This is a genomic window from Paraburkholderia sp. BR10872 (assembly GCF_040965835.1).
Taxonomy (GTDB): Bacteria; Pseudomonadota; Gammaproteobacteria; order Burkholderiales; family Burkholderiaceae; genus Paraburkholderia; species Paraburkholderia nodosa_A.
Genome location: NZ_JBFRCN010000033.1, coordinates 1 through 56328 on the forward strand (window position 1 = coordinate 1; position 56328 = coordinate 56328).

53 protein-coding genes (1 of these 53 only partly in view) are annotated in these 56328 nt (G+C 66.1%); 27 read left to right on the top strand and 26 right to left on the bottom strand.

The genetic code is table 11. The annotated features are described in order from the left end of the window. A partial coding sequence (gene gluQRS / locus AB4Y43_RS23875) for a tRNA glutamyl-Q(34) synthetase GluQRS (RefSeq protein WP_368728939.1) occupies positions 1–752 on the bottom strand: 752 nt, incomplete at its 3' end. A gap of 9 nt (positions 753–761) precedes the next feature. Further along, positions 762–1643 (bottom strand): sulfurtransferase, encoded by an 882-nt coding sequence (locus tag AB4Y43_RS23880; RefSeq protein ID WP_069265343.1) that lies wholly within the window; start codon positions 1641–1643, stop codon positions 762–764. 287 nt (positions 1644–1930) lie between these two features. On the opposite strand from AB4Y43_RS23880, the gene dnaE reads away from it, so the two are divergent. Further along, positions 1931–5488, top strand: a complete 3558-nt coding sequence (gene dnaE / locus AB4Y43_RS23885) for a DNA polymerase III subunit alpha (RefSeq protein ID WP_069265342.1) — start codon at positions 1931–1933, stop codon at positions 5486–5488. A 69-nt stretch (positions 5489–5557) separates the two neighbouring features. Here the strand turns inward: dnaE and AB4Y43_RS23890 are convergent, their stop codons facing one another. Together AB4Y43_RS23890 and AB4Y43_RS23895 are read right to left on the bottom strand one after the other, a co-directional pair. Next, positions 5558–6391 (bottom strand): glycosyltransferase family 2 protein, encoded by an 834-nt coding sequence (locus AB4Y43_RS23890; RefSeq protein WP_368606728.1) that lies wholly within the window; start codon positions 6389–6391, stop codon positions 5558–5560. Next, the gene (locus AB4Y43_RS23895; RefSeq protein WP_368606729.1) at positions 6388–7203 is read right to left on the bottom strand and encodes a glycosyltransferase family 2 protein; all 816 of its coding nucleotides are present in this window, start codon (positions 7201–7203) and stop codon (positions 6388–6390) included. Before AB4Y43_RS23895 ends, AB4Y43_RS23890 begins: the two co-directional genes overlap by 4 nt. Before the next feature lie 280 nt (positions 7204–7483). Here AB4Y43_RS23895 and msbA point away from each other — a divergent pair, with 280 nt between their 5' ends. Continuing rightward, entirely contained in the window at positions 7484–9268 is a 1785-nt protein-coding gene (msbA, locus tag AB4Y43_RS23900; protein WP_368728940.1) for a lipid A export permease/ATP-binding protein MsbA, read from the top strand. A gap of 92 nt (positions 9269–9360) precedes the next feature. On the opposite strand, the gene AB4Y43_RS23905 is transcribed toward msbA, so the two are convergent. After that, on the bottom strand, positions 9361–10425 hold the full coding sequence (locus tag AB4Y43_RS23905) for a glycosyltransferase family 9 protein (protein WP_368728941.1): 1065 nt from the start codon (positions 10423–10425) through the stop codon (positions 9361–9363). 394 nt (positions 10426–10819) lie between these two features. Between AB4Y43_RS23905 and AB4Y43_RS23910 the strand changes: the two genes are divergently transcribed. Together AB4Y43_RS23910 and AB4Y43_RS23915 are read left to right on the top strand one after the other, a co-directional pair. After that, positions 10820–11746 carry a glycosyltransferase family 2 protein gene (locus AB4Y43_RS23910; protein WP_368617009.1) on the top strand — a complete coding sequence of 309 codons (927 nt, stop codon included), beginning with the start codon at positions 10820–10822 and terminating at the stop codon, positions 11744–11746. A 178-nt stretch (positions 11747–11924) separates the two neighbouring features. Continuing rightward, positions 11925–12242 (top strand): DUF4148 domain-containing protein, encoded by a 318-nt coding sequence (locus AB4Y43_RS23915; protein ID WP_069265337.1) that lies wholly within the window; start codon positions 11925–11927, stop codon positions 12240–12242. Between the two features lie 53 nt (positions 12243–12295). Here AB4Y43_RS23915 and mnmH read toward each other — a convergent pair whose 3' ends face one another. From mnmH to upp, 10 genes are all read right to left on the bottom strand, one after another. Next, entirely contained in the window at positions 12296–13396 is a 1101-nt protein-coding gene (mnmH, locus tag AB4Y43_RS23920; protein ID WP_368728942.1) for a tRNA 2-selenouridine(34) synthase MnmH, read from the bottom strand. Between the two features lie 36 nt (positions 13397–13432). Then, complete coding sequence (gene rng, locus AB4Y43_RS23925; RefSeq protein WP_069265316.1) at positions 13433–14902, bottom strand: ribonuclease G; 1470 nt, start codon at positions 14900–14902, stop codon at positions 13433–13435. A gap of 8 nt (positions 14903–14910) precedes the next feature. Continuing rightward, positions 14911–15534, bottom strand: a complete 624-nt coding sequence (locus tag AB4Y43_RS23930; RefSeq protein ID WP_368728943.1) for a nucleoside triphosphate pyrophosphatase — start codon at positions 15532–15534, stop codon at positions 14911–14913. 138 nt (positions 15535–15672) lie between these two features. Further along, entirely contained in the window at positions 15673–16143 is a 471-nt protein-coding gene (gene rlmH, locus AB4Y43_RS23935; protein WP_069265314.1) for a 23S rRNA (pseudouridine(1915)-N(3))-methyltransferase RlmH, read from the bottom strand. Between the two features lie 36 nt (positions 16144–16179). Beyond that, positions 16180–16647 carry a ribosome silencing factor gene (gene rsfS, locus AB4Y43_RS23940; RefSeq protein WP_069265313.1) on the bottom strand — a complete coding sequence of 156 codons (468 nt, stop codon included), beginning with the start codon at positions 16645–16647 and terminating at the stop codon, positions 16180–16182. Between the two features lie 2 nt (positions 16648–16649). Then, complete coding sequence (locus tag AB4Y43_RS23945) at positions 16650–17393, bottom strand: nicotinate-nucleotide adenylyltransferase (protein WP_368728944.1); 744 nt, start codon at positions 17391–17393, stop codon at positions 16650–16652. Between the two features lie 4 nt (positions 17394–17397). Beyond that, positions 17398–18333 carry an oxygen-dependent coproporphyrinogen oxidase gene (gene hemF, locus AB4Y43_RS23950; protein WP_368610235.1) on the bottom strand — a complete coding sequence of 312 codons (936 nt, stop codon included), beginning with the start codon at positions 18331–18333 and terminating at the stop codon, positions 17398–17400. 315 nt (positions 18334–18648) lie between these two features. Continuing rightward, positions 18649–19923 carry a phosphoribosylamine--glycine ligase gene (purD, locus tag AB4Y43_RS23955; RefSeq protein ID WP_368683897.1) on the bottom strand — a complete coding sequence of 425 codons (1275 nt, stop codon included), beginning with the start codon at positions 19921–19923 and terminating at the stop codon, positions 18649–18651. A 123-nt stretch (positions 19924–20046) separates the two neighbouring features. Then, complete coding sequence (locus AB4Y43_RS23960) at positions 20047–20775, bottom strand: YebC/PmpR family DNA-binding transcriptional regulator (protein ID WP_069265309.1); 729 nt, start codon at positions 20773–20775, stop codon at positions 20047–20049. 373 nt (positions 20776–21148) lie between these two features. Next, positions 21149–21799: a uracil phosphoribosyltransferase gene (upp, locus tag AB4Y43_RS23965; protein ID WP_368683896.1), complete on the bottom strand. Its 651-nt coding sequence runs from the start codon at positions 21797–21799 to the stop codon at positions 21149–21151. A 371-nt stretch (positions 21800–22170) separates the two neighbouring features. Here upp and AB4Y43_RS23970 point away from each other — a divergent pair, with 371 nt between their 5' ends. The 16 genes from AB4Y43_RS23970 (at position 22171) to AB4Y43_RS24045 (ending at position 39235) form a co-directional block, all read left to right on the top strand. Further along, positions 22171–22950 carry an SDR family oxidoreductase gene (locus AB4Y43_RS23970; protein WP_069265307.1) on the top strand — a complete coding sequence of 260 codons (780 nt, stop codon included), beginning with the start codon at positions 22171–22173 and terminating at the stop codon, positions 22948–22950. A 101-nt stretch (positions 22951–23051) separates the two neighbouring features. Then, on the top strand, positions 23052–23441 hold the full coding sequence (locus AB4Y43_RS23975; protein WP_069265494.1) for a methylglyoxal synthase: 390 nt from the start codon (positions 23052–23054) through the stop codon (positions 23439–23441). Between the two features lie 59 nt (positions 23442–23500). Next, positions 23501–24475, top strand: a complete 975-nt coding sequence (locus AB4Y43_RS23980; protein WP_368728945.1) for a quinone oxidoreductase — start codon at positions 23501–23503, stop codon at positions 24473–24475. 264 nt (positions 24476–24739) lie between these two features. Continuing rightward, positions 24740–24862, top strand: a complete 123-nt coding sequence (locus tag AB4Y43_RS23985; RefSeq protein ID WP_069265305.1) for a potassium ABC transporter ATPase — start codon at positions 24740–24742, stop codon at positions 24860–24862. Next, a complete protein-coding gene (kdpF, locus tag AB4Y43_RS23990; RefSeq protein ID WP_027819619.1) occupies positions 24859–24951 on the top strand; it encodes a K(+)-transporting ATPase subunit F in 93 nt (30 codons plus the stop codon). Before AB4Y43_RS23985 ends, kdpF begins: the two co-directional genes overlap by 4 nt. Then, a complete protein-coding gene (kdpA, locus tag AB4Y43_RS23995; protein ID WP_368683895.1) occupies positions 24948–26753 on the top strand; it encodes a potassium-transporting ATPase subunit KdpA in 1806 nt (601 codons plus the stop codon). The genes kdpF and kdpA overlap by 4 nt, the downstream gene beginning before the upstream one ends. 32 nt (positions 26754–26785) lie before the next feature. Then, positions 26786–28870, top strand: coding sequence for a potassium-transporting ATPase subunit KdpB (kdpB, locus tag AB4Y43_RS24000; protein WP_368683894.1), 2085 nt, complete (start codon positions 26786–26788; stop codon positions 28868–28870). A gap of 44 nt (positions 28871–28914) precedes the next feature. Then, on the top strand, positions 28915–29493 hold the full coding sequence (gene kdpC, locus AB4Y43_RS24005) for a potassium-transporting ATPase subunit KdpC (protein ID WP_368728946.1): 579 nt from the start codon (positions 28915–28917) through the stop codon (positions 29491–29493). A 132-nt stretch (positions 29494–29625) separates the two neighbouring features. Beyond that, positions 29626–32568, top strand: a complete 2943-nt coding sequence (locus AB4Y43_RS24010) for a DUF4118 domain-containing protein (protein WP_368728947.1) — start codon at positions 29626–29628, stop codon at positions 32566–32568. After that, positions 32561–33259, top strand: a complete 699-nt coding sequence (gene kdpE, locus AB4Y43_RS24015) for a two-component system response regulator KdpE (protein WP_069265302.1) — start codon at positions 32561–32563, stop codon at positions 33257–33259. The genes AB4Y43_RS24010 and kdpE overlap by 8 nt, the downstream gene beginning before the upstream one ends. A 114-nt stretch (positions 33260–33373) precedes the next feature. Beyond that, the gene (gene sugE, locus AB4Y43_RS24020; protein ID WP_069265301.1) at positions 33374–33694 is read left to right on the top strand and encodes a quaternary ammonium compound efflux SMR transporter SugE; all 321 of its coding nucleotides are present in this window, start codon (positions 33374–33376) and stop codon (positions 33692–33694) included. 209 nt (positions 33695–33903) lie between these two features. Next, positions 33904–34518 carry a DUF4126 domain-containing protein gene (locus AB4Y43_RS24025; protein ID WP_069265300.1) on the top strand — a complete coding sequence of 205 codons (615 nt, stop codon included), beginning with the start codon at positions 33904–33906 and terminating at the stop codon, positions 34516–34518. 179 nt (positions 34519–34697) lie between these two features. Next, positions 34698–37247 (top strand): ABC transporter permease, encoded by a 2550-nt coding sequence (locus tag AB4Y43_RS24030; RefSeq protein WP_368728955.1) that lies wholly within the window; start codon positions 34698–34700, stop codon positions 37245–37247. A gap of 96 nt (positions 37248–37343) precedes the next feature. Continuing rightward, complete coding sequence (locus tag AB4Y43_RS24035; RefSeq protein ID WP_069265299.1) at positions 37344–37754, top strand: group II truncated hemoglobin; 411 nt, start codon at positions 37344–37346, stop codon at positions 37752–37754. A gap of 159 nt (positions 37755–37913) precedes the next feature. Next, the gene (locus AB4Y43_RS24040; protein WP_342947948.1) at positions 37914–38651 is read left to right on the top strand and encodes an alanyl-tRNA editing protein; all 738 of its coding nucleotides are present in this window, start codon (positions 37914–37916) and stop codon (positions 38649–38651) included. Continuing rightward, positions 38648–39235, top strand: a complete 588-nt coding sequence (locus tag AB4Y43_RS24045) for a DUF924 family protein (protein ID WP_342947949.1) — start codon at positions 38648–38650, stop codon at positions 39233–39235. Before AB4Y43_RS24040 ends, AB4Y43_RS24045 begins: the two co-directional genes overlap by 4 nt. A gap of 19 nt (positions 39236–39254) precedes the next feature. Here AB4Y43_RS24045 and AB4Y43_RS24050 read toward each other — a convergent pair whose 3' ends face one another. The 10 genes from AB4Y43_RS24050 to AB4Y43_RS24095 all read right to left on the bottom strand — a co-directional run bounded on the left by AB4Y43_RS24050 (position 39255) and on the right by AB4Y43_RS24095 (position 47144). Beyond that, a complete protein-coding gene (locus AB4Y43_RS24050; RefSeq protein WP_342947950.1) occupies positions 39255–40001 on the bottom strand; it encodes an SDR family oxidoreductase in 747 nt (248 codons plus the stop codon). Between the two features lie 75 nt (positions 40002–40076). Then, the gene (locus AB4Y43_RS24055; protein ID WP_368728948.1) at positions 40077–40661 is read right to left on the bottom strand and encodes a TIGR00730 family Rossman fold protein; all 585 of its coding nucleotides are present in this window, start codon (positions 40659–40661) and stop codon (positions 40077–40079) included. A gap of 13 nt (positions 40662–40674) precedes the next feature. Further along, entirely contained in the window at positions 40675–41397 is a 723-nt protein-coding gene (locus AB4Y43_RS24060) for a TetR/AcrR family transcriptional regulator (protein ID WP_069265294.1), read from the bottom strand. 194 nt (positions 41398–41591) lie between these two features. Continuing rightward, positions 41592–42299 carry a diacylglycerol kinase gene (locus AB4Y43_RS24065; protein WP_368728949.1) on the bottom strand — a complete coding sequence of 236 codons (708 nt, stop codon included), beginning with the start codon at positions 42297–42299 and terminating at the stop codon, positions 41592–41594. A 116-nt stretch (positions 42300–42415) separates the two neighbouring features. Then, complete coding sequence (locus AB4Y43_RS24070) at positions 42416–43447, bottom strand: glycosyltransferase family 1 protein (protein WP_069265293.1); 1032 nt, start codon at positions 43445–43447, stop codon at positions 42416–42418. Between the two features lie 67 nt (positions 43448–43514). Continuing rightward, positions 43515–44474, bottom strand: a complete 960-nt coding sequence (locus AB4Y43_RS24075) for a UDP-2,3-diacylglucosamine diphosphatase (RefSeq protein WP_342947953.1) — start codon at positions 44472–44474, stop codon at positions 43515–43517. Positions 44475–44616: 142 nt separating this feature from the next. Then, positions 44617–45138: an RDD family protein gene (locus AB4Y43_RS24080; RefSeq protein ID WP_342947994.1), complete on the bottom strand. Its 522-nt coding sequence runs from the start codon at positions 45136–45138 to the stop codon at positions 44617–44619. A gap of 164 nt (positions 45139–45302) precedes the next feature. Continuing rightward, on the bottom strand, positions 45303–46130 hold the full coding sequence (locus tag AB4Y43_RS24085) for a DUF3106 domain-containing protein (RefSeq protein ID WP_368728950.1): 828 nt from the start codon (positions 46128–46130) through the stop codon (positions 45303–45305). Between the two features lie 25 nt (positions 46131–46155). Beyond that, the gene (locus tag AB4Y43_RS24090; RefSeq protein WP_069265289.1) at positions 46156–46584 is read right to left on the bottom strand and encodes a DUF3619 family protein; all 429 of its coding nucleotides are present in this window, start codon (positions 46582–46584) and stop codon (positions 46156–46158) included. Next, positions 46581–47144 (bottom strand): RNA polymerase sigma factor, encoded by a 564-nt coding sequence (locus tag AB4Y43_RS24095; protein ID WP_069265288.1) that lies wholly within the window; start codon positions 47142–47144, stop codon positions 46581–46583. Before AB4Y43_RS24095 ends, AB4Y43_RS24090 begins: the two co-directional genes overlap by 4 nt. A gap of 397 nt (positions 47145–47541) precedes the next feature. Between AB4Y43_RS24095 and AB4Y43_RS24100 the strand changes: the two genes are divergently transcribed. The 6 genes from AB4Y43_RS24100 (at position 47542) to AB4Y43_RS24125 (ending at position 54636) form a co-directional block, all read left to right on the top strand. Next, positions 47542–49317, top strand: coding sequence for an acetolactate synthase 3 catalytic subunit (locus tag AB4Y43_RS24100; RefSeq protein ID WP_069265490.1), 1776 nt, complete (start codon positions 47542–47544; stop codon positions 49315–49317). Between the two features lie 126 nt (positions 49318–49443). Beyond that, entirely contained in the window at positions 49444–49935 is a 492-nt protein-coding gene (ilvN, locus tag AB4Y43_RS24105; protein WP_027795483.1) for an acetolactate synthase small subunit, read from the top strand. 116 nt (positions 49936–50051) lie between these two features. Continuing rightward, complete coding sequence (gene ilvC, locus AB4Y43_RS24110; RefSeq protein ID WP_028205689.1) at positions 50052–51068, top strand: ketol-acid reductoisomerase; 1017 nt, start codon at positions 50052–50054, stop codon at positions 51066–51068. A 148-nt stretch (positions 51069–51216) separates the two neighbouring features. Continuing rightward, positions 51217–51870, top strand: coding sequence for a phosphatidylserine decarboxylase (locus tag AB4Y43_RS24115; protein ID WP_028205688.1), 654 nt, complete (start codon positions 51217–51219; stop codon positions 51868–51870). Positions 51871–51882: 12 nt separating this feature from the next. Then, a complete protein-coding gene (gene pssA, locus AB4Y43_RS24120) occupies positions 51883–52758 on the top strand; it encodes a CDP-diacylglycerol--serine O-phosphatidyltransferase (RefSeq protein ID WP_028205687.1) in 876 nt (291 codons plus the stop codon). Positions 52759–53082: 324 nt separating this feature from the next. Then, positions 53083–54636 (top strand): 2-isopropylmalate synthase, encoded by a 1554-nt coding sequence (locus AB4Y43_RS24125; protein ID WP_069265287.1) that lies wholly within the window; start codon positions 53083–53085, stop codon positions 54634–54636. Between the two features lie 111 nt (positions 54637–54747). Here the strand turns inward: AB4Y43_RS24125 and AB4Y43_RS24130 are convergent, their stop codons facing one another. After that, entirely contained in the window at positions 54748–55299 is a 552-nt protein-coding gene (locus AB4Y43_RS24130) for a hypothetical protein (RefSeq protein ID WP_368728951.1), read from the bottom strand. A 195-nt stretch (positions 55300–55494) separates the two neighbouring features. On the opposite strand from AB4Y43_RS24130, the gene AB4Y43_RS24135 reads away from it, so the two are divergent. Continuing rightward, positions 55495–56328 carry the 5' portion of a branched-chain amino acid ABC transporter substrate-binding protein gene (locus tag AB4Y43_RS24135; protein ID WP_368728952.1) on the top strand. The gene runs 459 nt beyond the window's last position, so only the first 834 of its 1293 coding nucleotides appear in the window; it begins with the start codon at positions 55495–55497; its stop codon lies beyond the right edge, outside the window.

The window sequence follows — 56328 nt, forward strand, 5'->3', positions numbered from 1 at the left end:
TCAGCGTTCGTGACGACCGGCATATGCAGATACGCGGGCGTCGGCACGCCAAGACACTGCTGGAGCCAGATTTGCCGCGCCGTCGAGTCGAGCAGGTCCGCGCCGCGCACCACGTGTGTGATGCGCTGGTCGGCGTCGTCCACGACGACGGCGAGCTGGTAGGCCCACTGGCCGTCCGCGCGCAGCAGCACGAAATCACCGACTTCGGTCGCGAGGTTCTGGTGCTGCGGGCCTTGCCAGCGATCGTCGAAGCGGATCAGTGCGGGATTGGCGGCTGCGCCCGCAGGTTCGTCAACAGCGTCTTCGTCAGGCACGCGCAGCCGCCACGCGCGGGCGGGCTTGCCGTGCAGGCCGTCGCGGCAGGTGCCCGGATAGATCAGCGTGGTGTTGCGCTGATGCGCGCGCAGTTGCGAATCGGCGATTTCCTTGCGCGTGCAGCCGCACGGATAGACGTCGCCGGAGGCGATCAGCCGGTCGAGCGCCGCGCGGTAAAGACCGGTGCGGCGGCTCTGCCATTCGGGCGGCTCGTCGGCGTGAAAGCCGAAGGCCACAAGCGTCGCGAGAATGTCCTCGGCTGCGCCCGGCACGGTGCGCGGGCCGTCGATGTCCTCCACGCGCACGAGCCAGGCGCCGCCGTGCGCCCGCGCGTCGAGCCAGCTCGCGAGCGCCGAAACGAGCGAGCCGAAATGCAGCGGGCCAGTGGGCGAGGGCGCGAAGCGCCCGCGATACCCTTCTTGGGGTGTTGCGCTCACGCGCGTGGCTTAAGCGGCAGCCTGAGCCGCTGCATCCGTCGCGCCCGCGCGCTCCGGATGGCACGCCGGGCAACTCTTGCCCACCACGTAGAGCGGCGAAGCCTGCTCTTGCGGCGTCACGACGGCACGGCACGCGAAGCACTGCACGGTGTCTGTCGGTTCGAGCTGCGGATTGAGCGCGGTGCGCTGGTCGAACACGAAGCAGTCGCCGTTGTAGTGCGCGCCGCCCACTTCCTCGAAGTACTTGAGAATGCCGCCTTCGAGCTGGTACACGTGCTCGATGCCCACTTCCTTCATGTGGATGGCCGCCTTTTCGCAGCGAATACCGCCCGTGCAGAAGGACACGACCGTCTTGCCTTCGAGGTCGGCGCGGTTCGCCTCGATCACGCCGGGGAATTCGCTGAACTTGTCGATGCGGTAGTCGAGCGCCTTGTCGAACGTGCCGACGTCGATTTCGAACGCGTTGCGCGTGTCGAGCATGACGACGGGGCGGCCTTCGTCGTCGAAGCCGCGGTCGAGCCACTCCTTGAGCACGAGGGGCGCCACCGAAGGCGCGCGGCCTTCCTCGGGACGGATCGCGGGCTTCTTCATCGTGATGATTTCGCGCTTCAGGCGCACGAGCATGCGGTTGAAGGGCCGCGTTTCCGAGAGGCTTTCCTTGAACCGCAGCGTCGCGAACTTGCCCTCGAAGAGCGGATCGTGATTGATGTAGTCCATGAAGGCGCGCACGTTGCCTTCATCGCCGGCAACGAACAGGTTGATGCCTTCCGGCGCGAGCAGGATCGTGCCCCGCAAATCGAGCGATTGGCAGCGCTCGAGCACGAGCGGACGCCACTCGGCGGTCTTGTCGAGCGTGGCGAACTGGTAAGCGGAGAGATTGAGGATACGCATGGTGCAACTGGAAAAGCGCCATTAAAAAAGCGCGTGAAACCGGAGCCGGGCGCGCGTGCTTGCCTGTCAACGTCGGGTCCTGACTGCGTCCCCCGAAAACGGGAATTGGGGCAGAGCGCGCGGCGGGCGCAATCCGCTATTATCCCTCAATCGCGCCTCGCGCCGCCTGCGGCGTAGTCGACACGCCGCGCGGCGCCCCCGCGCCCGCGGCAAGGTCCAGGCCAGACTGGCCGATGTCACTTGCCCATGCGAGCGTGCGCCGAAAATCGCGTGCCCCTGAAGGTACAATGACGGCCATGTCAGATCCCCGCTTCGTCCATCTCCGCGTCCACTCCGAATTCTCGATTGCCGACGGCATCGTGCGCCTCGACGACCTCGTCAAGGCGGCGGCCAGGGACGGCCAGGGCGCGCTCGCGCTCACCGACCTCGGCAACGCATTCGGCCTCGTCCGTTTTTACACCGAAGCCCGTGGCAAAGGGGTCAAACCCATCGCCGGCTGCGACGTCTGGATCACTAATCACGACGACCGCGACAAGCCGTCGCGCCTCCTGCTGCTGGTGAAGAACAAGCGCGGCTACCTGAATCTGTGCGAGCTGCTTTCCAAGGCGTGGCTCACGAACCAGTATCGCGGCCGCGCGGAAGTCGACGTCGCCTGGCTCGAAGAGGGACTCGGCGAGGGCCTGCTCGCGATCTCGGGTGCGCAACAGGGCGACGTGGGTCTCGCGCTCGCGGCGGGCAATGCGGAAAGTGCGAAGCGCCATGCGCAGCGCTGGGCGAAGCTGTTTCCGAACGCGTATTACATCGAGTTGCAGCGCTGCGGCCAGCCCGGCGGCGAGCAGTATGTCGAGCAGGCGGTGGCGCTCGCGTCGCAACTGAAGCTGCCGGTAGTCGCCACGCACCCCATGCAGTTCATGACCGACGAGGAATACACCGCGCACGAAGCGCGCGTGTGCATCTCGGAGGGCGACATCCTCGCGAATCCGCGCCGCCAGAAGCGCTTCACGACCGATCAGCGGTTTCGCACGCAGGAAGAAATGGTCGCGCTGTTCGCGGACATTCCTTCGGCAATCGCGAACACCATCGAAATCGCCAGACGCTGCAATCTGACGCTCGAACTCGGCAAGCCGAAGCTGCCGCTGTTCCCGACGCCCGACGGCCTCTCGCTCGACGACTATCTCGTGCAGCTTTCGCGGGAAGGTCTCGAAAAGCGCCTCGTGCAGCTGTATCCGAACGAGGCCGAACGCGAGCAGGAGCGCGCGCGCTACAACGAGCGGCTCGAATTCGAGTGCGGGACCATCATCAAGATGGGCTTCCCGGGCTACTTCCTGATCGTTGCGGACTTCATCAACTGGGCGAAGAACAACGGCGTGCCGGTGGGGCCGGGCCGGGGTTCGGGCGCGGGCTCGCTGGTCGCCTACGCGCTCGGCATTACCGATCTCGATCCGCTGCGCTACAACCTGCTGTTCGAGCGCTTCCTGAATCCGGAACGCGTGTCGATGCCCGACTTCGACATCGACTTCTGCCAGCACGGGCGCGACCGCGTCATTCAGTACGTGAAGGAGAAGTACGGCGCGGATGCCGTCTCGCAGATCGCCACCTTCGGCACCATGGCCGCGAAGGCCGCGGTGCGCGACATCGGCCGCGTGCTTGATCTGGGCTACAACTTCACCGACGGCGTCGCGAAGCTGATTCCGTTCAAGCCGGGCAAGCACGTCACCATCGCCGACGCGATGAAGGAAGAGCCGCTCCTGCAGGAGCGCTACGACAACGAAGACGAAGTGCACCAGCTGCTCGACCTCGCGCAGCTCGTGGAGGGTCTCACGCGTAACGTGGGCATGCACGCGGGCGGCGTGCTGATCGCGCCGGGCAAGCTCACCGACTTTTGCCCGCTCTACACGCAGGGTGACGAAAGCGGCGTCGTGAGCCAGTACGACAAGGACGACGTGGAAGCCGTCGGCCTCGTGAAGTTCGACTTTCTGGGCCTGACCACGCTCACGATTCTCGACTGGGCCGAGCGCTATATCCGCATGCTCGATCCGTCGAAGAAGGACTGGTCGCTCGCCCAGGTGCCGCTCGACGACGCGCCGTCGTTCCAGATCCTCAAGAAAGCGAATACGGTCGCCGTGTTCCAGCTGGAAAGCCGCGGCATGCAGGGCATGCTCAAGGACGCGCAGCCCGACCGCTTCGAGGACATCATCGCGCTCGTGGCGTTGTATCGTCCGGGCCCGATGGACCTGATCCCGAGCTTCTGCGCGCGTAAGCACGGCCGCGAAGTGGTGGAGTACCCCGATCCGCGTGTCGAACCTGTTCTGAAAGAGACCTACGGCATCATGGTCTACCAGGAGCAGGTGATGCAGATGGCGCAGATCATCGGCGGCTACTCGCTCGGCGGCGCGGACTTGCTGCGTCGCGCGATGGGCAAGAAGAAGCCCGAGGAAATGGCCAAGCACCGCGAGATTTTCGCGGAAGGCGCGGCGAAGAACGGCCTCACGCGCGAGAAGGCGGACGAGACCTTCGACTTGATGGAGAAGTTCGCGGGCTACGGCTTCAACAAGTCGCACGCGGCCGCTTACGCGCTCCTCGCTTATCACACGGCGTGGCTCAAGGCGCACCATCCTGCCGAATTCATGGCAGCGAATATGTCGCTCGCCATGGACGACACCGACAAGGTGAAGATCCTCTTCGAGGATTGCCTGACCAACAAGATGGTCGTGCTGCCGCCGGACGTGAACGCCTCGGCGTACCGCTTCGAGCCGGTGGCCGACGCCAGCGTGGCCGAAGGCAAGCGCTCGCGCACGATCCGCTACGGTCTCGGCGCGATCAAGGGCAGCGGCCAGAACGCCATCGAAGAAATCTTGCGCGCGCGTGAAGAGGGCGGTCCGTTCAAGGACCTGTTCGACTTCTGCGAGCGCATCGACCGTCGTCTCGTCAATCGCCGCACCATCGAAGCGATGATCCGCGCCGGCGCGTTCGACACGATTCACGCGAACCGCGCACAGTTGCTCGCGTCCGTGCCGATGGCGATGGAAGCCGCCGACCAGGCGAGCGCCAACGCCATGCAGGCCGGCCTCTTCGACATGGGCGATGCACCGCTCGCCGCGCACGAACTGGTGGACGAGCCGGCGTGGGGCGAGAAGCGCAAGCTTCAGGAAGAGAAGGCGGCGCTGGGTTTCTACCTCTCGGGCCATCTGTTCGACGCCTACAAGGACGAAGTGCGCCGCTTCGTGCGCCAGAAGATCGGCGAGCTCAAGGAAGGGCGCGACAAGCTGATCGCGGGTGTGATCGCTTCGTTGCGCACGCAAATGACCCAGCGCGGCAAGATGCTGATCGCGCTGCTCGACGACGGCACCGGGCAGTGCGAAGTGACGGTGTTCAACGAGCAGTTCGAGGCGCACAAGGCGCTCTTCAAGGAAGACGAGTTGCTCGTCGTGCAGGGCGGGGCGCGCAATGACGCGTTCACGGGCGGTATTCGCTTCACCGTGGACACCGTGATGGATCTCGAGCGCGCGCGCAGCCGCTACGCGCAAGCCGTGAAGCTGCAGATGAACGGCAATGCCAATGCCGGCGCGCTGCGCACGGTGCTTGAAGCCTATCGCGCGAAGCCCGACGACTCGCTGCCGGCGCCTGCCGCGGAAACGCGTGGCCGCGGCGGCTTCGGGCGCGATCGCGGCGAGCGCGCGCATGCGGTCATTCCGAACGGGCTCGCGGTGCAGATCGCCTATCGCAACGATCGGGCGGAAGGCGAAGTGCGTCTGGGCGACGCCTGGCGCGTGAAACCTACCGACGACCTGCTCGCCGCGCTGCGTGGCGAGTTCGCGGGTAGCGAAATCGAGATTGTTTACTGACGGGATCGGACGGTATGGCGGTCTTCACCGCTGCCATGCCGCGCCGTGGTTCTGCGAAACGCGCGTCGTTCAGCTCGCGAGTTCGGCCAGACCGCGTTCGGCGCGCACGGTGCCGTCCGCGACACGCACCTTGACCCTTGCTTCGTTGGAGCTGGCCTGCGCGCGCGCTTGCTCGCGGTGCCACAGGTGGAAGATTTCCGTGGCATAGGCGCCGAGCTTGCGGTGCACGCCGCCATTGGCGAGCCGGGCCACGAAATCGGCGTCCTCGTGCCCCCAGCCGGTGAAGCTGGTGTCGAATCCGTTCACACGCTCGATGTCGCTGCGCCAGGCGCTCATGTTGCAGCCCTTGATGCCGCGCCACTTGAACTGCTCGATCACGCGCCACTTGCGATCGGGCAGCTTGACGAAGAGGGGCGCGATCTTGTTGACGTGGCCAGCGAGGCGTTGCTGAACCCAGAAGCCGAAGCCCCTATCCGCAAGCGGAATCGTCTGTGCGATCACCTGTTGCGTGAGCGTTTCGTCGAGCAGGATGCGGCTGCCGGTGATGATGGCGCGCTCACTCGCGAGTTGCCGATGGCGCGCAACGAAATCGTGCTGCGCGACGCAGTCGCCGTCGAGAAAGATCAAGTAATCGCCGCGGGCCTGCACGATGCCCTTGTTGCGGATTTCGGCGAGGCGAAAGCCGTCGTCCGGGTGCCACACGTGCGCCATGCGCACCGGACTCGACGCCGCACAGCGCTCCACGGTTGCGCGGGTCGCATTGGCCGAGCCGTCGTCGGCGACGATGATTTCGTAGCGCGTGTCGGACTGCGCGCTCAAGCTGGCCAGTACCCGTTCGAGCGCATCGGGCCGGTTGTAGGTGCTGACGATCACCGAAATCAGCATGTCGCGACGCGCGTTCATCGGCTCTCCGGCGCGGCGTCGCGGGCTTTTGCCGCCGCGGACTGCTGTGTCTCGAGGAGCATGAGCTTCAGGTAGCGGTAGTAGGTGCCTTCCGCGTTGGAGATCGCCAGCACGAAGCCCATCTTGCCGTCGAGAAAGCCGCGTTGAATGATCCAGCTGCGCACGAAGGACCAGAAGCCGTGCAGCAGCGCCTTGCGCAGGCCGCCGCGCTTGCCGCGCGCCGCGCCCTGGGTCGCGCCGTAGGTCGAATAGCTGTCGATTTTGCCGAGCACTTCGGAGAAGTCGCGGAAGCTGTAGTGAATCAGCGCCTGAGTGAGCGTGCCGACGCGCGCGTCGGGCGCGGCGATCACGCGTTCGTGCACGAGATCGTTCGAGAAGCGCGCCGCGTCGCGGCGAAAGAGCCGCGTCACATAGTCGGGCGACCAGCCGGAATGGCGGATCCACTTGCCGCAGTAGTTCGATTGGCGAGGCACGCGGAACAGGTCGGCGCCGTTCGACTTCACGCTTGCGAGAATTTCGTCGCGAAGCTGGGGGGAGACGCGTTCGTCGGCGTCGAGCGAGAGAATCCACGGGCCGCGGGCCGCGTCGAGCGCGCGCTGTTTTTGCGGGCCGAAACCGGGCCAGTCGGTTTCGACGACCGTCGCGCCGAACTCGCGGCAGATGCCCTGGGTGCCGTCCGTGCTGCCCGAATCGAGCACGACGATTTCGTCGACCCAGCCGTGCACGGAAGCAAGGCAGTCCCGAATATCGTGTGCTTCGTTTTTGACGATGACGATGACACTGATCGCATCGGGTTTGGCGCTGTCGTTCATCGGCGCTGGCTCGCGATGGCTGGTAGAAGGTGGAGAGGGTGGGAAGGCCGGCTGGAGCCGGCCTCACGTTCGGAGAGCGCTTCGCATAGACGCTTGCTGCGCGCGCGTTCGTGCCCCGAAGCCGAATCGCTGAGTATATACAAAAACGCCGGCGACGACGAAACCGCCCCGGCGCCAGGCCCGTCCGGACGGATACATCGCCTCCTGGGCCGAACGTTTACAATGGCGTACCTGTTTGCCAGGGGGCGGGCAGATTACCCGCATTTTTTTCGAGGAAATTTTGGGCGAGAGATCAACCTTGAGCAAGCCGATCGGCTCCGACACCAAGTCGTCGCCGGTCGTGATTGGCCGGCGGCTGTGGCCGTATGTAAAGCCGCTTATGTGGGTGCTCCTCGCAGGCGTGATCGCGATGGCCGTGGTGGCCGCCACCGAAGCCGGCATTCCCGCGCTGCTCAAGCCGCTGCTCGATCACGGCTTCGGCACGCGCGGCGCTCCGCAAGCGAAGTGGCTGGTGCCCGTCGCGGTCATCGGGCTGGCGCTCGTTCGCGGCCTCGCCCAATACGCGTCCGGTTACCTGCTGCAGTACGTGTCGAACCGCGTGCTGCTCGCGCTGCGCCTGAAAATGTTCGAACGCATGATTCACGCGAGCGTCGGCTTCTTTCAGCGCGAAACCGCGAGCACGGTCATCAATGCGATCGTGTTCGAGGTCAACCAGATTCTCGGCGTGCTGCTCGGCGTGCTGGTCACGCTCGTGCGCGACTCGCTCACGGTGATCTTCCTGCTCGGCTACCTGTTCTACCTGAACTGGCGGCTCACGTTGATCGTCGCGGTGCTGCTGCCGGCGATCGGCTGGCTCGTCAGCAAGATCAACCGGCGTTTGCGCCGACTGAACCGCGAGCATCAGATGCTCACGAACGACCTGTCCTATATCGTCGAGGAGACGGTGGGCGGCTACAAGGTCGTCAAGGTTCACAACGGCGAGACCTACGAAAAGGAACGCTTCGGCGAAATGAGCCGCCGCCTGCGCGGCTACCAGATGCGCATGACGGTGTCGGGCGGGCTCGCGCAGCCGCTCACGCAGTTCCTCGCTTCGATCGCGCTGGCGATCGTCATCACCATTGCCGTTGTGCAGGCCTCGAACGACCAGACGACGGTCGGCGGCTTCGTGGCGTTCGTCACGTCGATGCTGCTCGTGATCTCGCCGCTCAAGCACCTGATCGACGTGAATCAGCCGCTGCAGCGCGGCATGACCGCGGCCGAGCTGATCTTCGGGCTGATCGACGAGCCGCCCGAGCCCGCGGGCGGCGGCTTGCCGCTCGAACGCGCGCGCGGCGAAGTGGAGTTCCGCGACGTCTCGTTTGCCTATGGCGAGAGCCATCGCGTGACGCTCGACCATGTGTCGTTCCGCATCAATCCCGGCGAAATGGTGGCGCTCGCCGGCCCGTCCGGCAGCGGCAAGACCACGCTCGTGAATCTGTTGCCGCGCTTTTTCGATCCGAGCGGCGGCCAGGTGATGGTCGACGGCGTGTCGATCGCCGATTACGACGTGCATGCGCTGCGCAACCAGATCGCGATGGTCAGCCAGGACGTGGTGCTGTTCAACGACACGGTTGCGAATAACGTCGCCTATGGCCAGACGGCCGACCGCGAGCGCGTGGAGCGCGCGCTACGCGCCGCGAACCTGTGGGAAACGATCTCGGCGCTGCCCGAAGGCATGGACACGCTGATCGGCGATAACGGCATGAAGTTCTCGGGCGGCCAGCGCCAGCGTCTGGCGATCGCCCGTGCGATCTACAAGGATGCGCCGATCCTGATTCTCGACGAGGCGACCTCGGCACTCGATTCGGAGTCGGAGCGCCACGTGCAGGCGGCGCTGGAAACGCTGATGCGCGGGCGCACGACGCTCGTGATCGCACACCGCCTGTCGACGATCGAGCGCGCGAACCGCATCCTCGTGATGGATGGCGGCCATATCGTCGAATCGGGCACGCACCAGCAGCTGCTCGAGAAGGGCGGCATGTACGCGCACCTGCACAAGATCCAGTATCAGCAGAGCGCTGCCTGAGTCTTCCGGGCGATGACGCGGCGCGCGCGTTCAGGCGCGCCGCGGTCATGAAGGCGCGCCGGCGTGGGCCTGAGCCGTTACGTTTGGAGTGATCAGGCCGCCGCGGACGCCGTAGCGGGCGCGTGAGCGGCGAGTTGGCGCAGCACCGCGCCGACGACTTGCGCGGGCGGGATGGTGTCCACGTTGCCGCTGCCCTGCAGACCGATGGACCGGCAGGCTTCGGTCAAACGCAGCGCGGGCGGCTCTTGATCCCTGAACAGCGAGACGCTGGGCGTTTGCGTGGTGTGGGCGACGTGCATCAGGCCGCCGTCCGCGCCCACGAACAGTTCGGCGTGCGCCACGATCTCGCGTGCCTGAAGGAACGCGAGCTTGCCGGTCAACGAGCGGATATGTACGCCAGCGGGCGCGCTCGCACACAACTGCTCCGCGATCTGCGTGCCGTTGTCGGAGCCGAGCACGACGATTTCCTTCGCGGCGCCGGCGGTGTCGTACTTGTTCAGCAATTCGACGACTTCGGGCCAGCGGTTGTAGGTGCGATCGGGGTCCACGCCGCCCGCCGCGATCGCGATGAACGGACGCGCCGGCAGGAGGCCGCGCACCGACTCGCGCGTTGCCGGCTCGCTGGCGAGATAGGGCTTGCTGATCGCGGCGAGCGTGTCGGCGTCGTGGCCGAGCGAGAACACGTCGTTGACGCTCGCGAAGCTGAAGCAGGTCTGGTTGCGGTCGGGGCCGTTGAAGTAACGGAACAGGCCCGCGTAGGGCAGCTTCGCGAAGTGCCGGGTCTTGATGCGAATCGACGGCAGGTTGTATTCGGAGAGCAGGATCGCGTCGTAGCAGCTCGCATCGACCTCGTCCGGGTCACCGTAGACCTTGCCGAACACGTCGTCTTCGCTGAAAAGCGACACCAGCGACGGCAGCGCGAGCAGATCGATGCGCATGCCGAGGCCCTTGAGCAGGGCGCGGCCGGCCATGTCCATCGTCGCGTCGCCGAAGTTGCGTTTGGCGTAGACCCACAGGATGCGCTGCGAAGGGTCCAGATGCGCCTGTTCGAGGCGCAACTGGCCGTGCGCCCTCAGAAGAAATTGCTTGTGCAGGTATTTCTTCGCGATCTTGATGCGGCTGGTGCTGCGAAGAAACGGCTCCGGCTCGTAAGGCACGCCCCGGTAGGGGATCGTGCAGGACCGGGAAACTGCCCGATCGAGCCAGCTTGCCGGCGAAACCCACGAAGTGTTTGAGTTGGTCTGCTGAAACACGGGCCTACTTGATCTTCAAGATAACCTCTTATTATCACACGATAGCAGCTCGTGCGCTTGACGAAGAATCAGGGACGGCTTAATGGGCGGCCACCGCGGGGTACGAACTCCCGCGGCAGTTCGGGCAAGAAGAATGTATGCGTACAATATCGCGTTTCTCGTCATGCTTCGCACCCAAAAGCCGCGTAGTCAGGACGTCATGAGAGAACCCATTTCTTCAGGCTTGCGTGCTGGCCGTTCTGGCGGCGAGCACGAAATGCATGCATGTCAAATCTGACCCTTTCTAGGGCAAACCTTCATGTTCAGTATTCTGATCCCGACCTGGAATAACCTGCCGTATCTCAAGATGTGCGTCGACAGCATCCGGCGCCATTCTTCGTTCGAGCACGAGATTCTCGTGCACGTCAACGACGGCAGCGACGGCACGCTCGACTGGGTCCGTGAGCAGGGTATTCGCCATACGTGGAGCAAGGGGAACGTGGGCGTATGCCTCGCCGTGAACGACGTGGCGCGCCTCGCGACGACCGGGTGGATCCTGTTCATGAACGACGACATGTTCTGCACGCCCGGTTGGGATACGGCCTTCGTCGACGCATTGCGCGAAATCGGCCCGGCGCCTGCCTATCTCGCCTCGCAGATCATCGAGCCGACCGACACCGGCAACGGCCTCGTGACGGTCGCCCACTTCGGCACGGGACCTGCCGACTTCAACGAGGCGGGGCTGCTCGAATTCGCCGCGAAGATGAACACAGTGGACCGCAACGGCATCGCGCTGCAGCCGACGCTCGTGAGCCGCGAACTTTGGCTGCGCGTGGGTGGCTATAGCATCGAGTTCGGGCCGGGCATGAGCAGCGACGACGACTTCCTGATGAAGCTCTGGCTGGTCGGCTGCCGCACGTTCCGCTCGGTCGGCGCGAGCCGCATCTACCATTTCGGCTGCCGGACGACGGGACGCATTCGCCGCAACCGCGGCGGCCGCGAATTCCTCCTGAAGTGGGGCGTGACGCAGCGCGACTTCAAGTACAACTACATGGCCCGCACGGCCGAGGCCGCGCCGGGCACGCTTGCGAACGTCCCGCGTCCCAACTTCGTGAGCCGCCTAAAGCGGGTGATCTACGCGTTCGGCCTTTATCCGACTCAGGATCTCGAAGCGTGGGAGCCCGATCTGCCCGCGCAGCTCCAGCACACCGCTTCGTTGACTGAAAACGCCACGCCGCCCCAGTAATCGCGCCAACGCCGACGGCGCCCTTCGGCGCCGGATCGCGCGGACTTTGCCTCGAATTGGAACAGTGCCTTAGGATTCTAGGGGTTAACCCTAGGGATTCGTGAGCATACGATGTGTACATCGGTCGCATGCACACACAGTCGCACGTCGACCGCCAATCCAACTGGAGGTCGTTTCCATGAAGTCCCTGATTCAAGCCGTTGCCGTCGCCACCGTTCTTGCCGCTGCCGCTCTGCCCACCGCTTCGTTCGCGCAGTCGCACTCGACCATCACGCGCGCCCAGGTGCGCGCCGAACTCGTGCAGCTCCAGCAGGTGGGCTACCGCGTCGGTGACGGTGACAACGCCCATTACCCCGAAGCCATCCAGGCCGCCCAGGCGAAGGTCGCAGCGTTGAATGGCGCAAACAGCAGCTACGGCGGCGTGGCGAACGCCTCGCAAGCGGGCGGCCGCGCCACGGTTTCGCCTGAAGACTGGAACGCGATGTACTCGCGCTAAGCCATCGCGGCGCGCGCGCCTTTTATGAAATCCGCGAAGGGGAAGGGTATACGTCAGACAGTGCGAGGCGCTTCGGCTTCGCTGTCCGCAGGTTCTGCGGCGTAGGACGTTTCCTCCAGCCGCGCGAGCAGCGTGCGGGCTTGCGCGAGCGTGTCGCCCGTCATCGGCTGGAACGCGAAGTGCAGCGATTTTTCGAGCTTCGCGAAGTTGCGCCGCGTGCTGCGTGTATAGGCGGGATCGTAGTGCTGCGCGACGAGCGCCTCGTAAAGCTCCGCCCGTCGATCTTCGTCGAGCAGCTTGCACCACGATTCGATACGCTCGCGCCCGTGCAGCGGCGTGAGCTTGTCCAGTTGCTCGCGGAAATACGTACGTTCGTCGAACAAATGTCCGTACTCCTCGAGCAGCAAGTCGATACGTTCTTTACGCGCGACGTCGAGTACGACACAAGGCGCGGCATGCAGACGTTCGACGAGCGCGGGCGGCAGCGTGATGACGCCGATGCGCCGGCTCTCGGCCTCGACGAACACGGGCCGCGTGGCGTCGAAACCGCGCAGCGTCTGCACGAGCGCCGTATCGAACGACTTCTGCGATGGCTGCGCCCGCTGGGGCAGCGCACCCAGCAACGAGCCGCGATGCGCGGCGAGCCCTTCGAGATCGAGCATCTGCGCGTTCGCTTGTCCCAGCGCCTTCAACAGGCGCGTCTTGCCGCTGCCGGTCGGGCCGGCCACCACGATATAGCGAAAGCCTTCAGGCAGTGTGCCAAGCGCTTCCACGACCGTATGCCGGTACGCCTTGTATCCGCCATCCAGCTGACGCGCGCGCCAGCCGATCATGTTGAACCACGCCGTCATCGAGCCGGAACGCTTGCCGCCGCGCCAGCAATAGATGAGCGGGCGCCAGTTGCGCGGACGGTCGGCGAACAACGTGTCGAGATGCATGCCGATATTGCGCGCCACCATGGCCGCGCCCACGCGCGTCGCCTCGAAGGGCGAGTCCTTGTACATGGTCCCGACGATCACGCGCTCCTCGTTGCTGAGCACGGGTGCGTTGATCGCGCCGGGAATGTGGTCCTCGGCAAATTCGAGCGGCGTTCTTACATCGACGATCTCGTCGAATTCGCCGATCTGTTCAATGGTGACGCGCTGGTGATTCAACTGCGATGCTCCGGTGATGCCTGCCACGGCGTCGCGCTACATGAGCACGATGTCGTATTGTTCCTGACTCAAATTCGACTCCACCTGCAGCGAAACCGGCTTGCCGATGAAGTCGATCAACATGGCGAGATGCTGCGACTCTTCCTCGAGAAAGAGGTCGATCACCTGCTGTGAAGCGACCACGCGAAACTCGCGCGGATTGAACTGGCGCGACTCGCGCAGAATTTCACGCAGCACGTCATAGCAAACGGTGCGCGCGGTCTTCACCTGGCCTTTGCCGAGGCAAGTCGGGCAAGGCTCGCACAGCACATGCGCAAGCGATTCGCGCGTGCGCTTGCGCGTCATCTCCACGAGTCCCAACTGCGAGAAGCCGTTCACGGTCACGCGCGTGCGGTCGCGCGAAAGCGCCTTCTTCAGCTCGCCGAGCACCTGGTCGCGATGCTCGATGTTCTCCATGTCGATGAAATCGATGATGATCACGCCGCCCAGATTGCGCAGACGCAATTGCCGCGCGATCGTATGCGCCGCTTCGAGATTCGTCTTGAAGATCGTGTCGTCGAAGTTGCGCGCACCGACGTAGCCGCCCGTGTTCACGTCGATGGTCGTCATCGCCTCGGTCTGGTCGATCACGAGGTAGCCGCCGGACTTGAGGTCCACGCGGCGCGAGAGCGCGCGCTGGATTTCGGCTTCGATGTTGTAGAGATCGAAGAGCGGCCGCTCGCCCGAGTAGTGATGCAGCTTCGGCAGCACGGCTGGCGTGAATTCGGTGGCGAACTCGGTGAGCTTCTGGAACGTTTCGCGCGAATCGACCTGAATGCGCGAGGTCTCGTCGTTCACGAAGTCGCGCAGCACGCGCTGCGCGAGATTCAGGTCTTGATACAGCAGGCTCGTGGCGGGCAGGCGCTGCGCCTGGGCGAGTATCGTCGCCCACGTCTTGCGCAGATACGCGACGTCCGCCGCAAGCTCTTCGCTCGTGGCGTCTTCGGCGATGGTGCGCACGATATAGCCGCCTTTTTCGTCGGCGGGCAGCACGGCCGTAAGGCGCGCGCGCACCGCTTCGCGCTCGGCCTCGCTCTCGATCTTCTGCGAGATGCCGATGTGCGGTTCCTGCGGCAAATAGACCAGCGTGCGCCCCGCAATGCTCACCTGCGTGGAAAGCCGCGCGCCCTTCGTGCCGATCGGATCCTTCACGACCTGCACCATGAGCGTTTGCCCTTCGAACACCGTCTTTTCGATGGGCTGATGATGCACCGGCGCATGCGCTTCGCCGGCAATGCGCGGATGCCAGATATCGGCCACATGAAGGAACGCGGCGCGCTCGAGACCGATGTCGATGAACGCGGACTGCATTCCCGGCAGCACGCGCACGACCTTGCCGAGATAGACGTTGCCGACGCGCCCGCGCGACAGCGTGCGCTCGACGTGAAGCTCCTGTACTGCGCCTTGCTGGACCAATGCGACGCGCGTCTCCTGGGGCGTGACGTTGATCAGGATTTCTTCGTTCATGATTTGTTCTAGAAGTCGATGCCCGCGGCGCGCAGGAGGGCGGCCGTTTCGAATAGTGGCAAACCCATGATACCCGAATAGGACCCGTCGATTCGCTCGACGAATTCCGCCGCGCGGCCCTGTATGCCGTACGCGCCGGCCTTGCCGAACGGCTCGCCGCTCGCCACGTAGCGCGCGATCGCGGCGGGCAGCGCCGGGGCGAAGCGCACGTGCGAGCGCGAGACCGCGACGGGCAGGCACACCCCTTCGGCGTTGACCACGGCCACCGCCGTGAGCACTTCGTGCTCGCGTCCGGCGAGGCGCTCGAGCATCGCATACGCTTCGGCTGCATCGTGCGGCTTGCCGAGAATATGGCCGTCGATGGAGACCGTGGTGTCGGCGGTCAGAATCGGCGCGTGCTTGTGCGAGCCTGCGACGAGGCGCGCGCGGGCGGCGTCGGCCTTGGCGGCGCACACGCGCTCGACATAAACGGCGGCTTGCTCGCCGGGCAGCGCGATTTCGAGCGCTTCGGCGTCTTCGTCGGGGCGCGGCAGCAGCAGTTCGAAGCGCACGCCGAGCTGCTGCAGCAGCTCCTGGCGGCGCGGGCTCTGCGAGGCGAGATAGACGAACGGATAGGGCGCGTTGGTGGGCATCGGAGCGTCTTTGTCGTTACGGACTTCGGGTTGACGTGCGCGGCCGCCATGTCGGGCGCAAGCGGGGCTCGAGCGGGGGGGCGCAAGCGGGGCGCCGGCGCACGACGAGAGGCGGCGCGGGCGCACTGTAAACCTGCATCACACGCGATGATAGGGGTGATTCTGCGTGATGGTCCACGCGCGGTAAAGCTGCTCGGCGAGCAGCACGCGCACCATCGCATGCGGCAGCGTGAGGGAGGACAGGCGCAGGAGCGTGTCGGCGCGCGACTTGAGTTCGGGGTCGAGGCCGTCCGCGCCGCCGATCAGGAACGCCACGTCGCGGCCGTCCTGCTGCCACAGCGGCAGCGTCTTGGCGAGCTGCATCGTGGTCCAGTCGCGGCCGTGTTCGTCGAGCGCGACGATGCGCGCGTTCTTCGGCAGCGCGGCCTCGATGCGCGTGCGCTCGGCCGCCATGACGCTCTCGGCCGAGCGGCCCGACGAACGCTGCTCGGGCTTCACCTCGCGCAGCTCGATGCGCAGCTCCGGCGGCATGCGCTTCGTATATTCCTCGAAGCCCGCGGCGATCCAGTCCGGCATCTTGTGGCCGACGGCGACGATATGCAGTTTCATCGTGCGGGTCGATGGTCGTTCGCGAACGCGCCGCGCTTACTTCGCGGTTTTACGCGCGGCGCTCTTGCGCGCGGGCTTCTTCACGGCCGGCGCGGCTTCTTCGTCTTCGTCCTCGCCGTCCATCGGCTCGCTCGGGCGTGCGCCCACGAAGCCCGTGCTGGCGGCGAGCTTCACGCGCACCGGCTTGTCGCCCCAGATTTCCTCGAGGTTGTAGTACTGGCGCAGCGCGGGCTGGAGGATGTGGACGACCGCGTCGCCGCAATCCACGAGCACCCATTCGCCGATGTCCTCGCCTTCCGTGCTGATGATGTCGCCGCCGGCTTCCTTGACCTTCTCGCGCACGCTGTTGGCGAGCGCCTTGGTCTGGCGGTTCGAGGTGCCGCTCGCAACGACCACGCGGTCGAACAGCTCGGTCAGATGGCTCGTGTTGAAGACGCGGATGTCTTGCGCCTTGACGTCTTCGAGACCGTCGACGATGGCGCGTTGAAGTTTGCGGATGTCCATAGTTACCCGTGATGCAGATAGAGATGATGTTGAAGGATATAGTCCCACACGGCCGCCGGAAGCTTGTCGGCGGCGGTGCCGCGACGTTGCCCGCTTGCCACGCAGGCGGGCAGGTCGCGCCGGATTTCGGTCGCCGAAACGTCGAGCGCGAGCGTGTCGTCGACCAGCAGGTGGCCGTACGGCGTGGTCGCAAGCGCGGCGGCGCTTGCGCGGCGAGCGGTGGCTTCACGCGCGACTTCGGGCGGCAGCGCCGCGAAGTCTTCGTCAAAGCCGAAGCCGGGGCGGCTCGCCACGGCCAGATGCGCGAGCGAGAAAAGCTCGCGCCATTCGTGCCACGAATCGAGGTGCAGCAGTTGATCGGCGCCCATTAACAGCGTGAGCGCCGCTTTCGCGTTGCTCGCGTTGCCGTCGACGTCGCGTCGCGCACGCCAGCGGCGCAGCGTTTCCACTGTGTAGGTCGGGCCGTTGTGCTCGATTTCGTCGGCATCCACTGTCACCGTCACGCCCGGCAGCGCGAGCGAGGCAGTTGCGGCACGCGTCATGGCGAGCCGAGGCTGCGCCGCGGTAACACCCGGCTTTTGCCACGGTTGTCCGGCGGGCAGCAGGATCAGCTCGTTCAGGCCCAGCACGCGCGCAAAGTGGCGCGCGAGCGCGAGGTGGCCCTCGTGGATCGGATCGAACGTGCCGCCGAGCAGCCCGACGCGCCGTTCGAGCGCGTTGGGCGGGACGGTGAAAGCGTGCGTCACGGCGTCAGACCCAGTCGCGCACGGGCAGGAAGTCGCTGTAGAGGCGCGCTTCCGGCGTGCCCGGCTGCGGCTGCCAGTCGTAGCGCCAGGTGGCGCCCGGCGGCATCGACATCAGGATCGATTCGGTGCGGCCGCCGCTTTGCAAGCCGAAATGCGTGCCGCGGTCCCAGACCAGATTGAATTCGACGTAGCGACCGCGCCGGTACGCCTGGAATTCGCGTTCGGCTTCGCCGTAGGGCGTTGCGCGGCGCTTTTCGATGATCGGCAGATACGCCTTCAGGAAACCGTCGCCCACGCTCCTGAGCATGGCGAACGCCTCGTCGAAGCCGCCAGTGGCGTAATCGTCGAAGAAAATACCGCCCACGCCGCGCGCTTCGTTGCGGTGCTTCAGGAAAAAGTACTCGTCGCACCAGCGCTTGAAGCGCGGGTACAGGTCCTCGCCATAGGGCGCGAGCGCGTCGCGGCACACGCCGTGGAAGTGCTGCGCGTCTTCCTCGAAGCCATAAAAAGGCGTGAGGTCCATGCCGCCGCCGAACCAGAATACCGGCGCCTCGCCCGCCTTGGTGGCGAGCAGCATGCGCACATTCATGTGCACGGTCGGGCAATACGGATTGCGCGGATGCAGCACGAGCGAAACACCCATCGCCTCGAAGCCGCGGCCATTCAGTTCGGGGCGCGCCGCCGTTGCCGAGGGCGGCAAGGCGTCGCCGGAAACGTCGGAAAAGCCGATGCCCCCGCGCTCGAAGAACTCGCCGCCTTCGATGATGCGCGTGCAACCGCCGCCGCGGAGCTTCTCGCCGGGGCCGCGTTGCCAGTTGTCGGTGGCGAACGGCTTGCCGTCGAAGGCGCCGAGCGTGTCGGCGATCTGCGTCTGCAGGCCGGCCAGCCAGGCGCGGACGGCGGCGCTGTCGGGGTAGGCGCGGTTAGGGGTGTCGGTCATCGATGAAATGGGGACGGCAGCGCTCGGGCGCTGGAATCGGTTCTTCGTCGGGTTATGCGTTGGGTTACTCGGATAGGCCGCCCGGCGCGGCCTGACAGCGGCAGTGTAGCGCCGATCGGCGCGACGTCCGGCGCTAACGGCGGACGCGCGGGCTGCCGGGCTGCGCGCACTTCGGACTGCTGCGCGGAGGTTGGCTTTTCGGCGCGCGAACCGGCCAGACAAAAAAGCCGTGAGCGCGCCGTTGCGCGGCGGCGCATGGCCGTTCTCTTCCTTTGGGGCCGCATCGAAGCGGGCGGCCCCGGCAAAGCGCTGCGCTTACTGCTTGCGCCCAGCGGCGCGATAGCCGATGTCGTTGCGATACTGCATGCCGTCGAACGAGATGCGGTTCACGGTCTCGTACGCCACGTTCTGCGCGCTGCGCACCGAATCGGCGAGACCCACCACGCACAGCACACGGCCGCCCGAGGTCACGAGCTTGCCGTCCACCATCTGCGTGCCCGCATGGAACGTCACCGAATCGTCGGTTTCGGCGGGGATCTCGCTGATGCGGTCGCCCTTGCGCGGCGTTTCCGGATAGTTGTGCGCGGCGAGCACGACGCCAAGTGCCGTGCGGCGGTCCCAGTCGAGCTCGACCTGGTTGAGCGTGCCGGCGATGGCGTGCTCCACGACCTTCGAGAAGTCGCCCTTCAGGCGCGCCATGATCGGCTGCGTCTCGGGGTCGCCCATGCGGCAGTTGAATTCGAGCGTCTTCGGGTTGCCCTGCGCGTCGATCATCAGACCGGCGTAGAGGAAGCCCGTGTAGCGGATGCCTTCCTTCTCCATGCCCGCCACGGTCGGCAGGATGATTTCGCGCATCACGCGTGCGTGCAGCTGCGGCGTGACGATCGGTGCGGGCGAGTAGGCGCCCATGCCGCCCGTGTTCGGGCCCTGGTCGCCATCTTGCAGGCGCTTGTGGTCCTGGCTCGAGGCGAGCGCGAGTACGTGCTTGCCGTCCACCATGACGATGAAGCTCGCTTCCTCGCCCGTCAGGAATTCCTCGATCACCACGCGCGCGCCGGCGTCGCCGAGCTTGTTGTCGGCGAGCATCATGTCGATGGCCTGGTGCGCTTCTTCCAGCGACATCGCCACGACCACGCCCTTGCCGGCAGCCAGGCCGTCGGCCTTGATGACGATGGGCGCGCCGTTCTTCTCGACGTAGGCGTGCGCCGCCGCGGCGTCCGAGAAGGTCTCGTAGGCCGCCGTCGGGATGTTGTGGCGTTTCATGAACGCCTTGGCGAAGTCCTTCGAGCTTTCGAGCTGCGCGGCTTCCTTCGACGGGCCGAACACCTTCAGGCCGCGCTGGCGGAACACGTTGACGATGCCCGCGGCGAGCGGCGCTTCGGGGCCGACCACCGTGAGGGCGACGCCTTCGCGCTCGGCGAAATCGGCGAGCTCGTGGATATCCGTGATGTCGACGTTGGCGAGCCGCTCGTCCTGCGCGGTGCCGCCGTTACCGGGTGCGACGTAGACGAGCTGCACGCGCGGCGACTGCGCGAGCTTCCACGCCAGCGCATGTTCGCGGCCGCCAGAACCGACGACGAGTAACTTCATGAGAATCCCCGAAAGACCAAGACCAGAAACAGTTGCGGCCGGCGCGCAGTGCGCCGGCCGTGAAAATCGCAAGCAGGAGGCGGGGCCGAACCAGACCTCGACGCGGCCTCCCGCGCCGACGCCTTATTCCTCGGCGATCGACGCGTTCGTGTACACATCCTGGACGTCGTCCAGGTTTTCGAGAGCGTCGAGCAGCTTTTGCATCTTCACGGCGTCGTCGCCCGTGAATTCGACCTCGTTCTGCGGCTTCATGGTGACTTCGGCCATTTCGGCCTTGAAGCCCGCGGCTTCGAGCGCGGTCTTCACCTTCGTGAAGTCGAACGGCGGGCAGACCACTTCGATCGAGCCGTCGTCGTTCGTCACGACGTCGTCGGCGCCCGCTTCGAGCGCGGCGTTCATGAGCTCGTCTTCGGGCGTGCCCGGCGCGAACACGAACTGGCCGACGTGATCGAACATGAACGCAACCGAGCCGTCCGTGCCCATGTTGCCGCCGAACTTCGAGAACGCGTGGCGCACTTCCGCGACCGTGCGGGTGCGGTTGTCGGTCATCGTGTCGACGATGACGGCCGCGCCGCCGATGCCGTAGCCTTCGTAGCGGATTTCCTCGTAGTTCGCGCCATCGACACCGCCCACACCGCGCTGGATGGCGCGGTTGATGTTGTCCTTGGGCATGTTGGCGTCGTACGCCTTGTCGACGGCCAGACGCAGGCGCGGGTTCGTGTCGGCATCGCCGCCGCCCATGCGCGCCGCGACCTGGATTTCCTTGATGAGCCGCGTCCAGACCTTGCCGCGCTTCGCGTCAGCAGCAGCCTTCTTGTGCTTGATGTTGGCCCATTTCGAATGACCCGCCATACCTTTCTCCGTCTCACGCGCCATGCGCGTGCAGTGTGCAATGTGCTGTTGTCGTTGCGATGTTCCCGGGTGCGGCCTTCGCGCGTCGTTCGCGCGGCGCGCGTGAATGTTGCGCGTGCCTCGCACGTCACGGCCGCGCAGCACGATGTGCCGGCAGGATGGGACGCAGCGCCCGTTCAGGTGGATCTGAATTTTATCACGCCGGGACCGTCCGGCTTCGCCTGCCTACGTAACGTAACGCCAGACGATTGCCGGTTACGCCGGCCGCAGAGGGTGCTAAGGGGGCGGGATCGGGTGCGCCCGGCCAAGGCGGGGTAGGGGGAGAGGGCGGCCCGTTTTCGCCGGCCGCCCCTGAGCAAGCTTGGCGCAGCTGTTAGTTTTTCGTGCCGAAGAGCCGGTCGCCGGCGTCACCCAGGCCCGGGATGATGTAGGCGTGCTCGTTCAGATGCGAATCGAGCGACGCCACGTAGAGCTTCACGTCCGGGTGGGCCTTCTGGAACACGTCGACGCCCTCGGGCGCGGCCACCAGCGCGAGGAACAGGATGCGCTCGCCGGGCACGCCGCGGCGCTTGAGCACGTCGATGGCGTGCGCCGCCGAGTAGCCCGTCGCGACCATCGGATCGCAGAGGATGAAGGTGCGGTCTTCGAGGTCGGGCAGGCGCACGAGGTACTCGACCGGGCGATGGTCGTCGGCGCGGTACACGCCGATATGGCCGACGCGCGCAGAGGGCACCAGCTCGAGCAGGCCGTCGGACATGCCCACGCCCGCGCGCAGCACCGGCACGATGGCGAGCTTCTTGCCCGCGATCACCGGCGCATCGATTTCGACGAGCGGTGTCTTCACGCGGCGCGGCGCGACCGGCAGGTCGCGCGTGATTTCATAGCCCATCAGCAGCGTGATCTCGCGCAGCAACTCGCGGAACGTGCGCGTGGACGTGTCCTTGTCGCGCATATGCGTGAGCTTGTGCTGGATCAGCGGGTGATCGAGGATGAAGAGATTCGGGAAACGGCTGTCCTGTTTCATGGCGGGGCGTACGAGGCTGCGAGGGAATCGGGGAATCGGTCGTGCCGTTGCCGCGCGAGCCCGAAGCGCACGCCCGGGTTGCGCGGTGGCGGCGAGCACGGGCCGCCGCGCGGCAAGCGCTCAAGGCTTGCGAGGGCGCCGGGCCGCGCTACAGGCGCAAGTATACCGGTAAGCATGCGCGCACCGGCGCGCGCATGGCGCGTTGCGACGCGCCTTCGCTCACGGGTTGCCGGGCCGCGCGCCATCGGCCTTCCACGCGTCGCGCCCGATTCTTCTAGAATCCCAAAAAGGTCGCAGGGCGGGACGGAGCAAGGCTTGGCCGTATCCGCCCTGTCACAGGACGGTCATCCACGCAAAAGGACACGAAAACGATGGACATGGGCATCGCAGGACGCAACGCGCTGGTGTGCGCGGCCAGCAAGGGACTTGGGCGCGGCTGTGCCGAGGCGCTCGCCGCCGAAGGCGTCAACGTGACGATCGTCGCGCGCACCGCGCAGACGCTGGAAGAAACCGCCGCGCAGATCCGCAAGAGCACGGGCGTGGACGTCAAGGCGGTGGCCTGCGACATCACGACCGAAGCGGGCCGCGCCGCCGCGCTCGCGGCGTGTCCGTCGCCGGATATCCTGGTGAACAACGCGGGCGGGCCGCCGCCGGGCGACTTCCGCAAGTACACCCACGAGGCGTGGATCGCGGCGCTCGAAGCGAACATGCTCACGCCGATCGCGCTGATCCAGTCGACCATCGACGCCATGATCGCGCGCGGGTTCGGGCGCATCGTCAACATCACGAGCTCGTCGGTGAAGGCCCCGATCGACGTGCTCGGCCTCTCGAACGGCGCGCGCTCGGGCCTGACGGGCTTCGTCGCGGGCGTGGCGCGCCAGGTCGCGGCCACGGGCGTCACGATCAACAACCTGCTGCCGGGCGCGTTCGACACCGACCGCATCCAGGCCACCATCGTCGCGCAGGCGAAGGCGAGCCAGATTTCGGAAGAGGAAGCGCGAGCGCGCCGCATGAAGGCGATTCCGGCCGGACGTTTCGGCACGCCCGAGGAATTCGGCCGCGCCTGTGCGTTCCTGTGCAGCGTGCACGCGGGCTATATCACCGGGCAGAACTGGCTGATCGACGGCGGGGCTTATCCGGGCACCTACTGATATCGAGTCAGCGTTGGGCAGCAGCGGCGCCTTTGGCGCCGCATCACGACACGCATCACGACTATTACGCACGCAAACCACACGTCAAGGAGAGTTACGCCATGCCAACCCGCGTCGCACTGATCGCGCACGACCACAAGAAGGATGACATCGTCAAACTGGCGACCGAATACGTCGATACGCTGCGTCACTGCGAGATCGTCGCGACCGGCACGACCGGCTCGCGCATCGAGGCCGCGACGGGCGTGAACGTCGAGCGCATGCTCTCGGGCCCGCACGGCGGCGACCTGCAGATCGGTGCGCGGCTCGCGGAAGGCAACGTCGACATCGTGATCTTCCTGCGCGACCCGATGACCCCGCAGCCGCACGAACCCGACATCAACGCGCTCGTGCGCGCATGCGACGTGCACGACGTGCCGTGCGCAACCAACATCTCGACGGCGCGCATGCTGCTCGACGTGCTCACGCTGCGCCAGAAGAACGCGGTCTGACGCGCGCGCCGCGGAGCCCGATTTCAGGAAACCAGCCAGGACAACACCAAGGAGACGTGATGACCAAGGCAATCCGATACGACAAGACCGGTGGCCCCGAAGTGATGAAGTGGGTCGATGTCGACGTGGGCGAGCCGGGCGAGGGCGAGGTGCGCTTGCACCAGACCGCCTGCGGCCTCAATTACATCGACGTGTATTTCCGCACCGGGCTGTACCCGCAGCCGCTGCCGGCAGGCCTCGGCATGGAAGCGGCCGGCGAGGTGACGGCGGTGGGCAGTGGCGTGAGCGCGCTGAAAGTGGGCGATCGCGTGGCTTACGTCGCGCGTCCGCCGGGTGCCTATGCCCAGGAGCGCGTGCTGCGTGCCGACCAGGTGATCAAGCTGCCCGACGCGATCAGCGACGAAGCGGCGGCCTCGATCATGCTGCAGGGCCTCACCGCGCAATACCTGCTGCGTCGCACGTATCGCGTGAAGGCTGGCGACACCATCCTCATCCAGGCTGCGGCGGGCGGCGTGGGCCTGCTCGTGTGCCAGTGGGCGAAGGCGCTGGGCGCGACCGTGATCGGCACCGTGGGCTCGGACGAGAAGGCCGCGATTGCGAAGGCGCACGGCTGCGATCATCCGATCGTCTACACGCGCGAGGACTTCACGGCGCGCGTGCGTGAGATCACGAACGGTGCGGGTGTGCCCGTGGTGTACGACTCGATCGGCAAGGACACCTACACGAAGTCGCTCGACTGTCTTGCGCCGCTCGGCATGTTCGTGAGCTTCGGCAATGCATCGGGGCCGCTGCCGCCGCTCGATTCGTCGGAGTTCGCCGGGCGCGGCTCGCTCTTCTTCACGCGCCCGACGCTCTTCACGTATATCGCGAAGCGCGCCGACTACGAGGCGATGGCCGCCGAACTGTTCGACGTGGTGTCCTCGGGCAAGGTCAAGACGTCGATCAACCAGCGCTACGCGCTCAAGGACGTCGGGCAGGCCCACGCCGGTCTCGAAGCGCGCAAGACTACCGGTTCGACCGTGCTGATTCCGTGACATGACCATTGATGCACTGCTGCGCCGCATGGGACATGCTCCGGCGCCGGCGCATTGATTCGACCTTTACGTTTCTTGACTCCGTCATGGAGACCCAAAAGGCGCGCAACGCCAACGTTGCGCGCTTTTTTTCTTTGTGCCTCGGCCCGTGATCGCGTCCGCGTTTACGCGCTTTTTATACGAGCGCCAAGACCTTTGATCCGGATTTAATGCCGCAGCGGGTAACTTTCAGCCATCCGTCATCCGCGAATGGAGAACACGACAATGGATGTGCTGTATATCGGGGGGCTGGTGGTTTTCGCCGCGCTCACATACGCGTTGATCGCGGGCTGCGAGAAGCTCATGCAGTACCGCCGCGATCAAGGTGCGAAGGGGGTGCGCCCATGACCTGGATCTTCTGGCTATCGGGGGCGGCAACGCTGTTGCTGTTCGTTTATCTCGTCCATGCGCTGCTGCGCGCGGAGGATATCGAATGAACGCCAACAATCTGCTCCAGGCGGGGATTTTCCTCGTCATTCTGCTCGCGCTCGCGGTGCCTGTATCGGGCTACATGACGCGCGTTCTCGACGGACGCTCGCGCGTCGTGCGGCTCTTCGCGCCGCTCGAAAACTTCCTCTATCGCATCGCCGGCGTCGATCCGCAGGCCGAGATGAACTGGAAGCGCTATGCGCTCGCCACCATCTCGTTCAACGTGCTCGGCGTGGGCTTTCTCTATGTGCTGCTGCGCATTCAGGGCTGGCTGCCCGGCAATCCGCAGCAGTTCGGCGCGATGACGGTGGACGGCGCGTTCAACACGGCCGTGAGTTTCGTCACCAACACCAACTGGCAGGACTACACGCCCGAGCAAACGGTGAGCTATCTCACGCAGATGCTCGGCCTCACCGTGCAGAACTTCCTGTCGGCGGCGACGGGGATCGTGGTCGTGATCGCGCTGATCCGCGGCTTTGCACGCCACTCGGTACAGACCATCGGCAACTTCTGGGTCGACCTCACGCGCACGACGCTCTACATCCTCGTGCCGATGTCGGCGATCATTGCTGGGCTCCTGATGAGCCAGGGCATGATCCAGAACTTCAAGGCGTATCAGGACGTGCCGGTGCTGCAAACCACGACCTACGCCGCGCCGAAGCTCGACGCCCAGGGCAACCCGGTGAAGGACGCGAAGGGCAATCCCGAGACGGTGGACACGAAGGTCACGTCGCAGACGCTCGCCATGGGTCCGGTCGCCTCGCAGGTCGCGATCAAGATGCTCGGCACCAACGGCGGCGGCTTCTTCAACGCGAACTCGGCGCATCCGTACGAGAACCCCACGCCGGCCTCGAACGTCATCGAAATGTTGGCGATCCTGATCATTCCGGCCGCGCTGTGCCTCGTGTTCGGCAATATGGTGGGCGATCGCAGGCAGGGCGTCGCGGTGCTCGCGGTGATGACGGTGGCGTTCGCCGTGGCCGTGGGCGGCGTGCTGTCCGCCGAGCAGTCGGGCAATCCGATGTTCACGACGCTCAACGTCGACCAGCACGGCAGCGCGCTGCAAGCCGGCGGCAACATGGAAGGCAAGGAAACGCGCTTTGGCATCGCGCAAACGGGCATCTTCGTGGTCGCGACCACGGCGGCTTCGTGCGGCGCCGTGAACGCGGCGCACGACTCGCTCACGCCGCTCGGCGGTCTCGTTCCGCTGCTCTTCATCCAACTCGGCGAGGTGATCTTCGGCGGTGTCGGTTCGGGTCTCTACGGCATGCTCGTGTTCGCGCTGCTCGCGGTGTTCGTGGCGGGGCTCATGATCGGCCGCACGCCGGAATATGTCGGCAAGAAGATCGAGTCGTTCGAGATGAAGATGGTCTCGATCGTCGTGCTGCTCACGCCGCTGCTCGTGCTGCTCGGCACCTCGATCGCCGTGCTCTCCGACGCGGGCAAGGCCGGTATCGCCAATCCGGGTGCGCATGGCTTCTCCGAGATCCTGTACGCGTTCAGCTCGGCCGCCAACAACAACGGCAGCGCGTTCGCAGGCCTGACCGTGAACACGCCGTTCTATAACTGGCTGCTCGCCATTGCCATGTGGTTCGGCCGCTTCGGCACCATCATTCCGGTGCTCGCCATCGCGGGTTCGCTCGCGAGCAAGAAGCGCATTGCTGTGACGGGCGGCACGCTGCCCACTCATGGCCCGCTCTTCGTCGTGCTGTTGCTCGGCACGGTGCTGCTGGTCGGTGCGCTCACCTATGTGCCCGCGCTCGCCCTCGGTCCCGGCGTCGAGCATCTGATCATGATGGGCGTGCATTGAACGGGGGCCTTCGCAACATGAGCGAAACGAAAATGAATCAGCATAGTGCAACTCGGTCCATGTTCGATCCGGCGCTGGTGCGCCCGGCCATCGTGGACTCGTTCAGAAAACTCAATCCGCGCACGCAGTTGCGCAACCCGGTGATGTTCTGCGTCTACGTGGGCAGCGTGCTCACGACGATCCTCTGGATCGCGGCGCTCGTGGGCCAGGCCGAAGCGCCCGCGGGTTTCATCCTCGCGGTCGCGCTCTGGCTGTGGTTCACGGTGCTGTTCGCGAACTTCGCGGAAGCGCTCGCCGAAGGACGCTCGAAGGCGCAGGCGGCGTCGCTTCGCCAGGCCAAGAAAGACGTCATGGCCAAGAAGCTCAACGAGCCGCATCCGAAGGCTCCGATCCGCATCATGACGGCGTCCGATCTGCGCCGCGGCGACGTGGTGCTCGTCGAGACCGGCGACACGATCCCGGCCGACGGCGAAGTGATCGAAGGCGTGGCATCGGTGGACGAATCGGCCATCACGGGCGAATCGGCGCCGGTGATCCGCGAGTCGGGCGGCGACTTTTCCTCCGTGACGGGCGGCACGCGCGTGCTCTCCGACTGGATCGTCGTGCGCGTCACGGCGAACCCGGGCGAAGCGTTCCTCGATCGCATGATCGCGATGGTCGAAGGCGCGAAGCGCCAGAAGACGCCGAACGAAATCGCGCTCACGATCCTGCTCGTCGCGCTGAGCATCGTGCTGCTGCTCGCCACCGCGACGCTGCTGCCGTTCTCGATGTTCTCGGTCGAGGCCGCGAAGATGGGCCACGTGGTCACGATCACGGCGCTCGTGGCGCTGCTCGTCTGTCTGATTCCGACGACCATCGGCGGTCTGCTTTCGGCGATCGGCGTGGCCGGCATGAGCCGCATGATGCAGGCCAACGTGATCGCGACTTCGGGCCGCGCGGTGGAAGCAGCCGGCGACGTGGACGTGCTGCTGCTCGACAAGACCGGCACGATCACGCTCGGCAATCGTCAGGCATCGATGTTCCTGCCGGCGCCCGGCGTGAGCGAAGAAGTGCTCGCCGACGCCGCACAGCTCTCGTCGCTCGCCGACGAAACGCCGGAAGGCCGCAGCATCGTCGTGCTCGCGAAGCAGCGCTTCAACATTCGCCAGCGCGACATGCATTCGCTGCACGCCGCGTTCCTCGCTTTCAGCGCCCAAACGCGCATGAGCGGTGTGGACATGCCCGGCCGCGAGATCCGCAAGGGCGCGGCCGACGCCGTGAAGAACTATGTTCAGGCGCATGGCGGCCGTTTCCCCGGCGAAGTCGACAACGCCGTGGACGATGTGGCCCGCCGCGGCAGCACGCCGCTCGTGGTGGCCGAAATGCATGACGGCGCCGCGCGCGTGCTCGGTGTGATCGAGCTGAAGGACGTGGTGAAGGGCGGCATCAAGGAGCGTTTCGCCGAACTGCGCAAGATGGGCATCAAGACCGTGATGGTGACGGGCGACAACCGCCTGACCGCCGCCGCGATCGCCGCCGAAGCGGGCGTGGACGACTTCCTCGCGCAGGCCACGCCTGAAACCAAGCTCGCGACGATCCGCGAACATCAGGCGCAAGGCAAGCTCGTGGCGATGACGGGCGACGGCACCAACGACGCCCCGGCGCTCGCGCAGGCCGACGTGGCCGTGGCGATGAACACGGGCACCCAGGCCGCGAAGGAAGCGGGCAACATGGTCGACCTCGACTCGAACCCGACCAAGCTCATCGAGATCGTCGAGATCGGCAAGCAGATGCTCATGACGCGCGGCTCGCTCACGACGTTCTCGATCGCCAACGACGTCGCGAAGTACTTCGCGATCATTCCGGCGGCGTTCGCTTCGACGTATCCGCAACTGCGCGTGCTCGACGTGATGCATCTGACGTCGCCGTCGTCGGCAATCCTCTCGGCGGTGATCTTCAACGCGCTCATCATCGTGATGCTGATTCCGCTCGCGCTCAAGGGCGTGAAGTACCGGCCGCTCGGCGCCGCGACGCTGCTGCGCCGCAATCTGCTGGTCTACGGCCTCGGCGGCATTCTCCTGCCGTTCCCGTGCATCAAGCTCATCGACATGGTGCTCGCCGCGTTCGGCTGGGTCTGAGCCGCGCAGGCAGACGCCCACGGATAGATACATAGGAAGCCAAAATGAAATCGCAGTTTCGTCCTCTGATCGTGATCTTCGCCGTGCTGACGGTCATCACCGGCCTCGTGTATCCGGCCGTGATGACCGCGTTCGGCCAGGCCGCGTTCCATCACCAGGCCAACGGCAGTCTGGTCGAAGTCGACGGCAAGGTGGTGGGCAGCGCGCTCATCGGCCAGCAGTTCGACGCGCCCCAGTACTTCTGGGGCCGTCTGTCGGCCACCTCGCCGATGCCGTACAACCCGGCGGGCTCGGGCGCCTCGAACCTCGGGCCGACCAACCCGGCGCTCGCCGACGAGATCAAAGGCCGCATCGCCGCCCTCAAGGCCGCGGGCACCGATGTCTCGCAGCCCATTCCGGCCGACCTCGTGACGTCCTCGGGCAGCGGGCTCGATCCGGAGATCTCGCCGGCCGCGGCCGCCTACCAGGTGGCGCGCGTGGCGCAGGCGCGCCATATGAGTGCGAACGACGTGCAGGCGCTCGTGGACCGCTTTACGAGGGGCCGCCAGTTCGGCCTCTTTGGCGAGCCGCGTGTGAACGTGCTCGAACTCAACCTTGCGCTCGACGGCAAAGAGGTTAGCTGAGCGGGAACGTTGAGCCGCGCCGCACGCTCGACGCCTCGCGCGTCGCGCGTGCGGTTTGCCATTTCCGTGCCACGGTGAGACGATCATTCGTGCCACAGGTGCAACCTCCGTGAATTTCATCCCGACTTCCGCATGAACCGCCCCGATCCCGACGAACTGCTCGACCGGCTGCAGCGCGACGAAGAAAAACGCCGCCGCGGCAAGCTGAAGATTTTCTTCGGCGCGTCAGCTGGCGTCGGCAAGACCTATGCGATGCTGCAGGCCGCCCGCCGGCGCGCCGAGGAAGGCGTGGACGTGGTGGTCGGCATCGTCGAGACGCATGGGCGCAGCGAGACCGCCGCGCTCACCGCCGGCCTCGACGTGATGCCGCGTCAGCGTATCGCCTACCGCGGGCGGCTGCTGGAAGAGTTCGATCTCGACGCTGCGCTCGAACGCAAGCCGCAGCTCGTGCTCGTCGACGAGCTGGCGCATTCGAACGTGGCCGGCGCGCGCCACATGAAGCGCTGGCAAGACGTGTACGAACTGCTCGACGCGGGCATCGACGTCTACACGACCGTCAATGTGCAGCACCTCGAAAGTCTCAACGACGTGGTGGGGCAGATCACGGGCATTCGCGTCTGGGAGACCGTGCCCGACCGTGTGTTCGACCGCGCCGACGAAGTCACGCTCGTCGACCTGCCCGCCGAAGAACTGCTCGACCGCATGCGCGACGGCAAGGTGTACATGCCGGCGCAGGCCGAACGCGCGGTGCGCAACTTCTTTCGCAAGGGCAACCTGATCGCGCTGCGCGAGCTTGCGCTGCGCCGCACCGCCGATCGCGTGGACGCGCAGATGCGCGAGTATCGTGCCGATCGCTCGATCCAGCACGTGTGGCAGGCGCGCGAGCGCCTCGTCGTCTGCGTGGGACCGGGGCCCGAGGCGAACGCGCTGGTGCGCGCAGCCGCGCGACTCGCCGCGAGCCTGAAGGCCGACTGGATCGCCGTGTACGTGGAGACGCCGAAGCTCCAGCGTCTGCCCGACGCCGTACGCGAGCGCACGCTCGGCGCGCTCAAGCTCGCCTCCGAACTCGGCGCCGAAACGGCGACGCTCGCGGGCGAGGACGCCGCGACCACGCTGGTCGGCTACGCGCGGCTGCGCAATGTCTCGAAGCTCGTGGCGGGCGGGTCGCTGCGCACGGGCTTGTCACGCTGGGTGAAGCGCCCGTTCGGCGAGCGCCTTGCCGAAAAAGCCGGCGACGTCGATCTCACGCTCGTGCGCGCGAGCGCGGGCGAAGCCGTGCGTGGGGGCAGCGAGCCCGGGGGGGCGGCCAGCGCCGCGACGCGCGCCGCCAACGCCTGGCGCGATGCACTTGCGGCGGGCGGCGCCGAGCGCTCGCCGCCGCGCGCCTACGGGGCCGCGCTCGTGATCTGCGCGTGCGTGACGCTCGTCGCGAACCAGCTGATCGACCGCATCGATCTCGCGAACCTCGTGATGCTGTATCTGCTCGGCGTGATCTTCGCGGCGACGAAGCTCGGGCGCGGACCGGGCGTGATGCTCTCGTTTGCAAGCGTCGCGGCGTACGACTTTTTCTTCGTGCCGCCGCGCATGTCGTTCTCGGTCTCCGATACGCAATATCTGCTGACCTTCGTCGGCATGCTGCTCACTTCGCTCGTCATCAGCCATCTCACGTCGAGCCTGCGCCGCGAGGCGAGCGTCGCGCAGCGGCGCGAACAGCGCACCGGCGCGATGTACGCGATGGCGCGCGAGCTGGCCGCGGCGCTGACCACGGAGCAGATCGTGGCGATCGGCAGCCGCCACGTGAGCGAGGTGTTCGGCGCGCGGGTGGCGCTGCTGCTGCCCGATAGCGCCGATAAGGTGCAGCAGAAGATCGAGGAGCCCGATCCGAAGATCATGCTCGACGCCGAAAACCTCGACATCGACGTGGGGCAGTGGGTCTACGACCAGCAAAAGCCCGCGGGCAACGGCACCGACACGCTGCCGGCGGCCGTCGCGCGCTATCTGCCGCTCAAGGCGCCGATGCGCACGCGCGGCGTGCTCGCCGTCGTCACACGCGACGTGCGCGAGCTGCAGGTGCCCGAGCAGCAGCGCATGCTCGACGCGTTCGCCGCGCAGATCGCGCTTGCGCTCGAGCGCGTGCACTACGTCGACATCGCGCGCGACGCGCTCGTCAACATGGAGTCGGAGCGGCTGCGCAACTCGTTGCTCTCGGCCATCTCGCACGACCTGCGCACGCCGCTCACGGCGATCGTCGGCTTCTCGTCGATGCTCGCGCAAACGCACGAGCCCGAGGATGCGCAAGACTCGCGCTCGGGCGAGCTGATCGAGGCGATTCACGACGAGGCGCTGCGCATGACGGGCATCGTCACGAACCTGCTCGACATGGCCCGGCTGCAGGCGGGCAGCCTCAATCTCAATCGTCAGTGGACGCTGCTCGAGGAAACCGTGGGCGCCGCGCTCGCCGCTTGCCGCCGCGTGCTCGCGCGGCACCCCGTGCAGGTGAGGCTGGAAGAAGGCTTGCCGCTGCTTCAGCTCGACGCCGTGCTGATGGAGCGGCTCTTCTCGAACCTGCTGGAGAACGCCGCCAAGTACACGCCCGCCGACACGCCGCTCACCATCGCGGCGCGGCGCGTGGAGGAGGGCGGCCAGCCGTTCGTGCGCGTCTCGATCGAGGACAACGGGCCGGGTCTGCCGCCCGGCATGGGCGAGCGCGTGTTCGAGAAGTTCACGCGCGGCGAGAAGGAGTCGGCCAAGCCCGGCATCGGGCTCGGACTCGCCATCTGCCGCGCGATCGTGGAGGCGCACGGGGGTACAATCGGCGCAGCCAATCGCGTTGCCGCCGACGGCCATGTGGAAGGCGCGACGTTCTGGTTCGCGCTACCCGTGGAGTCGCCGCCGCCGCTGCCCGCCGATGTGACCGATGCGCCGGAGGCACACGAAGCGCTCGAGCCGCTCGAGCCGCTCGAGCCCGCCGGCGATGCAGAACATGCGAGCGCCGCCGAACCTGTCAGAGGCGAATCCGTCGCACGGATGCCCGCCTCTCAAGAAAACGTCGATCCCAAACCCGCAAATGAGTGACCCGAGCATCGCCGTCGTTCTCATCGAAGACGAAAAACAGATTCGCCGATTCGTGCGCGCAACCCTGGAGGGCGAAGGCATCGTCGTGCACGACGCCGAGACCGGCAAGCAGGGCCTCGTCGAGGCCGCCACGCGCAAGCCCGACCTCGTGATCGTCGACCTGGGCCTGCCCGACACCGACGGCCTCGACGTGATCCGCGAACTGCGCGGCTGGAGCGATCTGCCCGTGATCGTTCTGTCGGCGCGCACCCAGGAAAGCGAGAAGGTGGCCGCGCTCGACGCCGGCGCCGACGACTACCTCACGAAGCCCTTCGGCGTGTCCGAACTGCTCGCGCGCATTCGCGCGCAGCTACGGCGGCGCAACCGAGGCGGGGCGAACGAGGTGCCGCAGGTGAGCTTCGGCGCCGTGAACGTCGATCTGGGCTTGCGCCAGGTCACGCGCGAAGGCGCGCCCGTGCATCTCACGCCGATCGAGTACCGCCTGCTCGCCACGCTCGTGCGCGATGCGGGGCGCGTGCTTACGCACCGGCAACTGCTGCGCGAGGTCTGGGGGCCGTCGCACGTGGAGAGCAGCCATTACCTGCGCATTTACATGGCGCATTTGCGGCAGAAATTGGAGCGCGATCCCGCGCAACCGGAGCACATCATCACGGAGACGGGCGTGGGGTATCGGCTGGTCGGCGTGCAGTAGGGCTGCACTGCGAGCCTGCACTGCGCCGGTGCTATCATTACAGCTCTGTAAGGACGGCCTTACGGATTCTGACGTCATCGGGGACGGCCCCATTTTTTAAATGGAGCGTTCCCCATGTCCTGGTTTCTTCTTCTCGTCGCCGGCCTGCTCGAAGTGGCGTGGGCCGCCGGTCTCAAATCTTCCGAAGGATTCACGCGGCTCTGGCCCTCGGTGTTCACCGTGGTCACTGCCCTGGGCAGCTTCGTCCTGCTCGCCATGGCCATGCGTCAGCTGCCGCTCGGCACCGCCTACGCGGTGTGGACGGGCATTGGCGCGGTCGGCGCGTTCGTGTTCGGCATCCTCATGATGGGCGAGGCAGTGAGCGCCGCGCGCGTGGCAAGCGCCGCGCTGATCGTGCTCGGCCTCATCGGACTCAAGCTTTCTTCGGCCGCCTGATTAAATTCGCTGCGCATACCTCGATGCGGACCTGTGCCGCGGCCGCGCAACACCGCTGCGGCACCGCAGCGAGCGTGGCTATAATGGAACGGTCATAACCCGATAACCCTCCGCGCCGCATGAGCGGCGAGCGTGTGCGCACAGCGCCTGCTCTCCCGCTTTGCGCGTGGAGCGCCGGCGCCCCGGCCGCCCGCGCGAGGAGGCAAGCCATGCTGGAACCACTTTCGCTAGCAGCGGGCCTGTCCTGGGGCAGCGGCCTGCGTCTCTATCTCACGGTGCTGATGGCCGGCGTCTTGCAACGTCTTGGCCTGATCCATCTGCCCGACACGCTTGCCGCGCTCGCTTCGCCGTGGGTGATCGGCATCGCCGCCGCGCTCACGGTCCTCGAATTCCTCGCCGACAAGATTCCCGCGTTCGATTCGCTCTGGGACGCGGTGCACACCTTCATCCGTATTCCGGCCGGGGCCGTGCTCGCAGCCGGTGCGCTCGGCCATGCCGATCCGGCGCTGTTGACCGTCGCGGCGCTTGCGGGCGGCACGCTCGCGGGCACGGCGCATCTCGCCAAGGCGGGCACGCGCGCGTTGATCAATCTGTCGCCTGAGCCGGTGTCGAACGTCGTCACATCGAGCGCCGAAGACGGTATGACCTTCGTCGGCGTGCTGCTCGCGCTCTTCGTGCCTGTGCTCTTCCTCGTCATGCTCGTGGCGTTCCTCGTGCTCGCGGCCTGGGCGCTGCCGCGCCTGTGGCGCGGCGTGCAGGGCGGTTTTCGCGGCATGGCGACGCACATGGTTTCGCGGCTTTCGCTGCGAGGTCGTCACGATTGAGCGGCGGCGCGCCTTCTTCCTCCAACGCCAGACCTCCGCGCAGCGAAGGCGGCCCGGGCTTCGTGCAGGCTGAGCCGCCGGGCGCAACTGGTGGCCCGGCCGGTCCTGGCGGCCCGCGTGCGCCGGTGGCCGTGCGCACCACACCAGGCTGGTCCGATCTCGTGCATCTTGCCGCGCGCATGACGGCGCGCGACTGGCGCGCGGGCGAACTCACCATGCTGCTGTTCGCGCTCGTGCTGGCCGTGGCGGCGCTCGCCAGCGTCGGTTTTCTCGCCGATCGACTGCAGCGTGGCCTTGAGCGCGATGCCCGGCGCATGATCGCCGCCGATTTCATCGTGCGCGCCGATCACCCCGTCGATCCCATGTTCGCGCGCGAGGCGCAGTCGCTGTCGCTGCGCACGGCGACCACGGCGATCTTCCCGAGCATGGTGAGTTCGGGGACGCCACAGGCCGCGGCAGCGGCGGGCGCTTCCGCCGCCCCGGTCGCCACGGCCACTCGTCTTGCTGCCGTCAAGGCCGTCTCGGCGGACTATCCGTTGCGCGGCGCGCTGCGCATCGCCGCGGCGCCGGGTGCACCCGATCACGCGGCGCAAGGCATTCCCCCGCCCGGCACCGTCTGGGTGGACGACGAACTGCTCGACGCGCTCAAGCTCCATGTCGGCGACACGGTGAAGGTCGGCACACGCACCTTCACCGTGAATGCGCTCATCACGAAAGAACTCGACCGCGGCTTTTCGTTCGTGAACTTCTCGCCGCGGCTCATGATGCGCGCCGACGAAGTCGCGTCGACCGGACTGCTCGGCTATGGCAGCCGCGTGACCTACCGCCTGCTCGTGGCGGGCGCCGATCCGGCCGTCGCGCAGTTCGCGTCCTGGGCGCGTGCGCGCGTGGATGGCGGCAAGATGCGCGGCGTCGCGCTCGAATCGCTCCAGGACGGCCAGCCTCAGGTGCGCCAGACGCTCGACCGCGCGCGCCACTTCCTCACGCTGGTTTCGCTCCTGACAGCGCTGCTCGCGGCGGTGGCGATCGCCATGGCCGCGCATCGCTACACGCGCCGCCATCTCGACGCCTGCGCCGCGATGCGCTGCCTCGGCGCGAGCCAGCGCACGTTGCGCACGCTGTTCGTGCTGGAGTTCGCGGGGCTCGGACTCGTGGGCGGCGTAGCGGGCGTGGCGCTCGGCTACGCGGGTCATCTCGCGCTGCTGGCGTGGCTCGGTAATCTCATCGACGTCGTGCTGCCGCAGCCCGGGCCGTTGCCCGTGCTCGAAGGCATCGCCGCGGGCCTCGTGCTGCTGCTGGGCTTCGCGCTGCCGCCGCTCCTGCCGCTCACGCGCGTGCCGCCGGTGCGCGTGCTGCGCCGCGAGTGGGGCGACGAAGGACGCGCCGCGTGGGCGGCCTATGGCGTCGGCATTGCGCTGTTCGCGGGGCTGCTCGTGATCGCGGCGGGGGAGTTGAAGCTGGGCGGCATCGTCGCGGGCGGTTTCGCGATCGGGCTGCTCGTGTTCGCCGGCGTGGCGCGCGCGGCGCTCTGGTGCGCGGCGCGCGTGGCGCGCAGCGGACGCCTCTCCGGGCAGGCGCGCGCGGGCGTGGGTTGGCGCTATGCCCTGGCGTCGCTCGAACGGCGTCCGGGCGCTAGCGCGCTGCAAATCACGGCGCTCGCCATCGGCCTGATGTGCCTGTTGCTGATCGCGATGACGCGCAACGACCTCGTCGAAGGCTGGCGCAAGTCCACGCCGCCCGACGCGCCCAACGAATTCCTCATCGACATCCAGCCCGATCAGCGCGACGCCGTGGCCGCCTGGCTGCGCTCGCATGGCATTGCCGGGGCTGCCGACAGCGATCTCCAGCCGATGGTGCGCGGGCGCCTCATCTCGATCAACGGCAAGCCCGTGAATCCCGACTCGTACAAGAGCGAGGACGCGCGCCGGCTCGTCGATCGCGAGTTCAATCTCTCGTACACGACGAAGCTGCCCGACGACAATCGCATCGAGGCCGGCACCTGGTATGGCGACGCGGCCACGCCGCAGCTATCGATCGAGCAGGGACTCGCGAAGCTCATCAACGTGAAGCCCGGCGACGTGCTCAAGTTCGACGTGACGGGCCTGGAAGTCACGGCGCCCGTGACGAGCGTGCGCAAGCTCGACTGGGGCTCGTTCAAGGTCAACTTCTTCGTGCTGATGCCGCCCGAACTGCTGCGCGATTTTCCGGCGACGTACATCACGAGCTTTCACCTGCCGCCCGGGCAGCGCCAGGTCGTGGACGGTCTCGTGGCCCGCTATCCCAACGTCACCGCGATCGACATCGCGCCGATTCTCGCGCAGATCGAGCGTGTGCTGGAGCAGGTGATCGGCGCGGTGCAGTTCCTCTTTCTCTTCACGCTCGCCGCCGGCGTGCTGGTGCTCTACGCGGCGCTCGCGGGCACGCGCGACGAGCGCATGCGCGAGTCGGCGCTGCTGCGCGCGCTGGGGGCATCGCACCACCAGGTGCGCGCGGTGCAGGTGGCCGAATTCGTTTCCGTGGGTGCGCTCGCGGGGCTCATGGCGGCAATCGGCGCGCAGGCAGTGGGCTCGGTGCTCGCCACGCATGTGTTTCTCTTCTATCTTCCGTTCGATCCGTGGCTTTTGCCTGCGGGCATCGCCGCAGGCGTGGTGTGCGCGGGCGTGGGCGGGTGGATCAGCTTGCGGCACGTGCTCGCGCGGCCGGCGCTGCAGTCGCTGCGCGACGCGTAGTGCAGCAACCCGCGGCCACCCGCCACGCGCCGCTGTGCGAAAATCAGCGGTTAGCGGCAGTGCGCTGCCGTCCCTCTTTTTTCCCGATTCAACCGTATGACCGATCCAGCCGACGAAGCGCCGCAGAAACCCACGGCCTTCGAACTCGTCGGCGGCGAGGCGCGCGTGCGCGAACTCGTCGACCGCTTCTATGACCTGATGGACCTCGAGGCCGATTTCGCGGGCATCCGCGCGATGCATCCGCAAACGCTCGACGGTTCGCGCGACAAGCTGTTCTGGTTTCTCTGCGGCTGGCTTGGCGGCCCGGACCACTACATCGAACGCTTCGGCCATCCGCGCCTGCGCGCGCGCCATTTGCCGTTCGCGATCGCCTCGTCCGAGCGCGACCAGTGGCTGCGCTGCATGGCCTGGGCGATGGAAGACGTGGGCCTGGCGGAACCGTTGCGCGAGCGCCTGCTGCACTCGTTCTTCGATACCGCCGACTGGATGCGCAATCATCCGGGCTGATTGACGGGGCCCGATTGTTCCGGTCCCTGCGCCGGTACAGTCAGGCGCTCACGCATCGCGGCCGTCCGGCGGGGCGTTTCGCCTCGCGGCCATAATGGCCTTTTGGCGGGCGTCCGGCTTTGCGCGGCTCGCCGTACGCAAAACAAGGAGACACCCACGATGACGACCACCCGCGCGCTCTTTCGCGAAGACGCCTATCTCACGCAGTGCGAAGCGACCGTGCTTGCCGTTGGCGAGGACGGCGTGCGGCTCGACCAGACCGTGTTCTATCCGCTCGGCGGCGGCCAGGCCGGCGACGCCGGCGCGCTGGTGCTCGCCGACGGCACGCGCATCGAGATCGCCGACACGCGCAAGGCGAAGTTCGAAGGCGCGACGCCCGACGACGCGCTCCACGTTCCCGCGCCCGGCCAGGAGGCGCTGCTCGCGCGTCTCGGCGCGGGCGAGCGCGTGCGCGCCGAGATCGACTGGGCGCGCCGTCACCGGCACATGCGATTGCATACGGCGAGCCATCTGATGTGCGCGGTGCTGCCATATCCCGTGGACGGCTGCAGCATCACGACCGACTATGCGCGGCTCGATTTCGCGACCGTCGAGCCGATCGAGCGCGAGATGGTGGAGGCGCGGCTCGCCGAACTCGTGTCGGGCGCGCACGCGGTGGCGACCGAATGGATCACCGACGAGGAAATGGCGCAACGCCCCGAACTCGTGCGCACGATGAGCGTGAAGCCGCCGATGGGCCTGGGCCGTGTGCGGCTGTTGCGTATCGATAACGTCGATTTGCAGCCCTGCGGCGGCACGCATGTGCGCAATACGCAGGAAATCGGTGCGCTGCGGGTGGCGAAGCTCGAGAAGAAGAGCGCGCGCACGCGGCGTCTCGTGCTGGAACTGGCGTCATGACGCTCGACGCGCGTGCGCGCGAGGTGCTCGACTTCTGGTTCGGCGCGCCGGGTTCGGAGGAGTTCGGCCGCGAGCGCAAGATGTGGTTCCGCAAGAACGCCGCGTTCGACGCCAGGCTGCGCGAACGCTTCGGCGCGCTGCTCGACGCCGCGTGTGCAGGCGAGCTCGACGCATGGTGCGAGACGCCTGAAGGCGCGCTCGCGCTCGTGATCGTGCTCGACCAGTTCTCGCGCAACTGCCACCGCGGCACGCCGCGTGCATTCTCCGCGGACGACAAGGCGCTCGGCATCGCGCGCAGGATGGTGGCGAACGGCGCGGATCTGCGCCTGCCCACGCTGCAGCATCGCTCCTTCGCTTATCTACCGTTCGAACACGCCGAAAGCGCCGAAGCGCAGCACGAATCGCTGCGTCTGTTCGGCGAGCTGGCGAAGGATCCCGAGGGCAAGGGCTACTACGATTACGCGGTGCGCCACGCGCAGATCATCGAGCGCTTTGGGCGCTACCCGCATCGCAACGTGCAACTGGGCCGCGATTCCACCGACGAAGAAGCCGCTTTTTTGCGCGAGCGGGGTTCGTCGTTCTAGCAAAAGCCAGCGCGCGAGTTCAGCGTCCGCCGCTCACATCGAGCAGGGCGCCTGTGACATACGAGGCCGCGTCGCTGAGCAACCACGCGATCGTTTGTGCGACTTCGTCGGCGCTGCCGGGCCGGCCGAGCGGCGTTTGCGCGCCGAGCACGGCCGCGCGGTCGGGGCGTCCGCCGCTCGCGTGGATTTCGGTGTCGATGAGGCCTGGGCGCACCGCGTTCACGCGCACGCCCTGCGGGCCGAGTTCTTTGGCGAGCCCGATCGTCATCGTGTCGACCGCGCCTTTGGACGACGCATAGTCCACATATTCGTTGGGCGAGCCAAGCCGCGCGGCAGCCGAAGAAACATTGACGATCGAGCCGCCGTCGCCGCCGCGATCCTTCGACATGCGCCGCGCCGCTTCGCGTGCGCACAAAAACGCGCCGTACACGTTGACGTCGAACATGCGCTTCAGACGCTCGGCGCTCATGTCGGCGACCTGGCTGCCGGGCGCCACGATGCCCGCGTTGTTCACGAGCGCATCGATACGGCCATAGGCCGATTCGAGCGCGTCGAACATCGCGACGACGTCTGCCTCGCTCGCGACGTCGCCGCGCAGCACGCGCGCGTGGCCGCCCGCGCGGCCCACTTCGGCGGCGGTTTCGTCGGCGGCCGGTTCGTTGTGCAGATAGTTGACGCCCACGGTCCAGCCGTATGCGCCGAGCAGGCGCGCCGTCGCGCGGCCGATGCCGCGGCTCGCGCCGGTGATCAGGACAACCTTGCTCATCGCGATGTACTCGTCATGGAGGTAACTGCGCGTGGTGCCTGCGGATTGTCGGGCGAACGGCGCGATGCGGCCGGGTCAAACGTTCTCGCGCAAATCCGCCCACTTGTCCTTCGTGGGCGCGTGGTAACGCTTGAGCCTGGCGATCAGCGCCACGGGATCGCCGTCGGTTTGCAGCATGTCGCGGTAGGTCTGGCGCATGAAGCCTTCGCGCACCGTGTGATCGAGCAGCGCCATGAGCGGATCGTAAAAGCCGCCGATGTTCAGCACGCCCACCGGCTTGCGGTGATAGCCGAGCTGCGCCCACGTATAGACCTCGAACAGCTCTTCGAGCGTGCCCGCGCCGCCCGGCATCGCGACGAAGGCGTCGGAGAGGTCGGCCATCATCTTCTTGCGGTGGTGCATGTCGGGCACGACATGCAGCTCGGTGAGGCCCACATGGCCCACTTCCTTGTCCACCAGCAGCTTGGGGATCACGCCGATGGCGCGGCCGCCGCCCGCCATCACGGTGTCGGCGATCACGCCCATCAGGCCGACCTTGCCGCCGCCATAGACGAGCGCGAGGTTCGAGGCGACGAGCGCGCGGCCGAATGCCTGTGCGGCTTCGGTGTAGACCGGATTGGCTCCGGGCGAGGAGCCGCAATATACGCAGACTGCTTTCATTCGGCTTTTGCCTTTATTCGCGGTTGTCCTTGGCGGCGCCCGCGCCTTCGCGCGGCGGCAGGTAGTCGTAGAACTCGCGTTTGGCGAGCTTGCCCGAGACGAGATCGTCGAACAGCTCGCGCGCGCGGCCGCGCAGATACGGCGCCATCAGCGAGACGATCTGCACGCTGACCTGGTGCAGCTCGTCGCGAATCGCTTCCTGGTCGTTGTACTTGCGCGGATTCATCACGAACTGGTACGAGAGCCAATAGGTGGCGATCACACCGATATTGGTCGAGATCACGTCGATCTCGGCGGGCGTGGCGACCATGTCGCCGTCTTCCACGAGCTGCTCGCAGAACTGCTTCGCGAAGTGCACCTTGTGGCTGATGATCTGCTTGAAGTGCATCTCCAGCGTGCGGTTGCGCGCGAGCAGGTCGTTCAGGTCGCGATAGAGAAAGCGGTAGCGCCACGTGAAGTCGACCATGTACTGCAGGTACGCCCACATCTCGTCGATGGTGGCGCGATGGTCTTCGGGGAAGCGCAGACGCTTTTCGATCTCCTGCTCGAACTGGCTGAAGATGCTGTTGATGATGTCGTCTTTGTTGCGGAAGTGGTAGTACAGGTTGCCTGGACTGATCTCCATTTCCTCGGCGATGGTCGTCGTGGTGACGTTCGGCTCGCCTATCTCGTTGAACAGCTTCAGCGACAGCTCGAGAATCCGTTCGCGTGTACGGCGGGGAGGTTTGGCATCCATGTCGTCCGGCCCTGAAAATGCAGTGCCGGGCTCAGGCGCCCGCTCGTATGTTGCGGTGCGCGCGGCCCGGACGCGGTTGGTCGTTATAAGACTGTCGTTCGATTATAAACCGACGGCCCGCGCGCACCGACAGCTTGCGCCTGTCAGATGCCGGGGAGCGTGGCGAGGCCCCGCGGACTGGGGGCGTTTAGGCGCTAGAGTACGCCGATTCCGTGCAGCAGCAGCGGGCCGAAACGGGGCACGAGAATCAGTCCCCAGGTCAGGACGCAGAGCAGCAAGGCGAGCGTCACCGCCGCGCTGCCCAGGTCCTTGGCGCGGCCCGAGAGCTCGTTGCGCTCGAGGCCGATGCGGTCCACCGCGTTCTCGATGCTCGAATTGAGCAGTTCGACGATCAGCACGAGGATCACCGAGCCAAGCAGCAGCACGCGCTCGACGGGCTCGACCGGAATGAACACGCCGATCGGCACGAGGATGGCCGCGAGCGTGAGCTCCTGGCGAAATGCGCTTTCCTCGCGGATGGCGGCGCGAAAGCCCTTGATCGAGTACTTGAGCGCCTTCCATGCCCGGGTGATGCCGCGGTTGCCCTTGTAGGGGTTGAAGGGCAGCGGGGCGAGTGGATCGTCGGGGCCGAGCGGTTCGTGCAGATGCGGCGCCTCGGGCGGTTCCGGTGCGGCCGCGCGTGGCGCAGCGGGCCCGGTGGGCTTGGCTGGCTCGCTTGCCGATGCCGGTGCGGCTGGCGGCGCAACGCCAGATGCGACAGCGGCGGAAGCGCTCGCGCGCGGATCGAGCGCTTCGGCGGCGCGTGCGGCGCGCGTAGAGCCGCCGGCACGCTGGCTGGCTGGCGCATTGGAACTGCGTGCGCCCTGGGCGCTATGCGGCGGTAACGGAGGACGTGGCGTCATGGTGGTGCCAGGTAGTACCCCAGTATCGCACGCGTGCGAGGCGGTTGCGCCGGGGCCGTCCGTGTCCCCGGCGCGCTCGCGGACAATCGAAGCGCGCACCATAGCCGGCCCCGCGCTCAGGCAGCGGCGCTGGAGGGCTCCATCGTCGCGCGCGAGCGCGGCTTCAGATGCGCCGCGAACTGCTCGGAGGCGGCGCGCCACGAGAAGCGCTCGGCCCAGGCGCGCGCCTCGGCGCGGTCGATCTTTAACGCTTCGAGGCACGCTTCGCGCAGGTCTTCGTTCATCGAACCCGCGCCGCCCGTGCCCAGCACGTCGATCGGGCCTGTCACCGGGTAGGCGGCCACGGGCGTACCGCATGCGAGCGCTTCGAGCAGCACGAGACCGAAGGTGTCGGTGCGGCTCGGGAACACGAAGACGTCGGCGGCCGCGTAGACCTTCGCAAGCTCGGGCTGGCTCAGGACACCCAGGTAATTCGCCTGGGGATAGCGCGACTTCAGTTCGGCGAGCGCCGGGCCTTCGCCGCACACCCATTTCGAGCCGGGCAGATCGAGCTTGAGAAACGCCTCGACGTTCTTCTCCACGGCCACGCGGCCCACATACAGGAAGATGGGGCGCGCCGTGTTCAGCACCTTCGATTCCATCGGCCGGAAGATGTCGAGGTCCACGCCGCGCGTCCACAGCACGACGTTCGTGAAGCCGAACTTCTCGAGGTCGGTCTTCACGACGGGCGTGGGCGCCATCACCGCGAGCGAAGGCTTGTGGAACCAGCGCAGGAAGCGGTACGTCGCCGAGAGCGGAATGCCGAAGCGCGCCTGCACGTACTCGGGAAAGCGCGTGTGATAAGCGGTCGTGAACGGCAGGTCGTGGTCGATCGCGTAGCGGCGCGCGGCGAGTCCGAGCGGACCTTCGGTCGCGATGTGGATTGCATCGGGCCCGAATGCGCTGATGCGTTCGTGCAGATGCCGCTTCGGAAACAGCGAGAGCTTGATTTCCGGGTAGGTGGGGCACGGTATCGTGCGGAACTCCAGCGGCGTAAGCAGTTCGACCTGATGGCCGAGCGCGATGAGTTCGCGCGTCGTGTTCTTCAGGGTTCGAACTACGCCGTTGACCTGCGGCTCCCATGCATCGGTCACGATCATTACTTTCATCGGTCGTCGGCCCTCTCGTCGTTCGGTAGTGCGGTTATGGCTGTTGCGTAACGGTATCAGTCGATACTCAGGCGGCGCTCACACGCGCCTTGCGCGTGGAGACCTGCGCTTCCGGCGCGCGCTTCACGGTCCAGTAGACGATGCGCAACTCGCCCTCGAACGTCTCGACGAGCGCGGACAGGCTCTCCACCCAGTCGCCGTCGTTGCAGTACAGGATGCCGTCGATGTCGCGGATCTCGGCCTTGTGGATGTGGCCGCAGACCACGCCGTCGCAGCCGCGGCGGCGCGCTTCGTCGGTCATCACGCGCTCGAACGAGGAGATGAAGTTCACCGCGTTCTTGACCTGATGTTTGAGGTACTGCGAGAGCGACCAGTACTGGAAGCCGAGCTTCGCGCGCACGCGGTTGAACCAGCGGTTGAGCAGGAGGATCAGCGTGTAGGCCGAGTCGCCGAGATAGGCGAGCCACTTGGCGTGCTGGATCACGCCGTCGAAGAGATCGCCGTGCACGACCCACAGGCGCTTGCCGGTGAGCGTCGTGTGAAAGGCTTCCTCGCGCACGTGGATGTCACCGAACGCGAGATTGCAGAACTGGCGCGCGCTCTCGTCGTGGTTGCCCGGGATGTAGATGACCTGGGTGCCCTTGCGCGCCTTGCGCAACACCTTTTGCACGACGTCGTTGTGCGCCTGGGGCCAGTACCAGCCCTTCTTCAACTGCCAGCCGTCGATGATGTCGCCCACGAGGTACAGATACTCCGACTCGTTGTGGCGCAGAAAGTCGAGCAGATACGACGCCTGACAGCCGCCCGTGCCGAGATGGATATCGGAGAGCCAGATCGTGCGGTAGCGGGTGGGATCGGGATGGTCGTCGTCGTGGGGGCCGGAGGCGGGGGCGTCGTCGATCGACGAGGGCGGCAGGGGCGGGACGGGAAAGGTGGCTCCGCCGGGAGATGGGTGGAACGTGGCGGAGTCGGTGCCTCGTCCGGTGGTCTGCCGGAACAGGGTGGTCGCTGACGTCTTTTGGGCCATGGCGCGCGCGGCAGGTTGTAATACGCGCATTGCGCCATGCCGCCGTGACGGCAACATGACAGTCACGAGAAGGTCTCGTTACGCAGTCCCAGGGGTCCCGTGCAGCCGCTTTTCCGGCGCGATAGGGGATGTCGTGCGCCGGCTACGCCTTCGCGCCTTGTGGCGCGATTGCGACAATGCGCGTGCCCGCAATGCGGTCGTGAAGGAACTGGCGGTCGTGGGAGAAGCGGGCGCTCGCGGCCCAGATCACGAACCAGCAGGCAACGAGCGCAAGCGTGTGCGGAATCGAAAGATCGAGCAGCGGATGCAGCACGAGGGGCGGCAGGAACCAGAGCCAGGCGGCGAGATAGCGCAGCGTCGCTCGCGCGAGCGCGGGCGGCTTGCCGTCCGGGCCGACCACACGCAGGCGCCAGGTCTTCATCGGCAGCGTCTGCCCGCCCTTGTGCCAGAAGCCGACGAAGTACGTGCCGGCCACGAAGATGATCCAGACTGCCATCGCGTTGTGATGCGTGTAGCCATTGCGCTGCTGCAGGACGAGGCTGAACGCGAGTCCCGCGGCGAAGACGACGCCGAACAGCAGCACGCTTTCGTAGACGAACGCGGCGAGGCGGCGACGAATCGAAACGGGCGCAGGTTCAGCCGGGAAGACGGCGGCGGGCGGCAGGGCGGCGGCTTGGGCGCTTTCGGACACGATGGCGTCAGTTCGGGACGGGACGTCCAAAGCATAACCTCGAAAACGCGCGCGGCGAAACGACCGCAACGCTGCGGCGGGGTTAACGAGGGTGCGAAGGGTGCGCGCGAGGGCGCCGCGAGCACCGGGTTGAGGCTTCAGGAGCCCTTGAACGCCGCGGGTGCTTCGGCGGGCGAGACAGGGATGGGCGTGGCGGGGACGAAGCTCCCGGCGGCGGGAATGCCCGACGCAGACGACGAAGCCACCGCCGGCTCGCCCGGCGCGCCGGGCGCTGTGGGCGCGAGACCCGAACCCGTGCTGCTCGCGCCAGCCGAGCCCGATGCCCCGGTGACGCCTGCGGGCGCGTGCGGCAGGCCGCGGTGATCACGCTCGTTGACGAGGCGCTGGATATCGCGGATCTCGCTCTTGTTGCCGCTGGGCGGGGCGCTCACGACGGTGGGCCGGCGCTTGTGCTCGCTCGCGGCAAGGCGTTCTTTCTGCTCTTCAGGGAGTTGCTGGTAAGCCTTCCAGGCGCGCTGGCGCGCCTGCGCCGGCAGTTCCTTGGAAACCTGGTAGTTTTCGCGCGCAACACGCCGTTGCTCAGGCGTCATGCCGACCCATTCCGCCATGCGCTCATGCAAGCGCTTCTGGGCGTCGGGCGACATTTTCGGGTAACGGGCGGCGATCTTTAGCCATTTGCGCTTGCGCTCGTCGCTGAAGCGGTCCCATTCGACGGCGAACGGCGCGAGCGCCGTGTGCTGCGCATCGCTCAGATGCGCCCACGCGAGCGGATTGGACTGGCCGGGCAGCGGCGCAAAGGTGGTCGTGATCGAATTATCGACCGGAGGCGCTTTCGCCTGCGCGGGCGCGCCAGCGGTGTTTTCGCCGGTGGGCTCGGGATGAAAGCGCGGGTAGGTCGCCACATACGACACCACTGCCGCGACCAGACATCCAATGACAACGGCCAGGCCGCGCTTGTAACTCACCCCGTCAGTCTCCCGCTCAGAGTCCTTAGTGCGCGCGCGTCAGATACGCGTTGAACCCGTGATCGAGGTAGGCCGTGAGCGGCAGGTCGTCGCTCAGCATGGCCGCGTCGATATCGGCGAGTTCAGCGGTGCGTTGCTGATCTTCGAAGTACGCGATGGCAAAGAGGCCCGCCACGAGTGCCGCGAGCGGCCAGGCGAGCGCGAAGCGCGCGAGCGCGGAACGGCGCCGCGCGGGCCGGGGCATGGGCGCGCCGGACAGACCGCCGACGCCCGCCGCGGCGAGCGCCGGGGCGCGTACGAGCACGACCTCGGCCTTTTTCTGGGCGAGTGCGGTCTTGCGTGCGGCGGCGAGTCGGGCGGTGGTGGCAGCGGGCAGGTTGGCGGCGCTCTCGTCGAGCGCACGACGCATTTCCCGCACGAACGCCAGTTCTTTATTTTCGAGGGCGGAGCTCATAGGGTGATTCCTTTGGCCTTGAGCGCTTGAGCCAGCGTGTGGGTTGCCCGCGAGCAGTGCGTTTTCACGCTGCCTTCGGAGCAGCCCATTGCGGCGGCAGTCTCGGCGACATCCATATCCTCCCAGTAACGCATCAGAAACGCCTCCCGTTGACGTGCCGGTAATTTCTGGATTTCGTCGTCGATCATCTGGAGCACCTGCGCGCGCTCGATCTGCTGCTCGCTGCTCTCGGCGCCAGCCGTACCCTGCTCGGCCTCGAAGGTCTCGAGGGGGTCGAATTCCTCGTCGTCGGCGTTGCCGAGCGACGAAAACAGGCTCACCCACGTATTGCGTACTTTCTGCCGACGAAAATAGTCGTGCATCGTATTTTGCAAAATACGCTGAAAGAGCAGGGGGAGTTCTGCGGCCGGGCGGTCTCCGTATTTTTCCGCGAGCTTGATCATCGCGTCCTGCACGATGTCGAGCGAGGCGTCGTCGTCCCTTACGGCGTAGACCGTCTGCTTGAACGCGCGTCTTTCGACGCCCGCCAGAAAGTCGGCGAGTTCCTTGTCTGATGCCATCCGTTGCAGGGCGCCGCCGCCAGCGTACGCGTAATCGTTCGAAAAATGTCGTAAAACTCGCGGATCGTAGCAAATTTTCGCGCCAACAGGCTAGCGGAAGGCCATGAGAATGCTTCGCATCATGGATGCGCCGGCCGTGATGCCTGTCCTGTCGGCCCTTGGCCGGCGCCGCGAGGCGTGCGCGCTGTCGCAACGTTCGTGCCCGGCTTCTCAATAATTGCTTGACCGAAAGGCACCGAGCCGCTATCTTCGACGGTTCGCAACATAAGTGACTAGTCTCAATTCGGATGTGGCCCAAGAAGCTCATCTGTCAACTGGACGCGCCGCTTGAACCCGAGCCACAAGCCCGGCAGAGAGCACCCGATCAATTTTTTGCCGAAAATTCGAAAGGTCAATGATGAACATGCCCAGCGCGGAATTCTCCACGTCGGTCCCCCCTTCGCAAGAATCTGACCCTCAAGCGCATACGTCCATCGGCGGAACCGTGCTGATGAAGGCGCTCGCAGACGAGCAGGTCGAATTCATCTGGGGCTATCCCGGCGGCTCGGTACTCTACATTTACGACGAGCTGTACAAGCAGGACAAGATTCAGCACGTTCTCGTGCGCCACGAACAGGCAGCCGTGCACGCGGCCGACGCCTATGCGCGTTCGACCGGCAACGTCGGCGTGTGTCTCGTGACCTCGGGGCCTGGCGTCACCAATGCGGTGACGGGCATCGCGACGGCCTACATGGACTCGATCCCGATGGTGATCATCAGCGGCCAGGTGCCTACCGCCGCGATTGGTCAAGACGCCTTCCAGGAGTGCGACACGGTCGGCATCACGCGTCCCTGCGTGAAGCACAACTTCCTCGTGAAGGACGTGCGCGATCTCGCCGCCACCGTCAAAAAAGCTTTCTACATTGCGCGCACCGGCCGTCCCGGCCCTGTGCTGATCGACATTCCGAAGGATGTGTCGAAGACGCCGTGCACGTATGAACCGATCAAAAACGTCACGCTGCGTTCGTACAACCCCGTCACCAAGGGCCACTCGGGGCAGATCCGCAAGGCGGTGTCGCTGCTGCTCTCGGCAAAGCGTCCGTACATTTATACCGGCGGCGGCATTATCCTCGCGGATGCGTCGCGCGAACTGAACCAGTTCGCCGATTTGCTCGGCTACCCGGTCACGAACACGCTGATGGGTCTGGGCGGCTACCGCGCGAGCGACCGCAAGTTCCTCGGCATGCTCGGCATGCACGGCACCTACGAAGCCAACATGGCGATGCAGCACTGCGACGTGCTGATCGCGATCGGTGCGCGCTTCGACGACCGTGTGATCGGCGACCCGGCGCACTTTGCCTCGCGTCCGCGCAAGATCATCCACATCGACATCGATCCGTCGTCCATCTCGAAGCGCGTGAAGGTCGATATCCCCATCGTCGGCGACGTGAAGGAAGTGCTCAAGGAGCTCATCGAGCAGCTTCAGCACGCCGATCACGGCCCGGATACGGCCGCGCTCGCCGACTGGTGGAAGGACATCGAAGGCTGGCGCGAGAAGAACTGCCTGAAGTTCGACCGTTCGAGCGAGATCATCAAGCCGCAGTACGTGGTGGAGAAGGCGTGGGAGCTCACGGGCGGCAACGCGTTCGTGTGCTCGGACGTGGGCCAGCACCAGATGTGGGCCGCACAGTTCTACCGCTTCAACCAGCCGCGCCGCTGGATCAACTCCGGCGGCCTCGGCACCATGGGCTTCGGCCTGCCGGCGGCGATGGGCGTGAAGATGGCGCACCCCGACGACGACGTGCTGTGCATCACGGGCGAAGGCTCGATCCAGATGTGTATTCAGGAGCTGTCGACCTGCAAGCAGTACGACACGCCCGTGAAGATCATTTCGCTGAACAACCGCTACCTCGGCATGGTCCGCCAGTGGCAGCAGATCGAATACAGCAAGCGCTATTCGCATTCCTATATGGATGCGCTGCCTGACTTCGTGAAGCTCGCCGAAGCGTACGGCCACGTCGGCATGCGGATCGAAAAGACCGCGGACGTCGAGCCGGCGCTCAAGGAAGCGCTGCGTTTGAAGGACCGCACGGTGTTCCTCGATTTCCAGACCGACCCTTCCGAAAACGTCTGGCCGATGGTACAGGCCGGCAAGGGCATCACCGAGATGCTGCTCGGCTCGGAAGACCTGTAACGGTATTTGCACGGCGCCGTTTCGACCTCGCGCGGCGCGCGTCCACACAAGGGGCGCGCGGGTTCGCGGGGAAGGGCGGCAGCCGCATCTGCCAAATGCGAAACTGGATAAATCGCGGATCACATCATGAGACACATTATTTCCGTTCTGCTGGAAAACGAGCCGGGCGCGCTCTCGCGCGTGGTCGGCCTCTTCTCGGCACGCGGCTACAACATCGAAACCTTGACGGTGGCGCCGACCGAAGACCGTTCGCTGTCGCGCATGACCATCGTTTCCATTGGCTCGGACGACGTGATCGAACAGATCACGAAGCATCTGAACCGCCTGATCGAGGTGGTGAAAGTGGTCGACCTTACCGAGGGCGCCCACATCGAGCGCGAGCTGATGCTGATCAAGGTAAGGGCGGTCGGCAAGGAACGTGAGGAGATGAAGCGGATGGCGGATATTTTCCGCGGCCGTATCATCGACGTCACCGAAAAGACCTACACGATCGAACTGACGGGCGCGAGCGACAAGCTCGACGCGTTCATCGAAGCGATCGATGCGACCGCGATTCTCGAGACCGTCCGTACGGGCGGCTCGGGCATTGGGCGCGGAGAGCGCATTCTGAAGGTGTGACCCGACCACAGTCGATCTTGCACCGGAACCTGACCGGATGCGTCCTTAATCGCATCCGGTGCAGCAAAAGCTAATAGCAGTACCGATATTCACCAGACTCTCGCCAAGGAACCAACATGAAAGTTTTCTACGACAAGGACGCCGATCTCTCCCTCATCAAGGGCAAGCAGGTCACGATCATCGGTTACGGCTCGCAAGGCCACGCACACGCGCTGAACCTGAAGGACAGCGGCGTGAACGTCACGGTCGGTCTGCGCAAGAACGGCGCATCGTGGAGCAAGGCTGAGAACGCCGGCCTGCAGGTCAAGGAAGTGGCCGAAGCGGTGAAGAACGCCGACGTCGTCATGATGCTCCTGCCCGACGAGCAGATCGCCGATGTCTACGCGAAGGAAGTCCACGCGAACATCAAGAACGGCGCAGCGCTTGCGTTCGCCCACGGCTTCAACGTGCACTACGGCCAGGTGATCCCGCGCGCGGATCTGGACGTCATCATGATCGCCCCGAAGGCGCCGGGCCACACGGTTCGCGGCACGTACTCGCAAGGCGGCGGCGTGCCCCACCTGATCGCTGTCCACCAGGACAAGTCGGGCGCAGCGCGTGACATCGCTCTGTCGTACGCGGCAGCGAACGGCGGCGGCCGTGCCGGCATCATCGAAACGAACTTCCGCGAAGAAACCGAAACCGACCTGTTCGGCGAACAAGCCGTGCTGTGCGGCGGTACGGTCGACCTGATCAAGGCTGGCTTCGAAACGCTGGTCGAAGCGGGCTACGCGCCGGAAATGGCCTACTTCGAGTGCCTGCACGAACTGAAGCTGATCGTCGACCTGATCTATGAAGGCGGCATCGCCAACATGAACTACTCGATTTCGAACAACGCCGAGTACGGCGAGTACGTGACGGGCCCGCGCGTCATCACGGCCGAGACGAAGAAGGTCATGAAGGAAGTCCTGAAGGACATCCAGACCGGCGAATACGCCAAGAGCTTCATCCTGGAAAACAAGGCCGGCGCACCGACGCTGCAATCGCGCCGCCGCCTCGGCGCCGAGCACCAGATCGAAGTGGTCGGTGCAAAGCTGCGCGCGATGATGCCGTGGATCGCCGCGAACAAGCTGGTCGACCAGTCGAAGAACTAATCTGACGGTATTAATCTGACTGCGTGTACGGTTTTTTGCCGACACTCATCAGTTTGACCTGAGTCAGACCCGAAAAAGCCGCCCAGGTGGGATGAACCCTGGGCGGCTTTTGCTATCCTACGGTTTTCAAAATAACAGCGAAGCCACCATGAATTACCCTCATCCGATCATCGCGCGCGAAGGCTGGCCGTTCATCGCCATTGCGGCCGTCGTGGCGCTCTTGATCCATGCGGTCGCAGGCTTCGGACTCGCATGGCCCTTCTGGCTGATCCTGATCTTCGTCGTCCAGTTTTTCCGCGATCCGCCGCGCCCGATCCCGAGCCAGGCCAACGCCGTGCTGTGCCCGGCGGACGGCCGCATCGTCGCTGTGGAAACCGCGCACGACCCGTATGCAAACCGTGAAGCGCTCAAGATCAGCGTGTTCATGAACGTCTTCAACGTCCACTCGCAACGTTCGCCCGTGGACGGCGCCGTCGCCAAGGTCGAGTACTTTCCGGGCGCGTACCTGAACGCCGCCATCGACAAGGCTTCGACCGAGAACGAGCGCAATGCCGTGGTGCTGACGATGGCAGACGGCACGACCGTCACCTCGGTGCAGATCGCGGGCCTCATCGCGCGCCGCATTCTCTGCTACGTGCGTGCCGGTGAACCGCTGTCGCGCGGCCAGCGCTATGGCTTCATCCGCTTCGGCTCGCGCGTCGACGTCTACCTGCCCGTGGGCAGCCGCCCGCGCGTGTCGATTGGCGAGAAGGTGTCCGCCTCGTCGACGATCCTCGCCGAACTGCCGACCCAATCGGCATAAAGGAGGGCTGCGATGGCCGGATTCAAACAGCGTCGACCCCGTAACCCCGCCGGCGGGCCGCTGCCGCGGCCGTTCCGGCGCAACAAGGCCGTGCAGGAGCCCATGGGCGTCGCCGCGAACCGGCGCGCGGCGCGCCAGGAGTTCCTGAAGAAGCGCGGCATCTACCTGCTGCCCAACGCGTTCACCACGGCGGCGCTCTTCTGCGGCTTCTTCGCGGTCGTGCAGGCCATGAACGTGCGCTTCGAGGTGGCGGCCATCGCCATTTTCGTGGCGATGGTGCTCGACGGCATGGACGGGCGCGTGGCCCGCATGACGCACTCGCAAAGCGCGTTCGGCGAGCAGTTCGACAGCCTTTCGGACATGGTGTCGTTCGGCGTGGCGCCCGCGCTCGTGATGTACGAGTGGGTGCTCAAGGATCTCGGGCGCTGGGGGTGGCTGGCGGCATTCGTCTACTGTTCGGGCGCGGCGCTGCGTCTTGCGCGCTTCAACACGAACATCGGCGTGGTGGACAAGCGCTTCTTCCAGGGCCTGCCGAGCCCGGCTGCGGCCGCGCTCATCGCCGGCTTCGTCTGGCTCGCTACCGACAACCGCGTGCCCGTGAAGCTCTCGTGGCTGCCGTGGGTGGCGTTCGTCCTGACGATTTACGCCGGCGTGACGATGGTGTCCAACGCGCCGTTCTACAGCGGCAAGGCGCTCGACGTGCGCCATCGCGTGCCGTTCGCGGCCACGCTGCTCGTGGTGGTGGCGTTCGTGCTGGTGTCGTCCGATCCGCCGCTGATGCTGTTCGGCCTGTTCGTGCTCTACGGCCTCTCGGGCTACGTGTTCTGGGCGTACCAGGCCGTGCGCGGACGCTCGAACCCGGCGCGTTCGTCGCCGCGCGAGCGGTAGGGCGCGGGTGCGGGAGGGCTGCAAAGGGGCTGCGCGCGAGCGCGGCCCTTTTTCTTTTTGCGCGCGCCCACGCGGTTGCCCGGGCTGGTCTCTTCCAATTGCGCTATCGGCGGATTCCGGCTATAGTCGGCGGCATGGACACCATCCAGTTCCCCCTCTCCTCTCTTCAAGCCGGCGCGCTACTAAGCACGCTAGCGCTAGCGCGCCTGCCGCGCTGATCTCGCTCGCCCTCCGTAAGCCTCGTTCATTGTCAGCGTCGCCATCGGTGGCGCGAACACCCAAAATCCGTTTTAGACATTGAACAAGTCCCCCTGGAGACCCGAAATGGCAGCAGACAAGCTCATCATCTTCGATACGACGTTGCGTGACGGCGAGCAGTCGCCCGGTGCGTCGATGACGAAGGAAGAGAAAATCCGCATCGCGAAGCAACTCGAGCGCATGAAGGTCGACATCATCGAAGCCGGCTTCGCGGCCAGCTCGAACGGCGACTTCGACGCGATCCACACGATCGCCGGCATGGTGAAAGACAGCACGATCTGTTCGCTCGCCCGCGCGAACGACAAGGACATCCAGCGCGCCGCCGACGCGCTCAAGCCCGCCGACCACTTCCGTATCCACACGTTCATCGCCACCTCGGCGCTGCACATGGAGAAGAAGCTGCGCATGTCGCCCGAGCAGGTGCTCGAGCAGGCGAAGCTCGCGGTGCGCTTCGCGCGCAAGTTCACGAACGACGTGGAGTTCTCGCCCGAAGACGGCAGCCGCTCGGACATGGACTTTCTGTGCCGCGTGCTCGAAGCCGTGATCAACGAAGGCGCGACCACGATCAATATCGCCGATACGGTCGGCTACGGCGTTCCCGAGCTGTACGGCAACCTCGTGAAGACGCTGCGCGAGCGCATTCCGAACTCGGACAAGGCCGTGTTCTCGGTGCACTGTCACAACGACCTCGGCATGGCCGTGGCGAATTCGCTGGCCGGCGTGCAGATCGGCGGCGCGCGCCAGGTGGAGTGCACGATCAACGGTCTCGGCGAGCGCGCGGGCAACACCTCGCTCGAAGAAATCGTGATGGCCGTGAAGACCCGCAAGGACTACTTCGGTCTCGATCTCGGCATCGACACCACGCAGATCGTGCCGGCTTCGAAGCTCGTTTCGCAGATCACCGGTTTCGTCGTGCAGCCGAACAAGGCCGTGGTTGGCGCCAACGCCTTCGCGCACGCCTCGGGCATCCACCAGGACGGCGTGCTAAAGGCGCGCGACACCTACGAGATCATGCGCGCGGAAGACGTGGGCTGGAGCGCGAACAAGATCGTGCTCGGCAAGCTCTCGGGCCGAAACGCATTCAAGCAGCGTCTGCAGGAACTGGGCATCCAGCTCGACAGCGAAGGCGAACTGAACAACGCGTTCGCACGCTTCAAGGAACTGGCGGACCGCAAGGCCGAAATCTTCGACGAAGACATCATCGCGATCGTCACGGAAGAGTCGGCCCAGGCGCAGGACCAGGAGCACTTCAAGTTCATCTCGCTCGCGCAGCACTCGGAAACGGGTGAGCGTCCGCACGCACGCGTCGTGTTCTCGGCCGACGGTAAGGAAGTGACCGGCGAAGCCGCGGGCAACGGCCCGGTGGACGCCACGCTCAACGCGATCGAAACCGAAGTGGGCAGCGGCTCGGAGCTTTTGCTGTACTCGGTGAACGCGATCACGACGGGCACCCAGGCGCAGGGCGAAGTGACGGTGCGTCTCTCGAAGGCCGGCCGCATCGTCAATGGCGTGGGCACCGATCCGGATATCGTCGCCGCTTCGGCGAAGGCATATATCTCGGCGCTCAACAAGCTCTACTCGGGCGACAAGGTCAATCCGCAGCGCTCCGAAGCGGTGTGAGCGGTTGCGAGGCATCTTGCCTCGCATCGCACAGCCGATGAAAACCCCCCGGCTCGCAAGAGCGCGCGGGTTTTGTTTTTTGCGGCGCCGGGGCCGCTGCGGCCAAAGCAATCAGAACAGGCTGCGGCGATCCGGATCGTGCAGCGGATCGGGTGTCTTCTGCGTGAGCCGCAGAATGCCCTGGTCGTCGAAGTAGAAGCTGTAGAGCATGTACCAGACGTTGTCTTCGAGGTAGCGGTAGGTCCACGCTTCCTTCTTCATCAGCGGGAAGTAGGAGGTTTCGACCGGGCGGCCGAAGTTCACGAGCACGTCGCTGCGCGTCCATTTGCCGATTTCCGCGCGATAGAACTCGTTGGGCTGCAGCACCTGGCGCACGTTCACGACGCGGCCGCTGGCGTCGATGTCGGCGGCCGTGGTGACTTCGCCCATCGGCTGGGTCGGCCACATCAGGCGCTTGCCGCCGTCGGGCAGGTCGTAGGTTTCAGCCGGCGGGCCGAAGCGGGCGATCACGGACTGCGCGTCGTCGCCTGCATGGAATTGTTGCCACGGCTGGGCGCAGCCGGTGAGCGCGAGTGCGCCCACGCCCGCGAGGAGCCCGAGACGCAAGCGGCGCGAGGCGAGGCGCACGGGTGTTGCGAGCGAGGTTGAGAGGCGCGTGAACATGATGTCCCCCGATGGCAAGGTTTCAATGACCGCCGTGAATGTGGAACCCTTATTTTGACACGGCGCGAGACGCTCGCGGGGCGGCCCCGTCCGGGCAGGCGGTGGATCGCGGCCTTGCCGTCGCCCCGCCTTGCGGCCTATGATCCGCGCTTCGAATGACAATCGGGCTGGCATCAAACAATGAGAGTAAAGCGCATGACGGCACGCATGACGCGTGCGGCCGCGATCATGGTCGGCGTGACGGCGCTGGCGGCAGGCCTTGGGGCCGCAGCCGGCGCACAGGCGGATGAGGCGCCGACCGGCAAGCCGATCCAGCTCGCGCTCATCGAGGGCATGTCCGGCCCCTTCGCGGACGCGGGCGCGGCCGTCGAGCGCAATCTGCGCTTCGGCGTGGAGCGCGTCAATGCGCGCGGCGGCGTCGTGCTGCGTGACGGGGCGCATCCGCTCGAACTGGTGACGCTCGACAGCAAGGGCAGCCCCGAGGCGGCGCTCGTGCAGTTGCGCATGGCGCAGGACCGCCACATCGGCTACGTCATGCAGGGCAACAGCTCGGCGGTGGCGGCGGCGCTCGAGTCGGCGGTCGATCGCCAGGCTACGCGCGATCCGGAGAACCGCGAGCTCTTCCTCAACTATTCCGCCGACGACCCCGCGCTCACCAACGCGAATTGCAGCTTCTGGCATTTCCGCTTCGACGCGCACGCGGGCATGCGCATGGACGCGCTCGCGGACGTAATCGCCGCGGACAAGTCGGTGAAGAAGGTCTATCTGCTCAACCAGGACTACAGCTTCGGTCACGACGTCAGCACGCTCGCGCGCGCGGCGCTCGCGAAGGACCGTCCGGACATCGCCGTCGTCGGCGACGAGTTTCACCCCATTGGCCGCGTGAAGGACTTTGCGCCTTACATCGCCAAGATTCGCGCAGCGGGCGCCGACGCCGTCATCACCGGAAACTGGGGCAATGACCTCACGCTGCTCGTGAAGGCCGCGCGCGAGCAGGGCCTCGACGCGAAGTTCTACACGTTCTACGGC

What these genes read in the sequence shown, in the direction of transcription:
- AB4Y43_RS23880 (WP_069265343.1), bottom strand. Translation starts at nt 1,643, where the DNA reads ATGCGTATCCTCAATCTCTCCGCTTACCAGTTCGCCACGCTCGACAAG.
- dnaE (WP_069265342.1), top strand. Translation starts at nt 1,931, where the DNA reads ATGACGGCCATGTCAGATCCCCGCTTCGTCCATCTCCGCGTCCACTCC.
- AB4Y43_RS23890 (WP_368606728.1), bottom strand. Translation starts at nt 6,391, where the DNA reads ATGAACGCGCGTCGCGACATGCTGATTTCGGTGATCGTCAGCACCTAC.
- AB4Y43_RS23895 (WP_368606729.1), bottom strand. Translation starts at nt 7,203, where the DNA reads ATGAACGACAGCGCCAAACCCGATGCGATCAGTGTCATCGTCATCGTC.
- AB4Y43_RS23910 (WP_368617009.1), top strand. Translation starts at nt 10,820, where the DNA reads ATGTTCAGTATTCTGATCCCGACCTGGAATAACCTGCCGTATCTCAAG.
- AB4Y43_RS23915 (WP_069265337.1), top strand. Translation starts at nt 11,925, where the DNA reads ATGAAGTCCCTGATTCAAGCCGTTGCCGTCGCCACCGTTCTTGCCGCT.
- rng (WP_069265316.1), bottom strand. Translation starts at nt 14,902, where the DNA reads ATGAACGAAGAAATCCTGATCAACGTCACGCCCCAGGAGACGCGCGTC.
- AB4Y43_RS23930 (WP_368728943.1), bottom strand. Translation starts at nt 15,534, where the DNA reads ATGCCCACCAACGCGCCCTATCCGTTCGTCTATCTCGCCTCGCAGAGC.
- rlmH (WP_069265314.1), bottom strand. Translation starts at nt 16,143, where the DNA reads ATGAAACTGCATATCGTCGCCGTCGGCCACAAGATGCCGGACTGGATC.
- rsfS (WP_069265313.1), bottom strand. Translation starts at nt 16,647, where the DNA reads ATGGACATCCGCAAACTTCAACGCGCCATCGTCGACGGTCTCGAAGAC.
- hemF (WP_368610235.1), bottom strand. Translation starts at nt 18,333, where the DNA reads ATGACCGACACCCCTAACCGCGCCTACCCCGACAGCGCCGCCGTCCGC.
- purD (WP_368683897.1), bottom strand. Translation starts at nt 19,923, where the DNA reads ATGAAGTTACTCGTCGTCGGTTCTGGCGGCCGCGAACATGCGCTGGCG.
- AB4Y43_RS23960 (WP_069265309.1), bottom strand. Translation starts at nt 20,775, where the DNA reads ATGGCGGGTCATTCGAAATGGGCCAACATCAAGCACAAGAAGGCTGCT.
- upp (WP_368683896.1), bottom strand. Translation starts at nt 21,799, where the DNA reads ATGAAACAGGACAGCCGTTTCCCGAATCTCTTCATCCTCGATCACCCG.
- AB4Y43_RS23970 (WP_069265307.1), top strand. Translation starts at nt 22,171, where the DNA reads ATGGACATGGGCATCGCAGGACGCAACGCGCTGGTGTGCGCGGCCAGC.
- AB4Y43_RS23975 (WP_069265494.1), top strand. Translation starts at nt 23,052, where the DNA reads ATGCCAACCCGCGTCGCACTGATCGCGCACGACCACAAGAAGGATGAC.
- AB4Y43_RS23980 (WP_368728945.1), top strand. Translation starts at nt 23,501, where the DNA reads ATGACCAAGGCAATCCGATACGACAAGACCGGTGGCCCCGAAGTGATG.
- AB4Y43_RS23985 (WP_069265305.1), top strand. Translation starts at nt 24,740, where the DNA reads ATGGATGTGCTGTATATCGGGGGGCTGGTGGTTTTCGCCGCGCTCACA.
- kdpF (WP_027819619.1), top strand. Translation starts at nt 24,859, where the DNA reads ATGACCTGGATCTTCTGGCTATCGGGGGCGGCAACGCTGTTGCTGTTC.
- kdpA (WP_368683895.1), top strand. Translation starts at nt 24,948, where the DNA reads ATGAACGCCAACAATCTGCTCCAGGCGGGGATTTTCCTCGTCATTCTG.
- kdpB (WP_368683894.1), top strand. Translation starts at nt 26,786, where the DNA reads ATGAATCAGCATAGTGCAACTCGGTCCATGTTCGATCCGGCGCTGGTG.
- kdpC (WP_368728946.1), top strand. Translation starts at nt 28,915, where the DNA reads ATGAAATCGCAGTTTCGTCCTCTGATCGTGATCTTCGCCGTGCTGACG.
- AB4Y43_RS24010 (WP_368728947.1), top strand. Translation starts at nt 29,626, where the DNA reads ATGAACCGCCCCGATCCCGACGAACTGCTCGACCGGCTGCAGCGCGAC.
- kdpE (WP_069265302.1), top strand. Translation starts at nt 32,561, where the DNA reads ATGAGTGACCCGAGCATCGCCGTCGTTCTCATCGAAGACGAAAAACAG.
- sugE (WP_069265301.1), top strand. Translation starts at nt 33,374, where the DNA reads ATGTCCTGGTTTCTTCTTCTCGTCGCCGGCCTGCTCGAAGTGGCGTGG.
- AB4Y43_RS24025 (WP_069265300.1), top strand. Translation starts at nt 33,904, where the DNA reads ATGCTGGAACCACTTTCGCTAGCAGCGGGCCTGTCCTGGGGCAGCGGC.
- AB4Y43_RS24030 (WP_368728955.1), top strand. Translation starts at nt 34,698, where the DNA reads ATGACGGCGCGCGACTGGCGCGCGGGCGAACTCACCATGCTGCTGTTC.
- AB4Y43_RS24035 (WP_069265299.1), top strand. Translation starts at nt 37,344, where the DNA reads ATGACCGATCCAGCCGACGAAGCGCCGCAGAAACCCACGGCCTTCGAA.
- AB4Y43_RS24040 (WP_342947948.1), top strand. Translation starts at nt 37,914, where the DNA reads ATGACGACCACCCGCGCGCTCTTTCGCGAAGACGCCTATCTCACGCAG.
- AB4Y43_RS24045 (WP_342947949.1), top strand. Translation starts at nt 38,648, where the DNA reads ATGACGCTCGACGCGCGTGCGCGCGAGGTGCTCGACTTCTGGTTCGGC.
- AB4Y43_RS24050 (WP_342947950.1), bottom strand. Translation starts at nt 40,001, where the DNA reads ATGAGCAAGGTTGTCCTGATCACCGGCGCGAGCCGCGGCATCGGCCGC.
- AB4Y43_RS24055 (WP_368728948.1), bottom strand. Translation starts at nt 40,661, where the DNA reads ATGAAAGCAGTCTGCGTATATTGCGGCTCCTCGCCCGGAGCCAATCCG.
- AB4Y43_RS24060 (WP_069265294.1), bottom strand. Translation starts at nt 41,397, where the DNA reads ATGGATGCCAAACCTCCCCGCCGTACACGCGAACGGATTCTCGAGCTG.
- AB4Y43_RS24065 (WP_368728949.1), bottom strand. Translation starts at nt 42,299, where the DNA reads ATGACGCCACGTCCTCCGTTACCGCCGCATAGCGCCCAGGGCGCACGC.
- AB4Y43_RS24070 (WP_069265293.1), bottom strand. Translation starts at nt 43,447, where the DNA reads ATGAAAGTAATGATCGTGACCGATGCATGGGAGCCGCAGGTCAACGGC.
- AB4Y43_RS24075 (WP_342947953.1), bottom strand. Translation starts at nt 44,474, where the DNA reads ATGGCCCAAAAGACGTCAGCGACCACCCTGTTCCGGCAGACCACCGGA.
- AB4Y43_RS24090 (WP_069265289.1), bottom strand. Translation starts at nt 46,584, where the DNA reads ATGAGCTCCGCCCTCGAAAATAAAGAACTGGCGTTCGTGCGGGAAATG.
- AB4Y43_RS24095 (WP_069265288.1), bottom strand. Translation starts at nt 47,144, where the DNA reads ATGGCATCAGACAAGGAACTCGCCGACTTTCTGGCGGGCGTCGAAAGA.
- AB4Y43_RS24100 (WP_069265490.1), top strand. Translation starts at nt 47,542, where the DNA reads ATGAACATGCCCAGCGCGGAATTCTCCACGTCGGTCCCCCCTTCGCAA.
- ilvN (WP_027795483.1), top strand. Translation starts at nt 49,444, where the DNA reads ATGAGACACATTATTTCCGTTCTGCTGGAAAACGAGCCGGGCGCGCTC.
- ilvC (WP_028205689.1), top strand. Translation starts at nt 50,052, where the DNA reads ATGAAAGTTTTCTACGACAAGGACGCCGATCTCTCCCTCATCAAGGGC.
- AB4Y43_RS24115 (WP_028205688.1), top strand. Translation starts at nt 51,217, where the DNA reads ATGAATTACCCTCATCCGATCATCGCGCGCGAAGGCTGGCCGTTCATC.
- pssA (WP_028205687.1), top strand. Translation starts at nt 51,883, where the DNA reads ATGGCCGGATTCAAACAGCGTCGACCCCGTAACCCCGCCGGCGGGCCG.
- AB4Y43_RS24125 (WP_069265287.1), top strand. Translation starts at nt 53,083, where the DNA reads ATGGCAGCAGACAAGCTCATCATCTTCGATACGACGTTGCGTGACGGC.
- AB4Y43_RS24130 (WP_368728951.1), bottom strand. Translation starts at nt 55,299, where the DNA reads ATGTTCACGCGCCTCTCAACCTCGCTCGCAACACCCGTGCGCCTCGCC.